We start from the raw sequence: 57,671 nt of genomic DNA, 5'->3' as shown, positions 1-57,671 counted from the left end.
CCACACCCGCCGCCTGGCCGTCGTGGTCTCCCGCGCCCGCCTTGATGGCCTCCGCCAGGTCCTTGCCGGCGATGCTGCCGTTCTTCACGTCCAGCCCCTCCAGCGCCTTGCGCATGGAGTCGTCGCGGAACGTCTTGTGCTGGCCCATCTCCTTCAGCATCTCGTCGTACTTCGCCTGCGTCAGGCCGTCCTTGCCCGCGCCCTTCGCGAACTTCTCGTAGGTCTCCAGCACCTTCTTCGCCTCGGGCGTCAGGCGGTCCGCGTTCTTCTTCGCCCACTGCTGGAACTCCTTCAGCTCCGTGGTGGTGGAGTTGCCGTCGTTGTCGTTCACGCCCTGCTTGATGGCCTCGAGCATGTCCTCGCCGGACACCGGGCCGTTCTCCTTGTCGAGCTTCGCCAGCGCATTGCGCGCGCTCACGTCGCCCACCTTCTTGAAGTCGCGCAGCATGTTGTTCAGCTCGGTGCGGGACAGGTCCTTGTCGCCCGTCGCCGTCGCCTTGTTCGCGTGCTTCTCGAAGAGGCCTATGACCTCCTTGGCCTCGGGAGACAGCTTGGAGGCGTTCTTCTTCGCCCACTCCTGGAAGGCGCCGAGCTCGGCGGACGTCTGGCCGTCCTTGTCCTTCACGCCGCGCTCGATGGCCTTCGCCAGGTCCTTGCCGGAGATGGGCGAGGGCAGCTTGTCCAGCCCCGCCAGCGCCTTCTTCGCGCCCTGGTCCCCCACCTTCGACATCTCCTGCAGCATCTTCGCGTGGTCCGCCTGCGGAATGCCCGACTCGCCGCGCGCCTTCGACTGCGCCGCGTACTTCGCGTAGATGTCCATCACCTGCTTCGCCTCGGGCGTCAGGCGGTCGGCGTTCTTCTGCGCCCACTCGGCGAAGGCGCGGAACTCACCCGACGCCGCCTGCCCATCCAGGTCCGCCGTGCCGTTCTTGATGGCGTCCGTGAACTGCTCGGCGCTCACCTGGCCCTTCGACTGGTCCAGCTTGCCAAGCTCCACCAGCGCGCCCAGGTCCAGCGGCGTCCAGTCCCCACCCGGCTTCGTCGGCCCACCCGGGAAGCAGCCACCCGGCCGGAAGTCATCCCGGGGGAAGCAGCCCCCAGCGGTGATGTCGTTGCGCCCATTCGCCGGCATCGGGAGCGTCAGCTCCGCCCGCGACAGGGCGGCGGGCTGGGCGGTGTTGGTGGCGGTGCGCACCGGGGTGCGGACGGCCGAGGCAGCGGGGTTCGAGGTCAGTCGGGTGGTCATTTGAGTCTCCGGATTGGAGCGTGGTGACCTTCCCCATTGCGCGCGGCGTGCCACACACCTGCCCCCGTATCCGCACCTTCACTCCACCGTGATTTCAACAGGTTGACGCCCGAAGAGGCGTGTCCCGGGAGCCACAGGGGGGTGGTGACACCTGTCACCACCGGTGACAACTGTCACCACCCGGGCGCAGGGGGTGGTGACGACTGTCACCGCATCACAGCCCGCCGCGCAGCTCCGTCTCGGCCACCAGTGCGCCCTCGCGCTCGCGCAGCAGGAAGGTGAGCCGGCCCTGGTGGAAGCCTCGCACCGGCGCCTCCGCGTCGGGGAACCCCGGCGGCAGCCTCCAGTCCGGAGGCTGCACTCCGCTCAGGGGAATGCCCCGCTCGCGCCGCAGCTCGCCGACCTCCTGGTCCGTCAGCACCCGCGCGCGGGCCCAGGGCAACAGCTCGCGCCCGTGCAGGCCGGGACGCTGCCCCTCCGGCGGGTCCTCCCACGGGCCAATCGCCGTGCGCTTCAGCGCGGACAGGTGCGCGCCACAGCCCAGCACCCGGCCCACGTCCATGGCCAGCGAGCGCACGTAGTAGCCCCCGCGGCACGTCAGCAGCAGGCGGCTCGTGCGCGGCAGTGCGTGCGACAGCCACCGCGCCGAGTGCAGGTACACGCGCGACGGCGGCAGCTCCACCACCTCGCCCCGGTGCGCCTTGCGGTACGCCGGCTCTCCTCCCACCTTCTTCGCGCTCGTCGCCGGCGGCACCTGCTCGCGCCAGCCCACGAAGCCCGCGAGCGCCGCGTCCAACACCTCAGGCGTCAGCGCCGCCGTGTCCCCCTGGTGCACGGGCCGGCCGTGCAGGTCTCCCGTGTCCGTCTCCGTGCCCCACACCACCTCGGCCTCGTACGTCTTCGGCACGGCGTGCAGCAGCTCGAACAGCCGCGTGGCCCCGCCCACCAGCACCAGCAGCAGCCCTTCCGCGAACGGGTCCAACGTCCCGCCATGACACACCGGCACCCGCTTGCCCGGCTGCGCGCGCGTCTGCTCCAGGAAGGACTGCACCACCGAGAAGCTCGTGGGGCCCACCGGCTTGTGGACCCGGTAGATGCCAGGAGTCATTCGCCGCCGGCCTCCGCGATGTCCAGCCGTGTGATGGGCATTGCAACCCGCCATAGGCCCGCCAGGGCGCCGGTTGCAAGGCCAGGACCAAAGAGGGGCCAGAAGGCCGGGGTTCCCCACGCGCCGCGTGAATCCCTCATCACGCGGCAACCAATCCTGGACGCACCGGGAAGTTCCACACCCGAGGACGTATCCCGATGGGCCGCCTGCACCGGTGTGCGGCCCTCTCCCCGAGGTCCACGATGACGTCTTCTCCCCGCCCGTCTCGAGCCCTGCTCTGCGCCTGTGTGGGTCTGCTCCTCGCGATCCAGGGCTGCGACGACCCGCCCGACCCCCGTCCCGATGCCTCGGTTCCCGTCGAGGACTCGGGCACCCCTGACACGGACGCTGGCGTGCCCGACGCGGGGGACACGGACTCGGGCACTCCCGACGCGGGGGACACGGACTCGGGCACTCCCGACGCGGGGGACACAGACTCGGGCACTCCCGACGCGGGGGACACGGACTCGGGCACTCCCGATGCCAGCACGAGCGAGCCCTGGGACGGCGGCTACACCGTGCTGCCGGAGACCGGGAACTGGGTGGACCGGGGCCGCTTCGCGGACTGCAACTTCGCCTCGGCGGGCGACCCGACCACCGTCGCCTGCGATGACCTGTCGCGCTACGAGCTGTCCAGCTGCGACCCCGCCGCGCTCGCGGAGATTCCCCCCGAGGGCATCTACTCGGTCGCCATGCGCACCGAGCGGCGCCTGGCCGACGGCGGCACCCGCGTCACGCCGGTCGGCATCGGCTTCAAGCTCCTGTCGGACGGCGGCACCGACACCATGGGCGGCGGCTACCCCATCAACGTCCGGAACACGGATGGAGGAACGTTCTTCGTCGCCTCGACGCGAGTCCATCCCGTCCTCCCCCGCCAGGTGACGGCGCTCGCGGGCTGCCAGGTGCCGAGGGCGGGCCTCATCACCGGCTGCTTCGCCCGCTGCATCGACGGGCGCTTCTCCGGGACGGGCACCTTCGAGGCCCACCGCCTCGCGGTGCACCCGTACGAGCCGGATTCCTCCGGCTGGGTGAACCTCATCTCGGAGGCGCGCGTCGAGCTGGGCACGCCCGCGGACATCTACGTCACCAAGAACCACGCCTACGTCGTGTCCATCAACGGCAGCGACGCCAGCAATGGCGGGCTCACCGTCTTCGACATCACCGACCGGCGCTTCCCCATCCTGAAGACGGCCATCAGCCTGCCCGGGGACAACTACTGGAACGGCGTCTGGGCGAAGGGCGACGCGCTGTACATTGGCAGCACCACGTCGGGCACCATCGTCTACGACATCACCAACCCCGCGGCCCCCGAGTTCGTGCGCAACCTGCCCTCCGGCCCCTACGGCACCCATACCGTGCTCGTGGACGGGGACCGGCTCTACGCCATGTCGTCCGACGGAGGGACGTTCGTCTACGACGTCTCCAATCCCCTGCGGCCCATCCTGCTCCAGACCATCACCCTGCCCGAGGAGCTGTCCTCCGCGGGGCCGCATGACTCCTTCGCCTACCAGGGGCGCCTCTACATCGCCAACGGGTTCGGCGGGTACTCCGTCATGGACGTCACCGACCTGAACAACGTGCGGCACCTGGGCCAGTACATCTACCCCAGCGGCTATGCCCACCACCTCGCCGTGGGCACCTTCGCGGGGCAGACCATCGCCTTCGCGGGAGGCGAGTCGATGGGCGCCCACGTGCGCGTGCTGAACGTCACCGAGCCCGCGTCCATGGTGAAGATTGGCGAGTTCCGCCTGCGGCCCGTGACGTCCATCCACAACATGCTCCTCAAGGGCACCCGCCTCTACGTCGCCTGGTACCACGAGGGTCTGCGCGTGCTGGACGTGGCCAACCCCACCCAGCCCCGGCAGATTGCGCACTACCACACCTTCCGGGAAAGCGACCCGGCCCGGGGGGACAACGTCATCGAAGGCGCCATCGGCATCCGCGTCCCGGATGACGGCTACGTGTACGTCGTCGACATGTCGCGCGGGCTGCTCATCTTCAATGAGCCCTGAGCACCCGCCGGAGCACTGGAGGCGGGCCCCCGTCCGCCCGCCTCCACGCCGGACAGGGGCGTCGCTTCCCGGCCCGGAGTGGGCGCCCTAAGCTGCGCGGCCATGCGCCCCATGGCCGGAAGCGGGCGCTCCTTCCCGAAACCCTCGAGGAACCTTCATGCCCTCCCGTGCCGCACGACTGCTCCTCGCCCTCTCCTGTGCCGCGTCGCTGTCCGCCTGCTCCTCCGAGGAGCCGGTGCCGGCTCCGCCCGAGGACCCGCCCTCCCTCCCCTATGACGGCCCCTGGGCACCGCTGGACGAGGCGGGCGAGTGGACGGACCGGGGCGCCCTGGACACGTGCGCGGTGCTGGCGGGGCCCGCCGCCTGCGGGAGCGCGGACAGCTTCGACCTGACGAGCTGTGACAAGGCCTCGCTCGGGGCCCTGGAGCGGCAGGACGCCATCTACCGCGCGGAGCTGCGCTACGAGGGCGCCACCGGCGCCAGCGCCGACATCCAGCCCGGCGGCGGCGGCTTCCAGCTCAACGCCGCCGCGGAGCCGGTGAGCGTCCTGGGCTACCCAGCCACCCCCACCTGGCGGGTGGGCGCGGAGGCCTTCCTCATCACCAGCCAGGCCAACCGCCCCAACAACGTCGTGGACCGCTTCACCTTCGCCGGCTGCAGGACGCACGGCCCGCGCACGCTGACGGGCTGCTTCTCCTGGTGCAGGAACGGCCGCCTGCACTCGCGAGGCACCTTCCGCGCCGAGCGCATGACGTGGCGCCCGGGCGAGGCCGAGTCCTCCGGCCTCGCGCTCGTCTCCGAGAGCCCCGTGGCGCGGGGCTTCCCCGTGGACGTGTACGTCACCCGGGGCCACGCCTACGTCGTCTCCATCAACAACGACCCGGGGGACAGCGGCGGCCTCACCGTGTTCGACGTGAGCAACCCGCGCGCCCCCGTGCAGCGCGCGTCCTTCCAGCTGCCAGGCGACTCGTACTGGAACGGCGTCTGGGCGAAGGACCACGCGCTCTACGTGGCCAGCGGCAGCTCGGGCGTGCTCGTCTACGACATCACCGACCCGGCCAGCCCCGCGCTGGTGCGCAAGGTGACGGGCGGCGCCGCCGGCGGCACCGTCAACGTGCACACCGTGTTCGTCGAGGGGGACCGGCTCTACGCCATGACCCCCTCCCACCAGCAGACGTCCATCTTCGACCTCACGGACCCGCTGTCGCCCCAGACGGTCTCCAGCTACGCGTATGCGCGGGGCCTGGGCTATCCGCATGACGCCTTCGCGTTCGGGGGCCGGCTCTACGTGAACCACACCGTGGACGGCTTCCTCGTCGTGGACCTCGAGAGGCCGCAGCCGACGCTGCTCGGCAGGTACGCGTACCCGCATGCGTACAGCCATGCCAACGCGGTGGGCATCATCAACGGCCGCACCATCGCCTTCGAGGGCGGCGAGACGATGGGGGCGCACGTGCGCGTGCTGGACGTCACCCACCCCGCGGGCATCGCCAAGGTGGGCGAGTACCGGCTGCGCGGCGTGACGTCCATCCACAACATGGTGCTGGTGGGCACGCGCCTGTACATCGCGCACTACCACGAGGGCGTGCGCGTGCTGGACGTGTCCGACCCCAGCCAGCCCCGCGAGGTGGCGCACTACAACACCTTCCGCGAGTCGGACCCGGACCGCGCGGACGGCATGTTCGAGGGCGCCATCGGCATGCGCGTGCCGGGCGACGGGCACGTGTACGTCGTGGACACGTCGCGCGGATTGCTCATCCTCAACGAACCCTGAGGGGTGGGGCTTCCCTGGAGTTGGGGGTCTTCCTACACTGGCGGTGCTGGTGACCCGCTGGCCGGAGCGGGCGCCGCTTCACGAGGATGCACCCGATGCAGCCTGCTCGCACCGCATGGACGGTCCTGCTCGCCTGCGCCGTGTCGGCGCTCGGATGCGGTGAGTCCGGGGCGGAGCCCTGGGATGGCAGCTACGTCCCACTCGAGGAGTACGGAGACTGGAGGGACACCAACCCCCTGGCCGGCTGTCGGGTGCTGAACGGCGGCGGCGCGCCGTGCGGCTCGCCGGAGTCCTTCGACCTGTCCTCGTGCAAGCGCCGCTCGCTGGAGAACCTGGAGCGCGCGGGCATCTTCCGGGCGGAGCTCCACCACGAGCCCTGGGCCTCCACCGCGCAGGCCCGGCCTCCCGTCAGCGGGGGCGGCTTCAAGCTGAGGACGCGCGACGGCCACCCGGAGCTCGTCAACGGCTTCCCCGCCATTGGCGGGGTGTGGTCCTCGCGCTCGCTCCTCATCACCGGCCGCGACGGCGACACCCTCCACACCTTCGTGGGCTGCGAGGCCGTGAACTCGCGCGTGCTCACCGGCTGCTACGCCATGTGCCGCAACGGCCAGTTGGTGGACGCCGCCACCTTCCGCGCCGAGCGCATGGCGCGCTTCAAGGGCGAGGCGGAGGCGTCCAGCGGGCTGCGGCTGCGCTCCGAGTCCCGCGTGGAGGCCGGCCCCGCCATGGACGTCCACGTCGCCGGGGGCCATGCGTATGTCCTGTCGGAGCGGCGGCCGGGCCAGCCCGGCGGCCTTACCGTGTTCGACGTGGGCGACGTGCGCGCGCCCGTGCCCGTGGGGCACCTGGCCCCTCCCGCCGGCGAGGACTGGCGCAGCGCCACGTCCGTCGACGGCGTGCTGTACGTCGCCAGCGCCACCCGGGGCGTCGCGGTGGTGGACATCTCCCAGCCCTCCCAGCCCACCCTGCTGCGCACCGTGCCGGAGAGCCCCATCTCGGTGAGCAGCGTGCGCGTGGACGGCCATCGGCTCTTCGCCACGCTGGAGGGCCCGGAGCCCGGGACGGTGATTTTCGACATCTCCACGCCGGGCGCGCCCCAGGTGCTCCAGCACTCCGCGCTGCGCGCGAGGAGCCCGGACCGGCTCTACTCGGGGGGCGAGGGCGCCGTCGCCTACGAGGGCCGCCTCTACGTCAACCACCGGCACGAGGGCCTCAAGGTGGCGGACATCAGCCAGCCGCAGCAGCTGCGGCTGCTCGGGCAGTACACGTACCCGTTCGCCCGGAGCGCCGCGAGCGCGGTGGGCACCTTCGCCGGCCGCATCGTCGCCTTCGAGCTGGGCCGGGGCACGCGGGCCCGCCTGCGCGTGCTGGATGCCAGCCAGCCCTCCGACATCCGGAAGCTCGCCGAGTACGGCATGCGCCAGGTCGTCTCGCCGCACAGCCTGTCGCTGCGGGGCACGCGCCTGTACATGACGTACCACCACGAGGGCCTGCGCGTGCTGGACGTGTCCAACCCCACCCGACCGACCCTGGTGGAGTGGTTCAATACGTGGCGCGAGACGGATGAGGGCCGGGGAGATGGCCCCAACGAGGGCGCCACCGGCCTGCACGTGCCCGGGGACGGCTACGTGTACGTGGTGGACACCGCGCGCGGGCTGCTGGTGCTGGACGAGCCGGAGCCCCGGTGAGCGGCAGCCAGCGCGCCACGGCGCCGGGGCCGCTCATCGCGTAGCCCCTCCGCCGGCGGCGAGGCCCGGCCCCATGCGCGCCCCGCCTGGACACGCAGCGAAGGCACGGGTGCGCTTCCAGCGCGCTGGCGTCGCGGGTATACGTACGGGCCTCGCGCGCCATGGCCGGGTGGTCGCGTCCTGTCACGAGGGGGTGGGATGATGACGCGCATGCACCGTGGAGCCGTGGCGGCCCTGCTGGCCTGTCTGCTGGGAGTGGCCGGCTGTGGCTCGGAGGAGGAAGAGAAGCGCAAGCCCTGGGATGGGCGCTTCACGCCGCTGGAGGAGTACGGCGACTGGGAGGACACCGGCCGCCATGCCTCCTGCCGGGCGCTGGCGGAGCGGTATGGCCCGTGCGGCACCTCGCTGGCGTCCTTCGACCTGTCCGGCTGCCAGCGCGACACGCTGGGGCAGCTGAGCCGCAAGGGCATCTACCGGGCGAAGCTCCGCTACGAGATTCCGGGCGGCGAGGAGAACACGCCGTACATCGCCAGCGGCGGTGGAAGCCTGCGGTTCGCCGAGGACGGCACCCCGTCCCTCGTCCAGGGCTACCCGACCCGGGCCAATGAAGCGCAGCTCGCCGCGGAGACAGGCCGTTTCACCGGCTATGCCGTCGAGCAGACCGAGGCGGGCCCGGTGACCACCACGTACACGCTCGTGGGCTGCGCGGCGCCGTCCCCGGGCGTGCTCACGGGCTGCTTCTCCTTCTGCACCGGCGAAAGCCAGGGCTACGTGGGCACCTTCCGCGCCGAGCGGATGTCCTGGGCGCGCGCCGAGCGAGAGTCCGCCGGCGGCCTGCGCGCCCTCTCCGAGTCGCGCGTGGAGCTGGGCGACCCGGTGGACGTCTACGTCGCGAAGAACCACGCGTACGTGGTGTCCATCAACGGGAAGGGCCGCGAGGGCGGGCTCACCATCTTCGACGTGACGGACCGGAGCCACCCCATCTTCAAGGGCAGCATCAGCATCCCCGGGGACAGCTACTGGAATGGCGTGTGGGCCAAGGGAGACGCCCTCTACGTCGCCAGCGGCACGTCGGGCGTCATCGTCTTCGACATCTCCAACCCGGGCCAGCCCGCCTTCCTGCGCAGCCTGCCCGGCGGCGCGGCGCTCAACGTGCACACCGTGCTGGTGGACGGGGACCGGCTCTACGCCATGTCCCCCTCGCCCAATGGCGAGACGCTCATCTTCGACGTCTCCACGCCCACGCAGCCCGTGCTGCTCGGCCGCATGGCCCACGCCACCCGCGTCAGCTACCCGCATGACGCCTTCGCCTTCGGGGACCGGCTCTACGTCAGCCACGGGAATGACGGCTACCAGGTGTTCGACGTGCGCGACCCGGCCAACAGCCGGCACCTGGGCGGCTACACCTTCCCCAACGCCTTCAGCCACCACAGCGCGGTGGGCGTCATCGGCGGCCACACGCTCGCCTTCGAGGGTGGAGAGCGGATGGGCGCGCACCTGCGCGTGCTGAAGGTGGATGACCCGGCGCACATCGTGAAGATTGGCGAGTTCAAGCTGCGGGACGTCGCGTCCATCCACAACATCCTGCTGGTGGGCACGCGCCTGTACATCGCCTGGTACCACGAGGGCGTGCGGGTGCTGGACGTGTCGGACCCGACGCAGCCGCGCCAGGTCGCGTACTACAACACCTTCCGCGACACGGACCCGGACAACGACACCGGCCTGTACGAGGGCGCCATTGGCATCCGCGTGCCCGGGGACGGGCACGTCTACGTGGTGGACCAGACGCGCGGCCTGCTCGTCTTCAAGGAGCCGTAGCCGCTACGCCGTCGCGAGCTGACTCGAGGCCGCCTCGAGCAGCTCGCACGCCTCCAGGTACTGCGCTTCGGACAGCGCGCCCTCCGCGAGCCTGCGGACGATGACCGCGGGCTCCACGGAGATGTCGCCGCAGACGAAGCGGAGGTTCGCTCCGGGGCGCAGCTGCGGCAGGAAGCCCCGGTGCACCAGCGCCGCGCCCAGCCACTCCACGAGGATGCGGCGCACGCGCTGGCGCTTGCCCTCCGCGGACAGCAGGTCCAACCCCTGGGGGCGAATCCGGTTCCAGAGCGCCTCACCCTCCTTCAGGAACCCCGGCAGGGCGCCCAGCGGCGTGCGGCCCGGGTCGATGGCCGTGCCCACCCACTGCTTCTGCAGCTCCGGCAGGTGGACCTTCCCGGCAATCTCCTCCCAGGCCAGGGACACCAGCCCCTCGGTGATGGAGCGCTCCACCCAGGTGTCCTCCGCTGCCCGCTCACCGCCGAGCAGCTCCAGGCACCCGGCCAGCGGGAGCCACGAGGCGGGCGTGGAGGCGCCCTCGCCGGGGTAGCCCACCCCGCGCAGCCGCTCCTGCAGCGGCGGGTGCGAGTCCCACTGGGAGGGAGGCCGCGCCAGCGCTTCCTGCAGTCCCTGCTCCACGTCCGCGCGGCGGTGCTCCTCCGCGACGAAGCGGCGGAACCCCTCCAGCAACGGGACGCGCACGCGCTGGCCGAAGAGGGGCAGCAGCTCGTGCTCGAAGTACGCCCCCCACACGGGCCCCAGCGCGTGCACCTTGCGCAGGGCGCTGGCCGTGGCGCGCGTGCCGCAGGCCGACGCGGCGAGCGCGTCCGCCGCCAGCTCCTGCTGCCGCGACACGGCGCTGGAGGCGCTGAGGAAGAACCGGCCGTAGAGCTGGAAGGGCACGTCCAGGAAGAAGGCCGAGTCCTCCAGCGAGTCCACCGCCAGGGCGATGGAGCGGCGCGTGCGGTACACCCACGGGCCCAGCGCCAGGTCTCCGCCCTGGTGGTGGCCGTACTCGTGCGCGAGGACGGACGCCAGCTCCTCGCGGTCCAGGAAGGCGAACAGCGGCAGGCCGATGCCCACCACCGGCTCCCGGCGCAGGCCCAGCCAGCGCCGCTCCATGGCGATGAAGGCCGTGGCCTCGCCGGACAGGTACACCTTCCGGGGCACGGACGCGCCGGCCCGGACGGCCACTTCGTCCAGCAGCGTGAAGAGGGCGGGGAAGTCCTCGCGCGTGAGCGGCCGGACCTCGTCGCGCTTCTCCCGGCTGAACCAGCCTCGCGGCCTCAGCGCCCACAGCACCGTCAGCGCGCCGGCGGCGGACAGCAGGCCGGACAGGCCCACCGAGCCGGTGTAGCGCTCCTCGGCGATGGGCACCCAGAGCAGGCCCGCGGCGACGGCCAGGCCCAGGAGCCAGAAGCCCGCCCACAGCACGACGGTGAGCACCGCGCGCCGGGCGACACCAGAAGGGTTCACGGAGTCCATGCGCTGATGGCCTCGCTGACGGAGCCGTGGAGCCCGTCGTCCCGCCGCGCCTGCACCACGAGCTTGCGGCGCTCGGCCTCCGGGAGCGACGTGTCACGGGAGCGGACGAAGTAGGCGGCGGCGCGGACCTCCGGCGACAGCTCGTCCGGGTCCAGGGCGGCGCTCTCCCCCCGGACGAAGCGCCGGAAGTCCTCGCGCTGACGGGGGCTCAGCACGTACGCCCGCGAGAGTGAGCGCTCACTCTCCTCCGAGGCCGTGCGCACGGCCTCGCCATAGGCCAGGGCCCAGGACACCTCGGTGAGGCTGGGGAGCTCGAACTCCTTCAGCGCCCGGGCCTCCTCCAGGGCGGCCCCGGGCTCCTTGCCAATCACGGACATCAGCCGCTCTCCCGCGAACTGGGGCGCCTCCTTCAGCGGCAGGTGGGCGCGCACGCGCAGCAGGGTGAAGGGCTTGCCCTCGTGCTCCTGCTCCAGCGCGGCGACGAGCGCGTCGGGCTGGCCCTGGCCGGTGCGCGCCGCCACGAGCGCATGGAGCTCGGCCACCGTGCGCCGCAGTTGGGCATCGTCCGACTTGAAGAGGTCGGCCAGCAGCGCGAGCGCCTCCGCCGGACGGCCGAGCGCCACGAGCGCCGCCACCTGCTCGTCGAGGCTGTTCGTCGCGGTCTCCGCGTCCAGCGCGCGCAGCCGCTCCCACGCCTTCACCGAGCCCTCCCACTTCCCGGCGAGGTAGCGGTGGTGGGCCACCGAGCGCAGCGTGTCGGAGTGGTCGGGGAAGCGCTCCGCGAGCCGCTCCATGGCGCCTGCCCGCGCGGCGCCTCGCAGCAGGCGCGCATGCAGGTACTGCGCGTCCGCCGAGTCCGGCTCCGCCCGGGCCCGCGCCGCGTACTCGGAGAGGAGCTCCTCGACGTTGCCCTCCCGCTCGACGGCCCACTGGTACAGCCGGTGGGCCTCCGGGTCCTTCGGGCGGGCCTCCAGGGAGGAGCGGGTGAAGCGGATGAGCGCCCCGGGGCCGGAGGCCAGCGCGGCCTGGAGCGCGCGGGAGACCTCGGCTTCCCCCCACCCGGAGAGCCGGGCCGCCACCTCGGAGAACGGGAGCGTCTCGCCCAGCCTGTCCTGCGAGAGGAGGTAGGTGGAGCAGAGCTCCAGCGGCACCACGCCTTCCTCTGTCGCGATTCCCAGATAGCGACGGGTCGTGCTGCCACCGCTCCGGGTGCTGAGCTGCAAGGGCGGCTCGACGAAGACGTCGTCGACCTTCGCGAGCTCGATGAAGCGCTGCCCGCAGTACACCGTGGCCGGGCTGCCGTCGTTCGCGGACGGCATGGAGGAGTAGACGACGTCCCGCAGGAGGACGGGCATGCCGCCCGCGATGTTCCACACCTGCACGGCCGGGCCGGCGCGGACGTTCAACTCCACCGCGTCCACCTGCACGCCATCCGGCGAGACGGCCACGGCCCGCTGCGTGCCCAGGGGCACGGTGAGGGTGGCCACCTGGCGCGGGGCCACGGTCAACGTCCGGCCGCCCAGCGTCACGCTCAGGGGCTGCTCGAAGGCGTTGGCCACGTACACGTCGCGGTAGCGCGAGGCATGGAAGGCGCGCGCCGCGCCGGTGGCCACCAGGGCGATGACGGAGAGCGCCACGACCCGGCCCCACAGCCAGGGCAGCGTCCCCAGGGGCACGCGCGCGAAGAACGTCCAGGAGCGGCTGAGCGGGTTGTTGCTGTCGGCGGGGCGCACCACGTACGCGCCCAGCGGCAGGAGCGGGACGGCGAAGAGCGCGACCACCGCGTGCGTGGCGATGGACGTGCCGTCCTCCGCGTCCGGCTCGGCGCTGCCCAGCAGCGTGGCGCCGAAGCCGTTGAACGTCCCGAGGAAGAGCCCGCCCTGCTTGAGCGGCCGGGCGAAGAGGCGGCGCTGGCGCAGGAGCGTGTCGAGCACCTGGCGGTGCGAGCGCAGGCGCCCGAGCCACCGGGCCCACCTGAGCGCGCGGTACAGCTTGAACGGGTCTCCGCGCTCCACGGCGCGGCGCACGCCCGCGTCCTCACACAGGGCCCGCAGCTCGGGGATGCGCTGCAGGAACTCCGCTGGGTCTCGAATCATCGCTGACGGGCTTTCTGTCGGGCGCGGGGGCCGGCCTCAATGACAGCCTACCCACAAAGGGCACTCGCGCAGGAGGGGGGCCCCTCTCCATGTCCGTGAACCATCTCCAGGCTTCGGACATCTGGAAGTCTTGTCATTTCCCCCGGGGATTTCATGAGTAGACTGCGGCCGAGGCCGGCAGGGCAGACAGCGCGTGCGAGACGCGCCTGACAGCACGTACCGAGGTGCCGGGTGGCGAGCCGCCCGCGTCCGGAGCGCGCGACGCCCTGAGCACCCATGCGAAGTTCCGTGGCAGGGAGACGGCAATGAAGAGCAAGCAGGTTGGGTTCGGTATCGCGGTCTGGCTGCTGGCGAGTGGGGCGCTGGCACAGGAGGGCGAGCCGGGCAGCGGCATCATCACGCAGCTGGGCCTGCAGCTCGGCTATGCGAACGGGGAGAACATCGAGGGCGGCGAGCACGGCGGGCCCGGAGCGCGGGTGCAGCTGCTCGCGCGCTTCAACCGCTTCGTCGCGGCGGGTCCGGAGGTGGCCTACTTCCTCAAGGCCGGCTCGCAGACCCGCGTCAGCCAGGCACCCAGCGGAGGCGAGAACACGGAGAGCATCCCGGGCGGGCTCATGCTGCTGTCCGGCGTGCTGCGCCTCGGGTTCGACGACACCGCCGTGCGCCCCAACTTCCTGGCCGGGCTCGCCCTGGGCAATGCCGGCGGGGAGGCGGACACGTTCTACTTCCTGGGAGGGGAGCTGGCCTTCATGGTGAACCAGTTCCCCCTGGTCGTCGACGTGCGCTACCTCGGGCCCCTCACGGGGTCGTCGACGGGCTATCCGAACTACCTGACCTTCGGCCTGGGCACGCGCCTGTCCTGGTGAGTCCGCGGAAAGCGAACGCTGGCGACCGCGCGCGGGCAGCGCACACGGCTCGAGCCGTGACGAGAGAGGGTGTCTGGGATTCAGAACCGTTGTCTTGAATTGACGGTTTACAGCCAGGACATCCTCTCTCCGCGCGGGCGCTGGCAGGCACGCGGGGTGAAGCGGTGCCGCCTGCTCGGGGGGCACCTTCCTCCGTGCAATGACTGCCGCTAGAGTTGGCGCTGCCTCGGGTGCGCGGGCGTGTCCGCTTCACGCCGCGCCGAGGCTTCACTCCCCAAGGCCCGGTCTGCGTCCTCCTGGGGGAGTGCCGCGGCGCGGACTCACATGGAACGCTGGATTCTGTGCCCGCATTGCTCCCACCTGCACGAGCGGCAGCCCGCTCCGCGCTGCCCGAAGTGCCAGCGCGCCACGTATGGCGCCGAGTCGTTCGAGCTCGACCCGGCCAGCGCCGAGCCGCGGACCGCTGAAGTCGCCCTGAGTCATCCAGAGCCCGCGCCCGCGCCACGGCCGGTCGTGGACGACTCCTGGGACTTCTCCGGCGACCTCGTCGTGGAGCCCATCGAGCCCGCCGGGTCCACCGCGCCCGCCGTGCCTGTCGAGGAGGACTTCTCGCTGGAGTTCGAGCTCGACCTGCCCGCGCCTTCTCACGCCGAGGTCAGCGCCTCGAGGCCCGCGCCGCGAGCCGAGGAAGCCCCGCCGCCGCACATCGACATCATCCCTCCGATGCCCGCGCCACGAGTGCTGCGGGCACCTTCCGCGTCCACGCCCGCCTGGAAGCACGCGCAAGCGCCCCGGCGGTCCGGGAAGCTCCGGCGGCTGTGGGAGGCCTGCGTGCCACGGAGGCCGACAGCGGGCTCCCGCCTGGCGGGCGGCTTCCTGCTCGCTGGCGTTGCGCTCACGGTGGCCGGCCACGTGCTCACCTCCGGCGCGCAGGTGAGCGGGAAGGTCGTGCTGGCCGCGGCGGCCATCGACACGGTGCTGGGCCTGGGCCTGCTGCTCGGGGTGGCACGTGTACACGCGGTCGTCCTCGCGCGGCTGCTCCTGGGCCTGGGGCTGCTGGCCGTGGCCTCGCGCGCGGCGGACCCGGTGGTGGTGGCGCTGCAGCTGGGGACCCTGGTGGGGCTGGGGCTGCTGCTCGCCGGGGAGCCGGGGCCATGGCGGCGGCTGGCGGGCTCCGTCCTGACCGGCGGTGTCTGCACCATCCTGGCCGTGCTGCTCTCCGCGCGCTTCACGCAGACGTCGCCCCTCAACACGAGGCTGCTGTCGCTGCGCGGCGCGCTCGAGCCGGACGTCGTGCTGGCGGCGCAGGGACAGGACGTGCCGTACCGGCTCACCTTCCCCGCCACCGGCTGGCGGCAGGCGAGCGCGAGCTACCTCGCCTCACTGGACTCGGGCCTGGACCGCGTGTGGCTGCTGCCCTCGCGCGACGCGGTGGTGGCCGTGCGGGTGCTGCATCTGCCAGGTGCCGGCGGCGTGGACCTGGACGAGGCCGCCGGGAAGCTGCTGGAGGCGCGCGGCCAGCAGGAGGACGGCACCTCCGGTTTCGAGGTGGTGGCGACGGAGCCCGTCGAGGGCCGCTTCGATGCCGCGCGCCGCTACCACCTGCGCCTTCAGGCCGCGGGCCAGCCCATGGAGGCGCATGCCGCGGTGCTGGTGCACGGGGACTACGCCTTCTTCGTCGACGCCGTCGCGCCGCGCCACCGCTTCCCCTCGCTCGACGGGGAGCTGGCCGCCATCGTCGCCTCCTTCGCCTTCGAGCCCCCGCCGCCGCCCCGCCTGCACGAGGAGACGCTGGAGCACGTGCGCCGGGCCTCGGTGCTGGTGCACACCTACGACGCCACGGGCAGCGGCTTCGTCTTCCAGAGCGACCATGGCCGCACGCTCATCCTCACCAACGACCACGTGGTGCGGGGCCGCACGGGCGTTCCCAGCCACGTGGGCGTGGTGATGACGATGCCCGACGGGAAGCGGCAGAACCTGAGAGCCGCCGTCCGGGCCTCGGACCAGGCCCGGGACCTGGCGGTGCTGGCGCTGTTGGACCAGCCCGAGCGGTGGCCCGAGCTCACCCTCCGCCACACCACGTCCCTGCCCGAGCCCATGGCCCTGTTCGTCGTGGGCTACCCCTTCGGCCAGGGACTGGGCTTCCAGAAGAACTACCCGGACGTCACCGTCAACGGCGGCTGGCTGGGGCTTCAGACGCCCGAGCCGGTGCGCGAGCAGGGACGGCGCGTGGTGGAGGTGGGCATCAACCCGGGCAACAGCGGAGGCCCGGTGGTGGATGCCAGCGGGCGGGCCATCGGCGTCGCGGTGGCGCACCTGCGCGGCTCGGAGACGAGCGTGATGATTACGTCGGAGACGGTGGACGCGTGGCTGCAGCTGCAGCGCGAGCCTCCCGCCACCTTCGATGACCGCGAGCTGGCGGTGAAGCTCGCTCCCCCCGCGAAGGCCATGGAAGGCGAGGAGCAGGCGCGCACGGCCACGGTGCTGGTGCGCTCCGAGCGGGGCACCGCCGCGGGCGTCGTCATCGAGCGGCGGGAGGCAGGCCGCCTGGTGGTGCTCGCGAGCGGGAATGTGCTGGGGGCGGACTGGAAGCCCGGTGCGCCGCTGCCCGCGCTGACGGTGCGCCTGCGCCCCGCCCAGCCGGAGTCGCTGGAGCTCAAGGCCGAGGTGCTGCGCGCCAGCGCCGACGCGGGCCTGGTGCTGCTCTCGGTGGTCTCCGCCCGGGACGACGTGGTGCCGCTCACCCTGGCCCAGGGTGAGACGCTGTCCAGCGGCACGCCGGTGCGGGTGCTCGGCTACCGGCTGGACGCGAAGGGCCAGCTGCGTCGCAACCCGGTGCCGCAGCTCGCGTCCGGAGCGGTCGCCAGCGCGCAGCGGGACTCCGCGGGCAAGGTGCGCTTCCTCCAGGTGGACGTGGGCATCAACCACGGCCAGACGAGCGGCCCGGTGCTGGACGCGCAGGGCGCGCTGGTGGGACTCGCGGTGGAGCGCCTGAAGGACACCAACATCAGCCTCGTGCTGCCCGGCGAGCACCTCATGCGGTTCCTGCGCGGCGGCATCGTCGCGGGCGCGTGGAAGCTCCTGCATGACCGGGACGGGCGCTGCGCCCTCAGCGCGCTGGCGGTGCTGGAGAACCCCCTGGGGATGCAGCAGACCGTGCGGCTTCGCCTGGGACTGGAGGCCCGGCTCGTCATCACCACGACCAACCCCTACGAGTACCGCGTCGGCAGCGTGCTGGCCGAAGTCGAGGCGGGGACCCGCCGCGAGGTGGAGCTGGGGGCCGAGGTGGACTGTCCCCGCTACCTGCCCATCCTCCAGCTGGAGCTCGTGGATGCCCAGGGCATCCAGGCCACGCATCCGAAGCAGGGCCGGCTCAACGGCGTGGGGCCGGGCACGGCGATGGGCTTCACGGGCGGGACGGAGTACGCCGAGCATCAGGACGCCGACATGGTGGAGTTCTTCCTCACGCCCGCGCTCCCCCCCGAACGGTGGAGCCAGACGTGCGCCCCGTACGACGCGAAGCGCTGCGAGCAGCAGTGTCAGGAAGGCCAGGCGGTGTCGTGCCTGCGGCTCGGCCGGCATCACATGGATTCGCTCCGCGAGGCCGAGGCGCTGTCCGCCTTCGCGCATGGCTGCAAGCTGGGCAGCGTCGAGGGCTGCATCGAGCTGGGCCTGTCGAGCCAGTGGACCGGGCGCAGCCTCCCCAACGACGGGCTGGTGCCCTCCGCCGGGCTCCTGAAGTCGATGTGCGAGACGCTCCCCGGCATCCTGGACTACCGGCGCGCGTGCTGGGCGCTGCGGCCGGAGCAGTACGCGCTCCTGCTGAGGTCCGCCACGCACAGCTGCAGCACGTTCCGCTCCAGCTGCGTCGAGCAGGGGCAGCTCCACCTCGCCGGGCCCTGGAGCCCGCGCTACTCCGCGACCCGGGCGGCGCGCGCCTTCGAGACCTCCTGCGCGGCGAACGAAGTCTCGGGCTGCCTCGAGCTCGCCCACCTGCAGCTCGAGGGGCTGGGAGTCCCCCAGAACGTGCAGGCCGCACGGGCCACCTACGAGAAGTACTGCCACCCCGCCCCGCCCGGCCAGCGAGGCGAGTACCAGGGCTGCGAGCCCCTGGCGCGGCTGCATGCGACGGGGAACGGGGTGCCCCGGAACCTCCAGGAGGCCCGCCGCCTCATGGGCATGAGCTGCGAGGGCTGGGGCTCCGTCTCACCGTACTGCGGCTACATGCGGGAGCAGACCCGGGTCCGCGCGCTCGCCGCGCGGAAGCAGTAGGTGGCCGGGCCGCTCACTTCTTCGTGCGGGACGCCGTCATCCCGCTCTTGCGGCCACCGGCCAGGCGGCCCTGGGCGAGCCGCTGGAAGGAGCGCGCGTCGGGCGTCTGCGCCGGAGGCATGGCGCGGTAGAGGGCCCGCGCCGCCTCGGGCAGCCCGAAGGCCTCGGCGAGCCGGGCCCTCACGTAGAGGACACCCGGGTCCACGTCGCCGGACAGGTCCTGCGCGAGCGCGGTGTCCGCCAGCTTCCGGCCCTCCTCCAGCTTCCCCGTCTCCACCAGCAGCGTGGCGAGCAGCGCGAGCGACTCCACGTCTCCGGTGGGGCTCATGCGCACGGCCCGCTGGGCCCACTCCACGTCCTCCGACGTCGCGCGGCCCTTGAGCAGCGCCGCCCACGCCAGTGAGCGGTAGGCGTCCGCGCCCGCCGTGCCCAGCTTCACCAGCTGCTTGCCCGTCTTCTCCGCGTCGTCCCAGTCGCGCAGGTTCACCGCCGCCACCAGCTGCGTCTCCAGGCCCAGCGCATCCGTGTGCAGCAGGCCGAGCCGCCCCTCCGCCGCGTCCCGCAGGCCCGTCCACTGGCCGCGCTCCGTGAGGAACTCGCGCTTGAGCCAGAAGGCCTCGGACGACACCGGCACGTCCTCGCGCACCTCGTCCACCAGCGCCTCCGCGTCCGCGCTCCGGCCCGCCGCGCGGTGCACCACCGCCAGGGCCATCAGCAGCCGGTGCCGCTCCTCGCCCGCGGCGAACTTCGCCTGGGCCCGCAGCGCCGCCAGCACGCGCGCGTCGCCCGTGCTCGCGCCCAGGTAGGCGCACGCGGCGCGCAGCTGCGTCACGGCCTCCATGCCGGAGAAGCCCCGCAGCGTGTTCGTGAAGGAGGCCAGCGGGGACAGGCCCTCGGGGGGCACGTCGCGCGCGTCCTGCACGGCCCAGCCAATCCACAGCAGGGCCTCCTTCAGCTGGCTGGCGTCCAGCCACCGCAGCGCCTCCGCGCCGAGCGGCCGCGGGTCCGACGCCGACGCCAGGAGCTTGTACTCCTTGTTCTCCCGCACCACGTACCAGACGTCCTCGTAGGCCTGGCCCCCCAGCAGCACGTTGAGCCGCACGCGGTAGCCGACCTTCTCCTGGCCCTCGGGCTTCAAGTCGAGCGCCGCCACCGCCAGCTCCGCCATGGACTTCGCGCCCACGCCGTCCGGCATCGACGCCGCGTAGCGCGAGGCCTGCGCGTGCAGGGCCTCCAGCTTCTGGTGCAGCGCGCTGTCCTTCCTGTCGCGCGAGGAGAGGAACGGGAGGATGGCGGACTCGAACTCCTTCGCGTCGCGAGACGTCCAGGCCGCCAGGACGATGCGACGCACCAGCGCCTCGGGGCCCTTGTCCTGCTTCGCCTCGGTGCGCGGCTTGCGCGCCAGCTCGAGCTTGAACTTCCGGTCCGGGTCGTACGCGCCCTTCAGCGCCGCCTCGAAGAGCTGCGCCGCCACGTCGGAGCGCCCCCGGGTGAGCAGGTGGTCTCCCGCGAGCGCCAGCGCGTCGCGCCGCGAGTCCAGGCCCTCCAGCTCGCGCTCCGCAGCGGAGATGGCCTCGGCCGCGCCCTTCACCTCCGCGGTGGCCATGACGAGCACCCTGTCGCGCAGCTCGGAAGGCGACGAGGCGCGCGCGGCCTCCAGCGCATCCGCGGTGGCGCCGGAGCGGAACAGGGCCGCCAGCAGCCGGTCGTCCACGTCGCGCGCGCCCAGGGTGTCACGCAGGTGGCGCCAGGTGGCCACGGCCTCGGTGAGCTTCGCGCCCTGGCCGAAGCGCTCGCCCCTGGCGTTGTGCTCCAGCAGGTCCGCCAGCAAGAGGTGCGCGGCGAGGTTCTCCGGCTCCAGGGTGATGGCCTGGCGGCAGGCCGTCACGGCGCCCTCCAGGTCCGCGCCCGGACGGCGCAGCCGGCCGTACAGGTCATGCTGCAGCACCCACGCGAGCACGTGGTGCACCAGGGGCGAGGAGGGGCGCTGCTCCACCGCGCGGCGGGCCTCGGCGCGGGCCTGCTCGCCGAAGCCCAGGCGCAGCAGCGTGCCGGCGTAGCGGGCGCGCACCAGCGCGGAGTCGGAGCGGTTGTTGAGCCCCTTCTCGTAGACGGCGAGCCCGTCGCGCACCCGCGCACCCTCGACGAGTCGCGAGCCCTTGTCCTCGAACTCCACCACCAGCGGCTCGCGGCGGGCGAGCGCGGCCAGGGCGGTGCGGAAGGCGGCCACCTCGTCGCGCGTGTAGCGGCGGCGGACGGCGTCGAAGCGGAAGGTGGCCGAGAGCCCGCCGTCCTGCTCGCGCTGGTAGCGCAGGGCCAGGGTGGCGGGGCCCAGGGGCAGCGTCTCGTCTCGGGGGACGGACTGCAGGGCGAAGCCGGTGGGCGGCTCGAGCCGGTAGCGGACCTCGGCGCGGTAGGCCACGGGCAGCACCAGATCGGACTGACGCTTCGCCGTGGGCGGGCGCATGCGGCCCAGCTCATCGGGCAGCAAGTCGCGGACGTCGTCGAGCGCGTCGGGGAGCCAGGCCAGGGGCGACTCGAGGCGCAGCGGGACGCGGGCGCTGCGCCAGCCGGTGGTGGCGAAGCGGGCGGACGCGACGTCCAGCTCCAGGCGGAAGGGGCCGGTGCCGTCATCCAGCGGCGTGTGCTTCATGCCCTCGAGCGTGCCCTGGAACTGCGCGGTGGCGACGGCCTCCATGTTGCGGCGGAAGTCGGCGGGACGCACGGCGCGCAGCAGGCGCCGGTACTGCACGGCCAGCGCGCCCTCCAGCTCGCGCGTCTCGTGCACGCGGGCGGGGCCCTCGTCGGACAGCGTCACGGTGCGGGTGAAGATGGCGGTGTTGCCCTCGGGCTGCGCCTCGTCGATGCGGGTGAGGCCCTGGGTGTCCGGCGTGGCCACCAGCGCGTGGCGCCCCTGCAGCTCCGGGGCGAGCATGCCCACCGCGCCGCCCGCGTCGGTGGGGTCCATCCACAGGGCCGGCGTGCCGGGCACGTAGACGATGGCGTGGTTGAAGAAGCCCATGCCGGGCAGCTCGGGCACGTCCTCGCGGCCGGAGCGGACGAGCGCCACGTGGGCCGGCACACCGGCGCCGCGCAGCAGGCCCACCAGCAGCGTGGACAGCTCCTTGCAGTCGCCGTACTGGCGCTGGAGCACTTCCTGCGGGCTGGCGGGGACGATGGCGGCGGCGCCGAACTCCAGGCCCGTGTAGCGGACGGACTCGCGCACGTGCTCCAGCAGGCGCTGCGCAATGGCGCGGCGGTCCTTCACGCCCTTCACCAGTCCGCGCGCGCGGGCCTGGAGGGACGCGCCCTCCAGGCGGCCCTCGATGATGCGGTGGTAGGTGGAGGCCACCTCGTTCCACGAGCGGCCGGTGGAGAAGGCTACGTGCGGATAGAAGGCCTCGGACGGCGGCACGTCCTCTTCGAGCGGGGCCACGGGAGCGTAGGGACCGCCCTCGAAGGACAGGCGCTTGCGGTCGGACTGGTGCTGCGGCAGCGGCTCGAGCGGCAGGCCGCGCACGCGCAGGGTGAGCTGGGTGGACGGGGCCACGTCGATGCCCAGGCGCACCTTGCGCACGGGCACGGGGCTGGCGAAGTAGAAGTGGGTGACGACGCCCGCGTCGAAGAAGGGCTGCGTGTCCTCGACGACGGACTCCATCTCGACGACGCTGCCGGGGCGCAGCGCGGGGAGCGGCGCGCGCAGGGCGCGGGTGTCCGTGTAGATGTCCGGCGCGGGGTCCTCCACCGGGGCGTCATGCAGCGTCTTCTCGTCGAGCAGGTGCTCCTTGCCGTCCGGGGAGATGACGCGGGCGCGGAGCACGGGCCGCTGCTGGCGCCAGGGAGACCACTCGGCGCGAGCCTCGGCCCACTGGCGCACGCCGGCGCTGGTGAGGATGCGGAAGACGGTGCGCGAGGTGGCCCGCCAGCGGTGGGGCGCAAGCTCCGTGTACTGGCCCTCCTTGAGGAGGACCTCCACGTCGGTGCCCTCGGCGGGGTCTGGCAGCTTCGAGGCGGCCCGGACCATGGCGGCGCCCGTGGCCTCGAAGGCGGGCCCCTCCCAGGGCACTGCGCGCTCGGCGGCGATGGCGGGAAGGGAGACGGAGAGAACGAGACACAGCAGCGCGGATGACTTCAGGACCTGCCCCCGGTGACGCAAGGAGCGGGAGCAGAACATTTCAGCGTGTCCGCAAACCACGCTCGGGCAGTCGTATGGGATTGGGACGCGCCGGCTGGGTGGGATTTACAGGGCGTGGGTCCGTGCGGCCCCGGTGGAGCGTCATTCCGAGCCGTAGCCGCGGTTCTTCGGGGGGGGCGGCCTGCTGGCGCTGCTCTGGCGCATGCCGCAGTGGACGCTCCCGAAGCGAGGGGGGCCTCCCCGGTACACGTGTTCCCAGGGGAGCACCACGTTCACCAGCCGGGTGTGGTTGAGCCACACGCGGACGTCCTCGACCCGATAGGGACTCAGGCCCTCGATTTCATAGTCGAGCTGGTAGACGCCCGGGGGGAGCTGGGGCGCCCAGTAGAAGCCGTTCTCGTCGGTGACGACGACGACTTCGCCCTGAAGGCTGGGCGCGGTGAGGGTGACGAGCATGCCCCCGACGAGTCCCCAGCCATGGCTGTCGATGACATGGCCTCGGATGACGCCGAACCCGTCATCGGCCAGCGCGGGCAGGGTGAGCAGGGAGAGGACACAGAGCAGGGCACGGCGGAGCGCGGTCTTCATCCGGAGGGACCTGCGTCATCGGGACGGGTCCATGCTCCCCAGGTCGTGACAGGCGGGCCGCACGGTGGGCTCAGGTCTGCATCATGGCTTCAGCACGGGGGACGTCCGTGGCAGGTGGAGTCAGGATCCGCGCCCCTTGAGCCGTGCCAGTTCGGCCTGGAGCTTCTTGAGCTGCTGCTGTGCCTCCGTGCGAAGCCGGGTCTCTTCTGTGCGAAGCCGGGTCTCTTCTGCGCGGAGCCGGGTCTCCTCTGCGCGGAGCCGGGTTTCTTCCGCGAGCCGCCGCTCGATCTTTTCGCGGATTCGGGTCTCCTCCGCGAGTCGTTGCTCAGTCTCTTCGCGGAGCCGGGTCTCCTTTTTCAAACGGCGTGCCCTGCCCTTCACGCGACGCTGGAGCTTCCCCGTCAGTTCCTGGAGCCGGTCGATGAGCTCTCCGGACTCCGGCAGCGGGTTGTCATTTTCGAAGAAGCGCAGCCGGCCGTCGTCCACCTGCACCGCCAGCCCGAGCCGCCTCGAGACGAGCCGCCCCTTCACGGGCTTGATGAGGACGTACTTCCGCTCTCTCGTCTTCGCCAGCCGGTAGCCCCACAGCTCCTGCTTCTTCGCGTCGTAGATGAAGTACTCGGGGATGCCGAGACGGCAGTAGCGCTCCACGTTCCGAACCGCGTCCTTCTTGCGGTCGCCTCCCACGTGGACCTCGAGCACGAAGTCCAGGCCCTTGCCCTCGGCACTCACCACCCACTTACCCCGCTCACGCGGCTCGGCATCCACCACGGCCAACAGGTCAGGCGCAAAGCGACGCTCGGCCGGGTAGTAGACGGGCAGCTCGCAAGCCAGGTAGACGCGCCGGCCCTCGCGGCCGAAGTGCCCCTTGAGCGTGTCGAACGCGCGGACCTTGCCGAGGAAGTGCTGGTCTCCCTCGGGCGGAGACAGCTCCGCGTCCGTCACCTCGTCTGGTAGCTCGGCAACCACCCGGGCCTGCTCCTCGGGAGTCATCGCGTCCCACTCCGATTGGGAGGGGGCTCGGGGGTAGTCGTCTCCACCCCTGGGCGAGTCGTGCTTCATGGGAGGAGCGTGCGGCATCCTACCCTGGAGGTCAACTCCCTCGCATTGGACTGTTTCCGTGTCGACCTGTCCGCTGGGTCCTGCTTCCGTGCCCACTCCCGCCATGCGCCCCTCGCCCCTTCACCTCTGCCCGCGTCCTCGCGGAGCAACTGGGCAGAGCAAGAGCCAGGCCGGGCCTGATGAATTGTGGCTACGACTGCCGTGCAGTCAGGATGAGCGATCCGAGCGTTTCCTGGCGGAGACGGGAGTCCGCCGGAAGATGGGCGCAGAGGCAGGCCCTCGTTCGGGTTGAGGTGCGTTCCGCTCGACCAGTACACTGCGGGCATGTCCACTCCTGGGGGACGCTCGCGCAGCGTCGACGTGGTCATCCTCACCGCAATACCGCTGGAGTACGAGGCGGCGCGTAAGGTGGATGCAGGTGCCGTCGAAGGAAGCCAATGGGAGGAGGAGCGACGCCCGAACGGCCTCCGGGTGGCCTTCCGACCGTTCCACGGAAGCAGAGGCGGACGCCCCATACGCGTAGCGCTGGCAGTGTCGGGCGGCCTGGGGGCGATGGAGGCGACCACAGCGCTACTGCCCCTCGTCGAGGAGTATCGCCCGCGGTGCGTGGCGATGTGTGGCGTCTGCGCGGGCCGCCCCGGGAAGACGAACCTCGGTGATGTCATCGCGCCCGACAGGCTGTTCTTCCATGACACGGGCAAGCGGACGCCCAAGGGCGTGCAACAGGATCTCACGACCTACAACCTGCGTTACGACTGGAAGGAGGATCTCAAGCGCTTCGACTTCGTCACGCGCTTCAAGAACGAAGCTTGGTGGAAGGAGCGTCCGGTCCCCTACGAATGGCAGGAGAACTGGGCCCTGCTGAAGCTCCATGAGGGCGTCACGGCTCCATGGACGCATCCAGAGTTCGAGCAGTTCTGCCCACAGTGGGAGAAGGTCATCGACGGGCTCATCGAGTCCGGCAGCCTGCAAGCGCCAGGCACCAAGCTGACCGACAAGGGACGCGAGCGGGTCGAAAGCGTCCTGTTCCGGAACAAGGGGCGCCTTCCCGACCTCTCTCCTAAGGGGCAGCTGCTTCCCTTCCGCGTGCATTTCGATCCCATGGGAAGCGGCAGTCAGGTCATCGAGGACGTGACCTACTGGAACACCGTCACCGAGCACATGCGCAAGACGCTAGGCCTGGAGCTGGAGGCCGCAGCCATCGGCGCGCTGGCTCAGGCGCAGGTGCATCTGAAGCTCGACGCAATCGTGATGAAGGGCGTGATGGACTTCGCCAATCACGGGCGCGATGACCACTTCAAGGAGTACGCGGCCAGGGCCTCCGCCGAGTGCCTGATGGCGTTCCTCCGCGAGCACATCGACGCGGAGACGGTGCCCGGGGTTGATGATCTCCTGACGACGGGGAGTGCTGGAGAACCTCCCGCGAAGGCAGCTCCTTCAGCGCTTCTCAACGCACGTCATGAGGTCGTGCCATTCCACGGACGAGAAAGGCTCTTGACGGAGCTCGAACAGTGGTGTGACGAAGGCCCGGCTGTCTCGGTGCAAATGCTCCATGCCGAGGGAGGGGCAGGCAAGACGCGCCTTGCGATTGAGTGGACAGCCCGGCGCAGACAAATGAGATGGGCTGCTGGCTTTCTGGCCAAGGGGGCGTCCGAGAACGAATCTCAGGATTGGCTCGACCGGCTGTGGTCACTGGGACAGCCGTTACTGGTGGTGGTCGATTATGCGGAGAGCCAGCCCAAGCTTCACAAGATGCTCTTGCGTCTTTACCAGTACTCGCAGCAGCCCGATGCACCAAGATCTCGCCGGATTCGACTACTGCTGCTTGCACGGAATGACGGCGACTGGTGGAAGTCACTCCGCAAAGAAGACTCAGCACTTGCGGTATGGCTCGATTCAATGCCTGCCCGCAAACTGCCGTCACTCTCGGACTCCCTGACCGATCGCATGCAGGTTTTCCATGAAGCAGCGAAGAGGTTCGCCGAAAAGTTGAAGAAGCCCCACATGCAGCGTCCTGTGGAAGAGGTCCTCGGCGATGAGCACTTCCAGCGCGTGCTCTATGTGCATATGGCCGCACTCGCGGCGGTAGAGGGACTGGCCTTCGAGCCGAATACACTCATGGATGTCATCCTCGACCATGAGGAACGCTTCTGGGAAGTGAACGCCGGTCAGGCCCGCTCCCAGCTTGCGGTGCAACGGGCACTGGCCCGTCAGATAGTCGCCGCCGCCACGCTCCGAGGTGGGTTCCCAAGCAAGGAAGAGGCGAAAAGCGTTGTCGGCAGCCTTCTAGGACATACAGCTTCTAAGGAAGACGATGCCATATTGCAATTGCTCAACTGGGTATACGAACTCAATGCGCGAGGCCCTGCCCTCTTCCTACCTCCGCTAGAGCCGGATCTTCTCGGCGAAGGGATGGTACTGCGTGTCGCCTCCGCAAACCCCTCGTCTGGAGATTGCGTCCCTTCCGATTGGATTGACCGGGTCTTTCCACCAGTCAACCAGCGGCAGACTGTCGGAAACGGCCTGAGAGTGCTGGGGCGAGTATCTGCGGTGCAACCTGTGGTGATTCGACCTTGGATTGAACGACTCCTCGCGGGCGAACTGCTCGACGAGCGAGCGGCCCTCGCACTGGAGGCTGCAAAGTCTGTTGGACAGCACACCGCATTCTCCGTGATGGGTGACATTCTGGCGGACAGACTTGAATCAGCGGGCACCGTCGAACGAGCTCGCCAACTTGACGCCGTTGGCATTCCCTTTCCCACAGTATCTCTGGACCGGGTTGCTGAATGGACGACTCGCATGCTTCTACAGGCCCATCCAGCTCTTGAAAGCAATGCAGCATCCGCAGTCCGAGCAAGTCTTCTTGACAACTGGGGAATCAGATTAGGCGCACTTGGACGACATGACGCGGCACTGAAGGCAACCCAGGAAGCAGTCAAACTCTATCGACAACTTGAGTCACAGGCTCCCAATTCCTTCCAACTCGACTTAGCTCGATGTCTCATTAACTTAGGCCCCAGGCTGAGTGTACTGGGCCGGCGGGATGACGCTCTAAAGGCAGCTGAGGAAGCTGCGCAGCTTTGTCGCGACCTTGCAGCGTGCAACCCCAATGAGTTCCAGTTCCACCTTGCCGGAAGCCTCAACAATCTGGGTCCCTTACTAAGCGACATGGGCCAACGTGAGGAGGCACTGAAGGCGGGTGAGGAATCCATGACAATCTACCGAAGTCTCGCGTCACGCAACCCCGACGCATTCCAGCCCGACCTCGCCATGAGTCTCATCAACTTGGGAAACAAGCTCAGCGACCTGGGCCGGAGAGCAGAGGCGTTGAAGGCGACCGAAGAGGCCGTGCAACTCAATCGGGGTCTCACGTCACGCAACCCCGACGCATTCCAGCCCGACCTCGCCATGAGTCTCAGCGACCTGGGCATCAGACTAAGCAACCTGGGCCGGCGGGAGGAAGCGCTGAAGGCCGCCGAGGAAGCCGTGACACTCTACCGGGGCCTCGCGGCGCGTAATCCCGACGCATTCCAACCGAACCTCGCCCGCAGTCTCAACAACCTTGGAAACAAACTCAGCGAACTGGGCCGGAGAGCAGAGGCGCTGAAGGCGACCGAAGAGGCCGTGCAACTCAACCGGAGCCTTGCAGCATGTAACCCCGACGCCTTCCAGCCCAACCTTGCCCTCAGCCTAAACAATCTAGGCAACATGCTGAGTGATCTGGGCTGGCGGGAGGAAGCGCTGAAGGCCGCCGAGGAAGCCGTGACACTCTACCGGGGCCTCGCGGCGCGCAATCCCGACGCATTCTTGCCCAACTTCGCTCTTAGCCTCAACAACTTGGGCTGCAGGCTGAGTGACTTGGGCTGGCAGAAGGAGGCGCTGAAGGCGGCCGAGGCAGCCGTCCAGCTCCGCCGGGATCTGGTGGAACGCAATCCTGACGCATTCCAGCCCGACCTCGCCATGAGTCTTTACAACCTAGGATCCAGGCTGAGCGAGGTGGGCCGGGGTCAGGAAGCATTGAAGGCGGTCAATGAAGCTGTGACACTCTACCGGGGTCTCGCGGAACGCAATCCTGACGCATTCCAGCCCGACCTCGCCATGAGTCTCGACAATCTAGGGTCCAGGCTGAGCGACTTGGGCCAGAGTCAGGAAGCATTGAAGGCAGCCGAGGAAGCCGTGACACTCTACCGGAGTCTCGTGGCACGCAATCCCGACGCATTCCAGCCTGACCTTGCCGGAAGTCTTGATAACTTGGGCAGCACTCTTGGTGATTTGGGTCAGTGGGAGGAGGCGCTGGAGGCGGCCGAGGAAGCCGTGACACTCTACCGGAGTCTCGCGTCGCGCAACTCCGACAAATTCCAACCCGACCTCGCCTACAGTCTCAACAACCTGGGGTCCAGACTGAGCGACCTGGACCGACATGAAAGTGCTCTTCTTTCAGTTAGCGAAGCCATCGACAGGCTCTGGCCATTTTTTCTCCGCTTTCCAAGTTCCTTTGAGGGAAACGCTGGAGTCATATTGGGACATCTGGAGCACCTCCATACTGCCCTCGATCGCCCGCTTCCCTCAGAAGTTCGGGAGCGCATTGAGGCACTCAAGCGACTCGAAAGTTCGTGATGCGTTGAAAAGACGCTATCTCACGTCTCAATCCGGTTCCGCCCGTTCGCCTTCGCCCGGTACAGCCGGGCATCCGCGGTCTTCAACAACTCCTCCACGGAGGCACCGTCTCCCGGCGTCACGGAGATGCCCGCGCTGAAGGTAATCCGGAACGACTCGCCCGCATCACCTTCGAACGTCATCCCCGACAGCTCCGCCGCCGTGCGCGAGAGAATCTCCTTCGCGCTCGCCGCCGTCTCGCCCAGCAGCGCCACCACGAACTCCTCCCCGCCCCACCGTCCGCGCACGTCCTCGCGCCGGAACCGTGCCCCCAACAACCGTCCCAGCCGTGTCAGCACCCTGTCCCCGGACAGGTGCCCGTACTTGTCGTTCACCTGCTTGAAGTGGTCCACGTCCAGGAAGCACAGCGCCATCGGCCGCCCCGACCGCTGCGCCTCCGCCAGCCTCGCCCTCACTCCGTCGATGAACGGCCGGCGCAACAGCAGCCCCGTCAGCACGTCCCGCTCGGCCCGCTCCCGCGACAGCCTCGAGCGCTCCAGCCGCGCCTGCACACGGGCCCGCAGCTCCTCGCGCAGCACCGGCTTGGAGATGTAGTCGTCCGCTCCCGCCTGGAACGCCGCCAGCCGGAACTCCAGCCCCAGGTGCGCCGTAATCAGCAGCACCGGCAGCTCCTGCCACTCCGGCGTCGACCGCAGAATCCGGCACAAATCAAACCCGCTCGGCCCCGGCATCTGCACGTCCAGCAGCAACAAGTCCGGCCGGTGCTGCGCCAGCGCCTCCATCAACCCGTGCGCATCCCCGAGCCCAGTCACTTCGATGTGGTCACTCGCCAGCGCATGCGTCAGCGCCGTAATCGCCTCGGGGTCGTCGTCCACCACCAGCACCCGCGAGCGCTCCGGCCGTCGCGCCGCCATCATCCGCTCGGCCGCCGCCGTGAAGTCCTGCGAGGTGAACGGCCGCGGCAGGAATAGCGACGCTCCCGCGTGCGCCGCCGCCACCCGGTCCTCCAGCACGTCCCCCGCACCCGTGAACGCCAGCGGCAGCTGCGACAGCCCCTCCTCCGCGCGCAGCGCATGCGCCGCATTGATTCCGCCCAGCGGACCGTCCAGGTGCATGTGGATGAGCACCCCATCCACCCACTGCCGCCGAGCCACCGCGCGCGCCTCGTCCGCCGTGCGCGCCGTCAGCACCCGCACCACGTGCGCCTTGCCCAGCCGCTCCGCGTCCGCCCGCACCGCCGCGTCCTCGTCCACCACCAGCAGCACACCCTCCGCTGGCAGCACCGGCGCGGGTCCCGCCACCACGGGCGCCGGCTTCACCGGCACGGACACCAGCGCCGCCAGCTCGCGGAACGCCACGTCCGCCGCCGCGAAGTCCACCGCCCCGCCCCCGTCCTTCGCCGGCTTCAGCACCAACTCCAGCCGCCCCGCCGCCTGGCTCACCTCCGCGAAGCCGTAGCTCCCCGCCGTCCCGTGCAGCTTGTGCACGACGGTGTACGCCTCCTCCAGCGCCCCGCCCTCCCCCGCGCGCAGCCGCCCCAGCAGCGCCTCCAGCCCGGCCACCTTGTCCTTCAGCCGCGCGCCGTACTCCGCATTCAGCGCGGCCAGGCTCGCGGCCAGGTCGTCGCCCACCACCTCCGCCTCCTCCAGCGCCTCCGGCGGAGGCGGCGGCGGAGTCACCCGGGTGAACAGCTGGTCCACCCAGACCAGCAGCTCCTCCGGCCGGTACGGCTTGTGGATGATGCGCGCCACCCCCAGCTGCCGCGTCAGCAGCTCGTGGCTCTTCAGGTCCTTCCAGAACGCCGAGGCGAACAGCACCGGCAGCTCCGGCTGCGTCTTGCGCAGCTCGCGGATGAAGTCCGCCCCCGTCAGCCCCGGCAGCAGGCCGTCCACAATCGCCGCGTCCACCGGCGTGCGCGACAGCAACCCCAGCGCCTCCTGCGCGGTGCGCGCCGGCTCCACGCGGTAGCCCTTCTCCCGCAGGAAGGTGCACACCAGCGACTGCAAGTCCTTGTCGTCCTCGAGGAACAGGAGCGTCCTGCCGCCACCCATCTAGAGTGCCTTTCTCTCCGCCGCCGCGGCCTCACGCCGGGCCAGCAGGCCATTGAGCAGCTCGCGCACGGAGGTCACCAGCTCGTCCTCCGAGGAGCGCGCCTTCGTCAGGTGACGCGTAATCCCCAGCGTGAGCTGCCGCTCGTCCGTCCGCGACAGCTCCCGCCCCGTGAATACAATCAGCGGCGTCGCCCGCCCCTTGCCCTGGCGCAGGATGTCCACCACCTCGAAGCCGTCCAGCCGCGGCAGCCCCACGTCCAGCACGATGAGGTCCGGCGTCGTCTCCCGCGCCAGCGCCACCGCGCTCTCCCCGTCCGCCGCCTCGAACACCTGCACACCCAGCCGCTCCAGCTGCGCGCACAGCACCCGCCGCGTCGCCGCGTCGTCGTCCACCACCAGCACCCGCGCCTGCCCCGGCGTCCGCATGGCGTAGCGCAGCGCCTTCAACAGCCGCGTCTCCTCCAGCGGCTTCGTCATCCAGTCCACCCACAGCGGCATGCCCACGCCCTCGCCCTCCGCGGACCGCCCGGACAGCGCCAGCACCGGCAGCTCCCGCGTGCGCGGCTGCTCGCGCAGGCCTCGCACCCAGTCCAGCGCCTGGCCGTCCGGCATCTGCGTGTCCACCACCAGCGCGTCCGGCATCGACTCCTCTATCGCCTTCACCGCCTCCGCCAGGCTGGCCGCGCGCACCACCCGGTAGCCCTCCGCCGACAGCAGCCCCCGCAGCAGCGTCGACAGCTCCCCGTCCGCCGTGGCCACCAGCACGTTGTAGCGGGACTCGTCCCTCGGCACCGTCGTCGGCACCCCGCTGGCCACGGGCTTCGCCGCCTCCAGGGTGAAGGTGAACGTGGAGCCCTGTCCTGGCTCGCTCTCCACGTCGATTCGGCCCCCGTGCTGGTCGACAATCGCCTGCGAAATCGCCAGCCCCAGGCCCGTGCCGCCCTTGGAGCGCGTGTCCGAGCCATCCAGCTGCTGGAAGCGCCCGAACAGCCGGCCGCGCTGCTCCGGCGTAATCCCCGGCCCCTGGTCCACCACGCTGAAGCGCACCCGCCCGCCCGCCTCCTCCCGCACCCGCACCGTCACCGCCGCGTCCCGGGGTGAGAACTTCACCGCGTTGGACACCAGGTTCGTCAGCACCTGGATGAGCCTGTCCCTGTCTCCCTTCACCTGGGGCAGCCCTTCCACGTCCGAGCGCAGCGACACCCCCGCCGCGTCCGCCATGCCCTTCACGCCCGCCAGCGTCGCCTCCACCAGCTCCGCGCCCTCCAGCAGGGCCAGCTTCAGCTCCAGCTTGCCGGCCTCCATCTTCTCCAGGTCCAGGATGTCGTTGATGAGGCGGATGAGCCGCTCGGTGTTGGTGCGGGCGATGCGCACCATGTCCAGCGCCGGCGCGGGCAAATCCCCCACGATGCCGCCCTCCAGCAGCCCCAGCGAGCCGCGGATGGAGGTGAGCGGCGTGCGCAGCTCGTGGCTCACGGTGGAGATGAACTCGTTCTTCATCCGCTCCACCTCCTTGCGCTCGGTGATGTCGCGCACGAAGGCGGTGAAGCGCGGCGGCCCGTCCCCGGGCACCCGGGCGATGGTCAGCTCCGCCGGGAAGACGCCTCCATCCGCGCGCAGGCACGGCGACTCCAGGCGCGTGGCCCGGCCCGCGGGCGCGTCCAGCGCGGCGGCCACCCGCTCCCGCTCTCCCGCCGGCAGCGACGCGGGCAGCGCCAGCGCCAGGAAGTCCCGCCCCACCGCCTGCGCGGACGCCAGCCGGAACGTCCGTTCCGCCGCCGGGTTCAGCTCCAGCAGGTGGCCCTTCCCGTCCAGCAGGAGGATGCCGTCCGGCGCGGCCTCCAGGATGGCCGCCTTGCGCGTCTCGCTGGAGCGCAGCCCCTCATTCGCCGTGGACAGCGCGGCGGTGCGCTCCTCCACGCGCCGCTCCAGGTCCTCGTTGAGCACGCCCAGCTCGGAGCTGGCGCGAGACAGCCGCACCAGCACCACCAGCACGTATGCGCCCAGCAGCAGCGACACCGCGAAGAAGGCGATGCGCGAGCGCTCGTTGCGGCTCTGCGTCCGCTCGTAGAGCTGGAGGTAGGTGTTGATGAGGCGCTCGGCATCGGCGCTCGCGGTGCGCTCCAGCAGCGCCTGCAGGGCCACGTCCGCCTCGCGCTTCTGGCCCCGCGCGTCCGCGTCCCGGGAGCGCGCCAGCAGGGACTCGCTCTCGCGAAGCGCCCGCTCGTAGGAGTCCAGCGACGCCCCCATGACACGGCGGTCCTCGTCGGACAGGAAGGACGGGAAGGTCCGCAGCGCCTCGGCGCGGGCCCGCAGCGCGGCGAAGTCCGCCGCCGCCGTGCCATGCACCTCCGGCAGCCCCTGGCGCGCGCGCAGCACGTCCAGCTCCAGCTCCGCGCTGGCCACGCGAAGCTGCCGCAGCCCCGTGCGGTACCGGTCGTTCTCCGACACCGCCCACGGCCGGCCCACCACGAACAGGCCACACAGGAGCAGCAGCGCGCCCGCCGCCAGCACCACCGAGCGCTTCGACAGGCGCGAGACCTTCATGCCGGCACCAGCTTGCGAATCTCCGCCGGCAGCGTCATCGGGTCGAACGGCTTGCCGATGACCCCCAGCGCGCCCAGCTCCAGGTACCGGGCGACCTCCTGCTTCTGAATCTTGGCCGTCATGAAGATGATGGGCGTGCTCGCGGTGGACGCCTGCGCGCGCAGCTTTCCGAAGGTCGTGGGCCCGTCCATGCCGGGCATCATCACGTCCAGGAGGATGAGGTCCGGCTTCTCGGCGGCGGCCTTCTCCAGCGCCTCCGCGCCCGAGGACGCCAGCACCGTCTGCCACCCGCCCACCCGGCTCAGGCTCAGGTTGCCGATGGTGCGGATGTCGTCCTCGTCGTCGACGAGCATCACCTTGCGCAGGGTCGTCATGGCTTCAGGCCTCGGGCGGGGGTTGGGCGCGGGGTACGGACGCGGCGGAGTTTCGGATTCATTCTGCCTCCTGGGGCAGGAGCTGGAGCACGGCGGCGCGCAGGTCCGCGTTGGAGGCGCGGGACTTCACCAATGACGCGGACACCTGGCGGACGAGCTCGGGCGTGGGCTCGGCCATGGAGAAGAGGACCACGGGCGCCGCCGCCAGCAGCGGGGCCAGCGACAGCCGGCCGCCCTCGGGCAGCTCCGGCTCCACCAGGACGAGTTGGAAGGAGCCGGCGCGCAGCGCGGACTCGGCCTCACCCAGGTCCACCGCCGCCACCACCTCCGCCACGTCCCGCAGCACGTCCGCCACCACGCGCCGGTTGTCCGCGTCCCGCTCCACGTGCAGCACGCGCGCGCGGACGCCACGCTCCTGCAACGGCGCAGGCCCGCGCGCGGGAGCAAGGCCCGGCGCACGGGGCTCGGGGTGCCACTCGGGCAGGTCGAACCAGAAGGTGGTGCCGGCGCCGCGCGTGGTGACGAAGTCGAGCGTGCCGCCCAGCCGCTCCACCAGCGCGCGGGTGATGTTCAGCCCCAGGCCGGTGCCGCTGCGCTTGCGCGTGTCCGAGCCGTCCGCCTGCGCGAACTTCTGGAAGAGGCGGGCGCGGAAGGCCTCGGGGATGCCGGGCCCCCGGTCCTCCACGGACACGCGCAGGCCGCCACGGTGACGGGCCAGGCGCACGGTGACGCGCTCGCCGCGCGGGGAGAACTTGATGGCGTTGGACAGGAGGTTCGCCAGCACCTGCGCCAGCCGGTCCGCGTCCACCCGCGCCAGGGCTCCCGGGGCGTCCAGCACCGTCTCCACCCGCACGCCGTACCCGTCCGCGTAGCCGTGGTGCGCCTCGGCGGCCTGCGCGAGCAGCGGGGTCAGCTCCGCCGGCGCCAGCTCCAGGTCCAGCTTCCCCGACTCCATCTTGTCCAGGTCGAGGATGTCGTTGATGAGGCGGATGAGCCGCTCGCTGTTCTTGTGCGCGATGCCAATCATCTCCGCCACCGGCGGCGTCAGCGGCCCGGCCACCCCGCCGGCCAGCAGGCCCAGCGAGCCGCGGATGGAGGTGAGCGGCGTGCGCAGCTCGTGGCTCACCGTGGAGACGAACTCGTTCTTCAGCTGCTCCTGCTCCGCCAGCGCCGCGCGCGCCAGGCGCACGGTGACGGCGTCGAACTCCAGCTCCACCCAGGCCGCCAGGTCCGCGAGCGCGGCGCGGTCCGCGTCCGTGAAGTCGCGCGGCACGCGGTCGAGGAGGCACAGCGTGCCCACCCGGCTGCCGTCCGGCGCCCGCACCGGGTGCCCCGCGTAGAAGCGGATGTGCGGCGCGCCGAGGACGAGCGGGTTGTCGTGGAAGCGCGCGTCCCTCACCGCGTCCGGCACGACGAAGGTGTCCCGGCTGAGGATGGCGTGGCCGCAGAAGGAGACGTCGCGAGGCGTCTCGGTGGCCTCCAGGCCCACGCGCGCCTTGAACCACTGCCGGGCCTCGTCCAGCAGCGACACCAGGGCCATGGGCACGCCGAACAGCCGCGCCGCGGTGCGGACGATGCGCTCGAAGCGCTCCTCCGAGGGCGTGTCCAGCACGCAGAGGTCGCGAAGGGCCTGGAGCCGCTGGCGCTCGTCCGGGGGCAGTGAAGGCGGGAGCATGGGAGAGTCCCCAGTGCTAACCCACGAGCGGGCGATTGGGGAGAGGGCGACCGCCAGCGGCACGCTCCGGGGTGTGTCGAGCGGCCGGGCAGCCAGGGAGTCCGCACCCTGGCTGCACGTGCCGGCTCACGGGCCCCGGGAGCGCGCGGGCTTACGAGCCTGGACGCCCTACCCCGTCGCCCGGCGCTTGCGGACGGGGCGTGAGGTCGCTTGCGCCCCAGGCCTGGGCATCACGGTGACGACGGCGTTCACCACGCGCGACACGGCGCGCAGCTGGGCGGGCTCCAGGTCGCGCAGCTTGCGCGTCATGCGCCGCAGCTCCGCGGGGTCCTCCCGGGCGGCCTTGCGAGGGGAGACGGCCACCGGAGCGCTCGCCTTGCCCACGCCCAGCAGCGTGTCCGCGGAGACCTGCAGCACGTCACACAGGCGCCGGAGCGTCTGCGCGCGGGGCAGCATCTTCCCGCGCTCCATGCGGCTGTAGACCTCCATCGCCATGCCCATGCGCTCGGCCACGTCGCCCTGGGTGAGCCCCAGGCGATGGCGGGCATCGCGAGCGGCACCTCCCAGGAGGACCGCGAGCTTGTGGTCAACGGGCTCACGCATGGCGCGCGAGCGTCGCACGGCACCCCGGCGGCGCAAGTTTCCCGCCTTCGCCCGCGTCATCGGCGGAGCAGCCCGAGCGCGCCGTGGACGACCTGGGCCACGGCCTTGAGCTGCGCGGCGTCCAGCGCCCGCAGCGCGCGCATCAGCCGGCGCAGCCGGGGCGGGTCCTCACCCGGCGGGGCGTCCGCGGCGCCCTCCTCCAGGGGCGGGGCCAATACCACCACCTCCAGGCCCAGCAGCGTGTCCGCGCCGATGCGCAGCACCTGGCACAGCCGCCGCAGCGTGGTGACGCTGGGCAGCACCTTGCCGCGCTCCATGCGGCTGTAGACCTCCATGGCGATTCCCACCCGCTCGGCCACGTCCGCCTGGGTCAGCCCGAGGCGGGCTCGCGCGGCCCGCGCGGCCGCGCCCACGGTGATGGCCAGTTCCTCGTTCATCGTCCTTCCGCCCTCCCAGACACGAACCGTCACGTCCCATGTCAGGAACCCTACCGTTCAAGGCAGGAGACTACCCGAAGAGGCGTCCCGCGTGCTATGGACCCCAGAGGTTGAATCCATATGCCACGCACGATGACAAAGAACCCCCTCTCCAGACGTATGCAGGACCTCCAGCATCCTCCCGCAGCCACCCCGCACAGCGGGATTGGCACCCGCTCCGGGAGGTGCCGGCCATGAGCTCCACCCAGGACGTGCACCCGCTGCTGCTGCGGGACTCGGAGCAGGTGGGCGGCTTCCGCATCGTCCGGCGGCTGGCCAGCGGTGGCTACGGCGCCATCTTCCTGGCCGAGTCGGAGACCCACCGGCCCGTGGCGCTCAAGTTCGCGCTCCAGGGCCCTTCACCCGAGGACGACACCCGCGTGGACGCGCGCACGCGCAAGGAGGCGTACGTGCTCGAGCGCCTGGAGCACCCCAACGTGGTGCCGCTGCTGGGCTACCGCCGCTGGCCGGACGCGCACGACGGCTACCTGGTCCTCATCCTGGGCTACGTGGAGGGCCCCACGCTGTCCGAGTGGGCCGTGCGCGCCCAGCCCACGCCCCGGCGCGTGGCGGAGGTCTTCGCGCAGGTGGCGCTCACGCTGGACGCCGTCCACCGCGCGGGGGTGCGGCACCGGGACCTCAAGGGCAGCAACATCCTCATCCGCGTCTCGGACGGGCAGCCGGTGCTGGTGGACTTCGGCTCGGGAGACCATGCCTGCACGCCGGTGCTCACCGAGGGCAGCCTCCCGCCGGGCACGCCCAGCCACCGCAGCCCGGAGGCCCTGCGCTTCTGGACGGGGCCGCGCGTGTCCGGCTCGCGCTACGCCTTCCAGCCCACCGATGACCTCTACTCCCTGGGCCTCGTGCTCTACGAGGTCCTCACCGGCGCCTTCCCGTACGCCACCGACCTGGGGCCGTCCGCACTGCTGGCCACCATCGACAGCACCACGCCGAAGCCTCCGTCCGCGCTCAACCCGCGCGTGCCCGCGGCGTTCGACGGCCTCGTCCTGCGCCTGCTGCACCGGCACGCGGAGGGGCGCTACGCCACGGGCGCGGAGCTGTGCGGCGCCCTGAGCGCGGCGCTGGAGACGGCGGATGCGTCCTGGGACGCGCCCCTCTTCCCGCCTCGCGGCTTCCAGGAGGCCGTCACCGAGGAGGTGGAGGAGCTCTTCGATGGTGACGAGGACGCCCGGGAGCTGCGCCGCTGGGCCCGGGCTCCGGAGCGGCCGGGAGGCCGGGACTCCGAGTCGGGCCCCGCCGCCCGGCACCGGACGACTCCGACGGAGCCGTGGCCCTCACCGTGGCGGGCGTGGGTGCGCGCGGTGAAGCAGCGGTGGGCCGCGCTGCGGGCTCGCCGCCGGCACTGAAAAAATGACCTGCCACCACACTGGGAAGCCTCCTGACCTGACAGGACAGGCTCATTCAGGGTCTTCCATTTAAGCGCGTTTTGCTGGCTTGATAGATATGCCTGGAAATTACTGTCTAGCAAGTCAGGATGGGATTGCTTGCTTCCGCCGGGCAAGGACCCCGGAGGGCGCGCATGGTGACGAGAAGCCTGTGGTGGGCCCTGGTGTTGATTCCCCTGGTGACGGGCTGCGCGAGCACGCGAGTGGTGCGCCTGGACACGGGCGAGGGCGCGCCGCTGGAGTACGCGCCGTCCTCCTGGGACGCCTCGGTGGAGGTGGACGAAGACGACTTCGAGGAGGCGCTGACGCGGCTGGCGCTGGCGGTGCCTCTATCGATTCGGCCCTCGCAGGCGGGGCTGCTGGTGCGCGCGGCGGCCTGGGGCCACACGGCGGATGCGGCCTGGCAGCACGGGCTGCGCGGGGACTACGGCCGGTGGTGCAAGGCGCGGGAGAGCGCGGAGGACTGCCTGTCGTTGCTGGAGGACGGGCTGGGGCTGGGGGAACTGGACCGGCTGACGCTGGCCATGGGCTTCGCGGTGGACCCGATGCGTGAGGCGGTGTTCGAGGCGGTGCGGGAGACGCTCAATCCGCGGGTGTTCTACGCGGTGGTGGTGACGGGGCTGGCCACGTGGGTGGCGCTGCTGGCGGCGCCCGAGCCGTTCGTGACGAAGGCGGCGGCGGTGATGTCGGCGGTGATGGTGGTGTACCTGGGAGTGGGGCCGTTCCTGGCGCTGGTGCGCGCGAGCTTCGTGCTGAAGCAGGCGACGGACCGGGCGAGGACGTTCGAGGAGCTGGAGGCGGCGGGGGCAAGGTTCGGGCGGGTGATGGGGACGGAGGGGACGCAGGTGGCCATCTTGGCGCTGGCGGCGCTGCTGGGGCAGGGCGTGGCGGGGATGTCGTCGAGGCTGCCGATGCTGCCGGCGTTCTCGGAGGCGGCGGCGCTGGGCGAGGCACAGGTAGGGCTGAGGCTGGCGGCGGTGGGCGAGGTGTCGTCGGTGGCGGTGGCGGCGGATGGGACGCTCGTGCTGGCCCTGCCGGCCACGGCGGTGGCCATGGCGGCGAAGGGGGGGGATGGGAAGACGCATGACCATCACATCGCGACCATCCGGAACGATGTCTCCACTGCGCGGGGTGGGCCGTGGACTCCACGGTTCCGGAGGCTCTTCAACAGAGCGGGGATGGAGTTGGACGAAGTGGAAAACATCGTGCCCATCCAGAATCACAAGGGACCGCATCCGGAGGCCTATCACAAGCGCATATACAAGGCGCTGACCGATGCAACAGATGGGTGCCGTGGCGTTGCCAACTGCCAGAAGGCCATGAAGACGGCACTGCATGACCTCGCAAAACAAATCGCCACGCCAGGCACTGAGCTTCATCGACTCGTTACGCAAGGCGCAGCTCGCTAGAGGCCCGACATGTCCCGCCGCTTCTTCGAGCTATTTGACGACGTCTCCTTTCCCGGGCGCTGGGAACTGGATGGTCCCGTCGATGACAAGGGTCAGGAGCCCGATGACGTCTGGCAGTTCACCGCCGGGCGCCCGGTGAGCAATCCCGGAAGACTCCGGATGGTCTACGACATACCCGGGGCACCCCTCGATTACGCCCATGGGGGAGTGAACGTTCCCGTCGTCCACGCTCGCGTCGCCAAGGTCTTCAGCGAGCTGGCGCCCCAGGACGTTCAACTCATTCCGGTGGAGATCGAAGGAGAGACGGACCCGTACTTCATCCTCGTGGTGACCCGCCTCGTCCGCTGCATTGATGAAGTGGCCTCTCGGGCACGCCTCTGGACACCGGAAGATGGCCTCCCGGAAAAGGTCGGTCAGTACAAGTCGATCGAGAACCTGCACCTCGACAAGACCCAGATTGGGGATGTGAGGGTGTTCCGGCCAGAGGGCTGGAGGGTCGACATCATCGTGTCCGAAGAAATCAAGGATGCATTGGAGCGCATCCAGGCCACCGGCGTGACGTTCACGGAAGTGCCATAGCGCGAATCGCATGGAGCCACCCCGCCCACCGATGCCCCGCCGCTTCTTCAGACTCTTTGACGACGTCTACTTTCCGAAGCGCTGGCATCTGGGCAGCCCCATCGATGACCAGGGCAATGAAGCGGATGACTTCGGGTACTTCAACCATGGGCATGAGGTGAAGGCCCCTGGACGCCTGAGGATTCAGCAAGACGTTCGCGGCCGAGCGCTCGACTACTCCCTGGCAGGCCTCAATGTTCCCGTTGTTCACGCCCGGGTCGCCGAAGTCTTCACCAGGCTCGCCCCCAAGGAAGTGCAGCTCCTTCCCGTGGAGATCGCGAGGCAGTCCGACCCGTACTTCATCCTCGTGGTGACCCGCCTCATCCGCTGCATCGACGAGACGGCCACGAAGTTCGAGCGCTGGACACCCGAGGATGGAGTACCGGAAAAGGTAGGCCAGTACAGTTCTGTCTGGGACCTGCGCATTGACAAGGCCCGGGTCGGAGACGCGCACGTCTTCCGCCCGGAAGACTGGGAGGTCGTCATCATCGTCTCCGACGAGATTCGCTTGGCCCTGGAGCACATCCAGGCGACCGGCGTGAAGTTCGTAGCCGAAGTGTAGCGCTACGCCTCTTCCGCCCCTCCAGACAGCACCCGTCTCTCCGGACCTTCAACCTGTGAGGTCCCTTCATTCGCATCCTACGTCAGAGGTTCCCTGCGGGGCAGGATTCGTGTTACCTCCCGGGTCCAGCAGCCCTCAACCCACTTCACAGGTTCAGAGGCAGGAGATGAAGACGCCCGATACGACGACGGAGGAGGTTCCAGGAAACCCGCGCCGGCCGCGGGTGCTGTTCACCGTGGGCGGCACCGCATTCGAGTTCGTACGCAAGCTGGAGGTCCGCTCCACCGGCGAGCTGCTGATGCTCGCGCGGCGCCGCTACCGGGGCGGCCTGGGTGGCCCCGTGGTGGTGAAGCGCCTGAGCAACCCCGCCACCTTCGTCGAGCGCCGCAGGCTCGTCGAAGAAGTGGAGCTGACGTTCCGGCTCAACCACCCGGCCATCGCCAAGGTGCACCACCTGAAGGTCTACCGGGGCGCGCCGCACCTGGTGATGGAGTACGTGGAGGGGCGCTCGCTGGACACGGTGCTCAACCTGGCCGCCATGCGACGCCAGCCGCTGTCCCCGGAGTTCGCCACCTATGTCGCCTCGGAGGTAGCGGAGGCGCTGCACCACGCGCACCTGCTCACGGATGACCTGAACCGGCCGCTGCACATCGTCCACCGCGACGTGAGCCCCCGGAACATCCGGGTGGGCGTGCACGGCGAGGTGAAGCTGACGAACTTCACGGTGGCCATGTCCACCCTGCCCGGCCGGGAAGTCACGAGCCGCCCGCTGGTGAAGGGAGACATCGCCTATGCCTCGCCGGAGGCGCTGCGGCGGGCGCCCGTGGACGCGCGCTCGGACCTCTTCTCGCTCGGGCTGGTGCTGCTGGAGCTGCTGACGGGCCGGCACCCGCTGCTGGTGGAGGACACGGTGCCGGTGCCTCTGCTCCCGGAGGCTCGGGCCCTGGAGGCGCAAGGCCCCACCTGGATGCCGGTGGCCGAGGTAGCGGCGAGGATGGCGCGGCTCGACTCCGAGCAGGTGCGGAGGCTCGCGGCCGGCCTTCCGGAGGGACTCGTCTCGCTGGTGGTGCGTGCCCTGCGGCAGGCGCCCGCCGAGCGCTTCCAGACAGGCGCCGAGCTGGCGTCAGCGCTGCGCGGGTGGCTGCGCGCCATGGCTCCCGGCTACGGGAGGCTCGAGGCGGCGGAGGAGCTGGTCCAGGCGGCGGTGGCCGCGACGGCCCGGCGGAATCAGGCGGAGCTGCTCGAGGGCGGCCTGCACCCGGAGGAGCTGACGTCGGAGGAGGCCGCGGTGCCGCTGGAGCCGGAGGTTCCCGGCGCCGAGCACGAAGCCGGACCGCCCGCGGACTTCCTCCGGGACGAGTCCACCGCTCCAGGGCCGCACACGCCTGACGAAGCCGGGCTGGCCACTCACGGGCAGCAGGAGCCCATCACACCCGGGCCGCGCGACGAAGACTCCAAGTCCTGAGCCCCGAACTCACGAGCCCAGCACGCCTGTCGCCAGCAGCACGGCGAGCACAAGGACGAGCACCCCTGCCACCACCGCCGCCACGCGCCACCCGGAGATGGGGGCCTCGCCGATTACGAAGCTCACGTCCTGCCCGTGCACCAGCACGCGGTATGGCGTGTCCTTGTACCGGTATGCGAGCACGTACACGGGCAGCGCGAGCCGCCGGGTGTACAGGCTGGAGAGGGCCACGGCGACACGGACGTTCCGGAAGCGCCGCCCCGGAATGACGCCCTGCTGGAGCCGCTCGCTCGACAGCCGCTCCACCGCCTCCAGTACGGTGCGCCGCGCCCCCGAGCGCGTCGCCTCGAAGCGCTCCACGTCCGCGCCCTCCGGCCCCCGCGGCGTGCCCTCCGCCGAGTCCCGGCGGTAGTGCGGCGCGAGCGCCTCACACTCCTTCGGCTTCAGCCCGCGCGAGGCCGGCACGGGGATGTCGTCGAAGTCGAAGCGCGTGCGCCCCGCATGCGGTGCCCAGTCCGCGCGCCCCGAGCCCGCGTCCGAGTCCGCCGTCCAGCTCACGTCCACCCCCGCGCGGAAGCTCCACGCCGGCCACCACAGCGGCCGCAGCGACTCCAGCGCCGCGTCGCGCGCCAGCCCTGACGGACGGAAGAAGCCGCCCTTTCCCAGGAAGCTCATCAGCGCGCCGCGCGCCGCCTCCGGGTCCACGGTGAAGGGCAGCCACGCCTCCGCCTGCTCCACCGGGTCCGGCGTCATCTCCACGCGCATCGTCGAGCCGCAGTACGCGCACTTCGGCGCCTTCGCCTCGGCCGAGTACTCCACCGCCGCGCCGCAGCTCTCGCAGCGCACCACCCGGGCCTGCTCGCGCTCGGCGGCTCCGTGCGCGGCGGGCGGCGTCGGCAGCCCGCAGATGGGACAGCGCAGGTCATCCACCTCCAGCGCGCTCGCGCACCGCTGGCACGGCGCTCCCGCCATGGCCGTGGTCATGACACACCGCCTGGCGCCAGCAGCCACCCCGGTGCCGGCGCTCCCGCCACCGCCGCGCTCATCGCGCCCCTCCCGAGGCCAGCCACCCCGCCGCCACCAGCAGCACCACGACGAGCACGGCGAGGACCACCTTCCACACGGAGATGGGCGCCTTGCCATGCACCTCGCCCGTCTGCCCGTTGACGAGCACCCGCAGCGGTGGCGCCCCCTCCGCGTAGCGCACCGCCAGCACCCAGACGGGCAGCAGGCACACGTCCAGCGCCTCCCACTCCAGCCGCGCCTCGTGGCTCAGCTCCCGGTGCGAGTCCCCCGGCATGAAGCGCTCCAGCCGTTCGCCCATCCGCTCCACGGCCTCGCGCCGCGCCAGCTCCAGGCACTGCTCACGGGACAGGGAGGGCTCCTCGGCCACCCAGCCGGAGATGAGCGCCGGCGAGTAACGCGCCAGCACGCGCAAGTCGAAGGGCTCCAGCGCCTCCAGCTCCTCGTTGCGCAGCCCCGTGGAGGCCGTGACGAGCACGTCCGGCACGTACGTGGACAGCTCGCCGCGCAGCGGGCGCCACTCGGTGTGCGTCACCGTGCGGGTGCGCGTCACCGTCTTCCCGTTCTCCGTCGTCGTGTACGTCTCCTGCACCTGGTAGTTCTCGCCGATGGACGCGCTGAAGCGCGCATGGGCCAGCACGCTGTAGAGGTACGCGGGCACGTAGACGCCGCGCACCTCGTCGGGCTTCGCGGAGCGGATGCCGGAGCGCGTGAAGCGGCTGCGCGTCCGCAGCCACCGCGCCACATGCTCACGCGCGGAGGTATGGGTGAGGGCGAAGCCCAGGGCGAAGACAGGCTCGGGCACACCGGGCACGCGCGGGCGCTCCACCACGGAGGGCGCGGCACAGTACGGGCACCGGGTGGTGCGCAGCGCGGGCTCCACCACCAGCCGCGCGCCACAGGACGGACACCCCAGGTGGAGCAGCGGCCCCGCCACCGCGGACGTCGTCTCCCGGGTCTGCTCGGGCATCGGCACTCCTCCTGAAGGCCCCCTGTGGGGCGGCGAGTCTCCGCTGGCCGATGTCTGCCCTTCCACCCTCCGTCAGGGCAACCCGCTCCGGCAGTCACCTCGCGGACACCCGGGAGCGTCCGGGCCTCGCGCCCTCAACGCCTGCCTGCCTGCCCTCCTGCCATCACCCCGCCGCCGCAAGCCCGCTTGCAGTCCGCCCTCCCAGTCACGACCGTCAGTGACCGGAGGCATCCACCATGGCCGAGCACGACACGAAGCAGCCAGTCATCCAGCCCCCCGAGGACTTCCGCGGGCGCCCGAAGGCCCCGGAGCACGAAGAGGAAGACACCCCCCGGTCCGCGGCGCCGGGCAAGCAGGCGCGCGCCATCGACCCGTCGGAGCGCACGCCGGGCGCCATCCTCGATGAGCTCCCGGACGGCGACGGCCCGCGCAGCGACGCCGGCACCAACCCGCTCCCCGACACCTACTGGGACTCCTACCCGGACTCCGACAAGCCCGACCGTAGCTGACGCCCCCCCGACACTCCCGGCGGGCACTCCATGCGTGGCTTCATCCCTGGAGCGCCCGCCGACCCCACGCCCCACGGCAGCCCTGACGCAGCACCGCCTCGCGCCAGCTCTTGCCCCGCGCGGGGATGATCCACGCCTGGACCTCGGAAGTCCTGCGCCCGGTCTCCGACATCTCCGTCCGGGCGCCCTCGCCCCAGGCCCGCCTTCCCTCTCACGCGCCACCCTGGAAGCCCGCCTTCACCGGGGGACGGCCACGCGCTCCGGTGCCCGCCCCCGCCCCCCGAGCGCCGTCCCTCCTCGGGAAGTCACGTCTCCCAATCGCGACCTACGCAGCCAGTCAGGCCCGTGATTTCAAGCACTCACGCTGTCTCATGAATGTCAGACCCCTTCTGTACTGTGTGCCTATTCGCCAGCACCCAGGGGGATACATTCCATGGCGGAAATCCGTGAGCTGCCGCGTGTCTCAGTGAACAAGCTTGGAGAGTACCTCACCGCGACTCCCGCACGCCGCAAGCGCATCATCTACGACCAGAAGCACCCCCCGGAGCAGCAGTACCTGCGCTATCCGGAGGCGTCGCACGCGATTACCGACTTCCTCTGTCGCGGCCTGGACCTGTCCATCCTCCGCGACCACCAGCGCCGCTTCGCGTGCAGCGTCCCGCAGACGGAGTTCGAGGCGCAGCGCCTGCAGCTGTGCTCGGAGGCGCTCGAGCGCTTCGCGGACCTGGTGCCGTGGCTCGACTTGAACGAGACCATCATCAGCGCGGTGGGCGCCGAGCCGCCCTGTCTGGAGATGGCGGGCGTCACCATCAGCGTGCGTCCGGAGGTGGTGCTCCAGCGCATGGACAAGCATGGCAATGCGCGCGTGGGATTGATGAAGCTCTACTTCGCCAAGCACCACCCGCTGGACGAGCGCTCGGGCCAGTACATCGGCACCATGCTCCAGCGCTTCGCGGAGCAGCACCTGTGCCAGCTGGGCCCGTGTGACCACCGGCTCATCCAGGTGGTGGATGTCTTCGCGGGCACCATCTTCACCGCGCCCCGCGCCCACATCCGCCGGCTGAGTGACGTGGTGCTCGCGTGCGAGGAGATTGCCGAGCGCTGGTCCGTCCACTGAAGCGCGGCGCTTCTCGCAGCGGGCCCTCGTGCGGGTCCGAGGGAAACGCGGCGGCCGTCCGGGCATCCGAGCGTCTGCGCGCCAGCGGACGGCGCGCGGAGGCGGCGGTTGTCGCGGCGCCCCTCCTTCCGCACTGTGAGAGGACAGCGCGCTCCCACCGGGGCGGGCAGGACGGTGACCGTGCTCGGAGCACTGTGGGACAAGCGCGCCCTGCTCGTGTCGGGCAAGGGCGGCGTGGGAAAGACGACGCTGTCTGCGGCGCTCGCCGTGGCCGCCGCGCGCGCCGGCCGCCCCGTGCTGCTGGTGGAGCTGGCTCCGGACGAGGGCGGCCCTTCGCCCCTGGGCGCACTGGTGGGCGCGAAGGACGCGGGCCCCCGGGTGACGGAAGTACGGCCCGGACTCCACTTCGTCCGGCTCGCGGCGTCGGAGGGGCACCGACACTTCCTCCAGGACACCCTGCCCCTGCGCTGGCTGGCGGACGCCGCGCTGCGCTCGCGCGCCCTGCGCCGGTTCCTGGAGGCGGGCCCCGCGCTGCGGGAGATGGGGCTGCTGTACCAGATGCTCGCGCTGGTGCGGCGCACGCGGCCGGATGGGCGCTTCATGTATCCGCTGTGCATCATCGACCTGCCCGCCACCGGCCATGCGCTGGCCATCGCCGCGCTGCCCCGCCGGGTGTTGACCATCATGCCCGGCGGTCCCATCGGCAGGACGGTGCGCGAGGGGCTCGACCTCCTCCAGGACCCGGCGCGCACCGCCGTGCTCCTCACCAGCCTCCCGGAGCCGCTGCCCGTGAGCGAGGCCCTGGCCCTGGCCGGGGAGCTGGAGCGGCTGGAGCTGCCCCTGGCCGCCGCCATCCTCAACCGCATGCCCGAGGACCCCTTCACCCCCGAGTCCCGCGTGGCGCTCCAGCGGCTGCTGGCCGCGCACGGGCCCCACCAGGGCATCCGCGCCCTGGACCGCCTGGAGCGCGCCCGGGCCTCCCACGCCCGGCTCGCCGCGGGCGTGCAGGCACCGCTGCTCACCCTGCCGGAGCTGCCCGTCACCGGCCCGGAGCTGGTGGAGCGGCTCGCGGAGGCCTTCACACCACCGGAGGCGGGCGTCCTGGCGCGCGAGGCCCTGCCGTGAGCGCCCGCAACCTCCAGAAGCTGCTGCGCGACAAGCGCGTGCTGGTGCTGTGCGGCGCGGGAGGCGTGGGCAAGACGACCACGGCCGCGGCGCTCGGGGTGGCCGCCGCGCGCGCGGGCCGCCGCGTGCTGGTGCTCACCATCGACCCGGCGCGCCGGCTCGCCGAGGCCATGGGCCTGCCCGAGAGCGGCCCCGAGCCCACCACCGTCTCCCCCGAGCGCCTCTTTGCAAATGGCCCCGCCGGCCCCGGACGCCTGGATGTGTGGATGCTGGACCCGGGCCTCGTCTTCGAGCACATGGTGCACCGGCTCGCGCCCTCCCCCGAGGCCGCGCGCACCATCGTCGAGCACCGCATGTTCCGCTTCCTCTCCGAGCTGGTGGCCGGCGTGCAGGAGTACGCCGCCGCCGAGGCACTCGACGCCTTCCTCACCGACGACCGCTACGAGCTCATCGTCCTGGACACGCCGCCCAGCCGGCACGCGCTGGACTTCCTGGACGCGCCCGGGCGCCTGTCGCGCTTCCTCGACGACCGGGTGGTCTCCCTCTTCGGCCCGGAGGAGTCCTCTCGCACCGGCAGGCTGTGGCAGGGCGCGCAGGCGCTGGTGGGCCGCGTGCTGGACGGGGTGTTCGGCGCGGGCTTCACCCGGGAGATGCGCGGCTTCGTCGGCGCCTTCGGCGGCCTCTTCGCCGGCATCCGCCTGCACACGGAGCGGCTGCGCCAGCGGCTGGCCTCGCCGGAGGCCGCCTTCCTCCTGGTGACGTCGCCCGAGTCCGCCGCGCTGCGCGAGGCCGCCTTCTTCCGCGACACCCTCCTGGAGCGCGGCCTCCCCTTCGCGGGCTACGTGCTCAACCGGAGCTGGGCGCACGACGACGCGCTCACCCACCCCGAGGCCCTGCTGGAGCACGTGGGGGCGGCAGACCTCCACGCCGAGCACGGCGTCGCCGCGCTGTCCCGCCTCGCCGCCTCCGAGCGCACCCGCGCCGAGGCACACCGCGCGCTGCTGTCACGGCTCACCGAGCAGCTCCCGCGTGACGCCGTCGCCGTCGCCGCACCGGATGCGGGGGGCGACCTGGAAGAATTCAGCGGACTCGTCCGGATGGGTGAAGCGCTCGCGGTGGAGTGAGTCACCCGTCACTCCCCCTTCTGCCTGATACATACGCACTGTCTCACCCCACCCGTGCCCGCCGCGAGCAACGACCAGGATTGATTCCTCGAGACGTATCGGAATCATCCAGTCACCAGGCGCACCCGCCCACGGCGGCCGCAGAGGGGGAGTACGACGTGAAGTCCACCAAGGTGAAGACATTCAAGGAGCTGTTCGTGAAGGACCTGGCCCGCGTCCAGGGCGGCCAGGGCACCGACACGTGTGAGCCTCCCGACATGCCGCGGCCTCCGCAGACCACCCTGGCCTGCTGCGAGGAAGCGGACGACGGCTGCTGCGTCGTGGAGTGAAGACCCGCTCCACGGGCGAAGGGTGAGAGGGCCGTCCGCGCTTTCGGGGGAAGGCGCGGACGGCGAAGCAAGAGCCGCCTGCCATCTACTCGCTCCACCGCGTTGGGACAGCCGCGGAGGAGGATGCCGTCATCGCTCTCGGGGGAGAGGGGTGACGGCGGAGTGGGCAGCCGCCCTCTCATTCCTGCCTGTGTGAGCGAGGTCTCCGCGTGTGAGCGCGGGACGAAGCGCGTGCTCTCCGGGTGGGGGGCACGCGCTTCGTTTTTTCCGCGCGGCCCCCAGGCGCACTTCCGCCGCTCCACTGTCGTCCACGCGGCAGCGGGGGTGTCCGCTCGCGAGCGCCCGGGACACCGCGACGCCCGGGACAGGACAGTCCTCCTCTCGCAGGGACTCGGCTCCCTTGGACGACCGGGGTGCCATCGCCACCCTTCGCGCCCCACACCCGACTTCGCCGGAGGCAATCGCATGGCCCAGAAGAACCTGGACAACGGCAGGGATGACGGCCGCACCGCGCAGCGCTCTCCCCCACCCGAACCTGGAACGCACCGCACCGCCGACGTGGCCCCGCCCGGCTCCCGCGAGCGCGGCGAGTCCGACCTCACCGGCTGGAACCCCGCGCGCGACGAGGAGGCCGCCGTGCGCCAGGGCCGCTTCCACCGCGAGGCCTCGCTGCGCATGGCCCGCACCCGCACCAACGTGGACGACAGTGAGTCCGGCACCCGCCGCTCCGGCCCCATGAACCTGGATGACCGCGACAGCGGCTGGGAGGGCACCGAGTACACCGGCGGCCCCTACGGCCGCGACAACCGCGACGGCCGCTTCGCTTCCGGCCGGGGCTCGCGCCACGACATGGGCCTGAGCGACAACGAGCTCCCCCCGCAGCGCGCCGACTACCGCTCGTGGGACCGCGGCGGCTACGGCGGCGAGGACTACCGCCAGCGGCCGGGCCTCCGCGGGGAGCCGTACCACGGCGAGAGCTACAACGAGGGCCCCCAGCGCACCCAGGAGCGCTACCGCGAGGAGCGCCAGCGCACCGGCGAGCGCCTGCGCGAGGAGCGCGGCCAGTACTACACCGCCGGCACCCAGGGCCGCACCGGCACCGCGACGGGCACGAGCACCGGCACCGGGCGCCGCTGGCAGCGCGAGCCGCTCACCGCGCGCGAGGTGATGACCCGCAACGTGCGCACCGCGCGCGTGGACAGCTCGCTGCGCGACGTCGCTCAAATCATGAAGGACGAGGACTGCGGCGTCGTCCCCGTCACCGACGGGCGCGGCAGCCTGGTGGGCATCGTCACCGACCGGGACCTGGTCGTCCGGGGCTTCACCGGCGGCAAGTCGCCCGACCAGCTCCGCGTGTCGGACGTGATGACGGATGACGTGGAGGCCGTCACGCCCGACGACAACCTGCACGGCATCATCGCCCTGATGGGCCGCAAGCAGATCCGCCGCATCCCCGTGGTGGAGCGCGACGACCGCGTCGTCGGCATCATCTCCATGGGCGACATCGCCAACCGCGCCGACTACGACGAGGAGCTCCAGGAGGCGCTGGACCGCGTCTCCTCCAAGCGCTCCTTCTGGAACCGGCTCGGCTGAGCCTTCCGGACGCACGAGGCGGGGCGGCACGGCCCCGCCTCGGCGGAGAAGCCCTACCTCAGAGCACGCCGTTGACGACGACGGCGTCCGACGTCTCCGTCACGGTGAACTTCTTGAGGGGCAGCGTGGCCGGGGGCTCCGTCACCTCGCCCTGCCGGGTGAAGGTGGACGCGTGGCAGGGGCAGAAGAGGTCCCTGTCCTGCGCGCGGAACTCCACCTCGCACTGCTGGTGGGTGCAGATGGAGTCCACCGCCGACAGGCTCCCGTCCTCCAGCCGGAAGACGAAGATGCGCTTGCCGTAGCCGGTGGGGACGCCCGACACCGTGGCGCCGTTGTCGCGCAGCTGCGGGTAGTCGAGGAAGGGGAACACCACCTGCCCGTTCACCGCCGGCGGGAAGTCGGACTGGCCCGCGCGCAGGTCGATGCGCAGCACCTTGGTGCCGGGGTTGTACTCCGCGGTGAACGTCTTCAGCGCCACCGTGGCCGGCCGCTGCAGCACTTCGCCGTTCGTCGCGCTGAAGCGCGACAGGTGGCAGGGGCACACCACGTCCTTGCCGTCGAAGCCCAGCGGGCAGGCCACGTGCGTGCAGATGGAGGACAGCACGGAGAAGTCGTCCCGTGCATTGGCGCCCTTGTTGTGCACCACCAGCAGGGGCACCGGCTCGCCGGGCACGCGCACGGTAATCGCGCCGCCCACCGGCTCCAGCTCCGGGTAGCGCGTCACCAGCAGGTCCACCGTGCCGGCCGCGCTCGCCGTCACGTCCGTCACCGGCGCGGGGTTGATGTCCGGCGCGCACCCCGGCAGCGCCGTGGCCGCGGCCCCCGCCGCGCCCGTGCCCAGCACACCCTTCAGAAAGCCTCGTCGCGACGTGCTCACTTCCCCTCCACCACGAACTTCAAGGTCGTCTCCAGCACCAGCTTGTCGTCCACCTTCTTCATCAGCAGGGACGGCCGCTCCACCTTGTGCGTGTCCAGGCTGACGTCGAAGGTGCCGGTGGCGGTGGCCTCCTTCTCGGAGGTGAACGTCACCTTCATGGGCACGTCCATGCCCTGCTTCACGCCGTGGAAGGTGAGCTCACCCTTGAGGGTGACGGGCACCGTCGCCGGGAAGGTGGTGGGCAGCTTCACGCCCTTGGCCTGGCCCTTGAAGTCGACCAGGGGGAACTTCGCCGCCTCGGTCGCCTCCTGCATGTGCGCGTCGCGGTTGGAGTTGCCCGAGTCGAAGTCCTTCACGTTGGCGCGCACGTTGACCTGCAGCGTGCCGTCCGGCAGCAGGCGGGCCTTGCCGTCGCTGGGCGGCGCCTTGCCCACCACCTCGTGCAGCGGGTGGTGCAGCTTGTACGTCAGGTTGCTGGCGTCCTTCTTCACCGAGTAGATGAACCCCTGGGCGGGGACCTGCGCCGCGGCGGGCAGGGCGAGCAGCAGCGTGGCGAGCAGGGCGATTCGTCGAGCAATCACGTCAACCTCCAGGAAACCCACTTCAATGGCTTGGGATGCCGAACGGCGGGGGCGCGAAAAGATTCAGAAGAACAGGGTGAGCACACCCGCGGTCACAGCGCCCATCGTCGTGAAACCAACCACCTGGTGCGCGGTGGCGTAGTCCCGCTCCGACAGCCGGCCATAGCGGTTGGTGGACATGATGCCGAGGATGACCTGCGCCACCATGGCCACCGTGGCGACGGACATCAGGATTTTGTGGACCGTGACGGTGTCCCACTGGAACTCCTTCTCGAAGGGCTCGGGCGCCAGCAGGCCCAGCATGCCCACCGTGGCGAAGATGGCGGACGTGCCGATGGCCAGCCCCCGGTGCAGGCCGAGCAGGTTCCGGTCATCCCCGCCGCCTCGGAAGGAGTCGTTGAACTGGAGCTGTCCCACCACGGTGGTGGCCGCCAGGCCGCCCACCAGCGCGAAGCCCAGGCCCTGGTGGAGCTTGAGCATGGTGCGGCGCCGGCTGATGCGCTTCTCCAGCTCCGGGTCCACCTGGGCGGCCTGGGCCGTCTCCACGGGCTCCAGCAGGTCGAAGTCCATGGACTCGGAGTCCCCCACCGACGGCGGCTTCGCGGGCGTCTCCGACTCCGCCTGCGCCTTGGGGGCATCCGTGGCGGGCTTGCCCTGGGACGCGGACGCGGGCGCGGGGTCCATCCACTTCGCGGGCTCCTCGTCTTCGGCGGACGGGGCCGGGGCGGACGCCGGTGGGGCCTTGGCCTTCGGAGTGGGCCGGGCCTTCTTCGCCGGCTTCTTCTTGGCGGACCAGGTCTTCTTCGCGGGCTCGCGCTGCTTCTTCTGGGCCCAGGCGTTCGAGGTGCACAGCAGGGACAGGACGACGAGGAAGGCGGCGAAGCGGGTCATCAGTTGTTTCCGTGTGGGCGCAAGGCAGGCGACCGGGTCTGCGCAGGTCTTCGACAACCCTCTCGAGGGCCGGCCTCCAGGCTACCGCGACCCCGCGGGGCAGGGCCGTGTCGGAAACGCAACGTCAGGGAGAGTACCGCGAGTCGGGCGGCTTCGGGGGACCGGCTCATGACCTCGCTGCCAGTGGATGCCCGGCGGTGGCTGCTCCGGGGCTTCGACGGGCGACGGTAGCGCCCTGGCTGCCCGGACGGAAGGTGCATGCGGGTCAGGGGCGGCTGTCGTTCCGCGAACCCCGGCGGGTGCCGCGCGCCGGTGCCGACCCCACCGGTCTGTTCACTGTCCGTGAGGGAGTGACGGGCGCAGGACAATCATCGCGCCGGAAGCCGGCAAATCGGCTCCGGCTGCGTTCTGGTTGTCCTGTCCGTGCCGCCCCATGCGGAGGGGGCCACGCATATGGAGAAGCGCTCCCAGGTCACGCGGCTGGAGTTTCCGTCCCCGGAGCGCCGCGCCCGGGCTCGCGTCGAGCTCGTCAGCGCGCGCATGCGGAGCCTGCAGTCGCTCACGCTCGCTCTGTCCGGGGCCCTCACCCCGCAGGACGTGGCGCGAGCGGTGGTGCAGGAGGCGCTGCGCGCGCTGCCCGCTGACGCGGGCGCCCTCTTCCTGCTGGACGCGGCCGGCACCACGCTGGAGCTCGTCCACACCGTGCGCTACGAGCCTCCGGTGGCCGCCGCCTTTGCCCGCATGCCGCTGACGGCGCACATGCCCATGGCCGAGGCGGTGCGCACCGGCGCGCCCGTGCTGCTGGAGGACGTGGCCTGCCTCGCGAGGCACTACCCCGAGGCCGCCGCCACCGTCCACGCCGTGTACGCGGGTGAGCAGGCCTCCGCGTGCCTGCCGCTGATGGCGCGAGGGCGCGTGGTGGGCACGCTGGTGGTCTCCTGGCTTCGCGAGCGGAGCTTCGACCCGGAGGAGCGCGCCTTCCTCGAGATGCTGGCCCAGCAGGCCGCCATGGCCGTGGAGCGCGCCCGCCTGCTCGCCGCCGAGCGCCGCCAGGCCGAGCGCGCCGGCCTGCTCCAGCACGCCACCGCCACGCTGGCCACGTCGCTGGACATGGGGCAGACGCTGCGCGCGGCGGCCCTGGCGCTGGTGCCCTCGCTGGGAGACTTCTGCATCATCGACGTGCGCGGGCCGGACCCGGAGGTGCGCCGCACCTTCCACGCCATCACCCCCGAGGCCACCGCGCTGCTGGCCGCCAGCCGCTGGCATCCCGCCGACGCGCCGGGCGCCCCCGTCTGGGCGCTCGACACCGGCGAGCCCTGCTTCCACCCGCATGTGGACGGCGCCTGGGTGGAGGCCACCGCGGGGGACGCGCCGGGGCGGGCGCTGCTGCGCGCGCTGGGCCCGTGCTCGTGGCTGTCCGTGCCGCTGGCCACACCGGAGGGCGCGCTGGGCGCGCTGACGCTGGGCCACTCGCTGTCCGAGCGCCACTTCACCGACGAGGACCTGGCGCTGGCCATGGAGCTGGCCCGCCGCGCCACCGCGGCCGTGCGCAACGCGCAGCTCTTCCACCAGACGCAGCAGGCGCTGCAGCTGCGCGACGACTTTCTCGCCGTGGCCAGCCACGAGCTGAACACCCCGCTGACGTCCCTCAAGCTGCAGCTGTCGCTGCTGCGGCGCGGCTCGTCGGACGAGGACGTGCGCACGCGCGCCACCGTCGCCACCCACCAGGTGGACCGGCTGGGCCGGCTGGTGCACGAGCTGCTGGAGGTGTCCCGCCTGTCCGAGGGCCGGCTGCACCTGGACGCCACGCCGGTGGACCTGGTGGAGCTGTGCCGCGAGGTGCTGGGACGCTTCAGCGACGAGATGCTGCGCGCGGGCACCGCCGTCCACCTGCACGCGCCCCAGGCCGTGCACGGGCAGTGGGATTGCGCACGCGTGGAGGGCGTGGTGACGCACCTGGTGTCCAACGCGCTGAAGTATGGCCAGGGCCGGCCGGTGGACCTGGAGGTGACGGCCGCGACGGAGGACTTCGCGCGGCTGGTGGTGCGTGACAGGGGCATCGGCATCCCCGCCGAGCACCAGGCGCACCTCTTCCAGCGCTTCGGCCGCGCGGTGCCGCTGCGGCACTATGGCGGCTTCGGGCTGGGCCTCTGGTTCTCCCGGCAGGTGGTGGAGGCCCACGGTGGAAGCATCCACCTGGAGAGCGCTCCCGGCGAGGGCACCACCGTCACCGTGGAGCTGCCCCGCGCGCCCGTCCCACGGTGAGGTCCACCCCGCCGTCCGGTCCGGACGGCGGAGCGCGCGCGGCTCACGCGGGCGTGGTGGCGGGCACCTCCGAGCGCTGCGCGGTGCCGTGTGACAGCTCCTGGCCGAGCGCGTGCGGGTCGAAGTAGGCGAAGAAGCGGCTGATGCGGTCCCCGTCCCACTCGATGATGGACACGCCCTCGTACGCCACGGCCGCGCCGTTGCGGGCGGTGCCCTGCGTCTCCCACTCGAGGGCCACGCGGTCCCCGGCCTCAATCATGTTCCGGAAGGTGGACTTCACCTGACCGAGGGTGCCCTTGTACTCCTTCCAGAACTGCCGGGCGCCGTCCTGCCCGGAGAAGACGCGCGGCGAGGCCACGTTGCTCACCTGCGCATCGTCGCTGAAGAGGGAGACCAGCCCTTCCAGGTCACCGGACTCCTCCAGCCTCGTCAGTGCGTCCACGAACCGCTGCGCTCGCTCCATCCCCATGCGCTTCCTCGCTCGTCGTGAAAGGGGTTACACGGGGAAAGGGTGCGCATGAGGGGCAGGCGTTGCTCTGCTGCAGGCCCGCTCCCCTGCCCTCCGGGCGACAGCGCCTGGCACCCGTCGCGCGGCCAGGCGAGTAGGATGGACTTCACCGCCCTTCGCCATGGCCCAGACCCGCCTCCGCTCCGCGCCGCCTCCGGCCGCCGCTTCCGAGGAAGCGTCGCTGGCCCCGTTTCCGCCGTCGGCGTCCCTGACGGAGCTGCGCCAGGCCATGACCTCACCGGGCCTCATCCAGGCCGAGGTGGATGCGCTCCTCGCGGCGATTGCCCGGCCGCCCGGGGACACCGAGTCGCCCCGCGAGCGGGCGGACTACCTGCTGTCGCTGCTGTCCCTTCCGGACGAGGCGTCCGAGCGGAGGGGCACCAACGGGCGCTCACTGCGCGCCTCGGCGTTGGAGGCCCTGATGGAGCTGGGCTACCCGTATGCGCTGGAGGTCCCCCCGGAGGTGCTGGAGGCGGTGCGGCTGGAGGAGCCGGGCGGCGCGCGGGAGGGCGGCGCCTCGATGCCGGCCATCGTCTTCACCGTGGTGACCCTGCTGGTGCAGCTCGTCATGCTGTTCCTGTTCTCCTGGGGAGACAGGACGTCGCACAGCCACGACTCCGGGATGGACACGCTGTCGATGATTTCGCTGGGCCTGGTGGTGCTGCCACCGCTGGCGGCCCTCTTCGGCCACCTGCTGGACTGGCGCAGGCTCCAGTCGATGGGCGTCAGCGGCATGGTGCTCCAGGGCGCCTTCTGGTTCCTCTACGCGCTGGGTCAGCGCGTCGGGGTGTGGGTCATGCTGGTGGTGCCCTGGTACCTGCCCCTGCTGTCCGCGTATCTGATGCGCCAGCGCTCCGAGCCCGACGACACGGCCCCTTCCGCGCCGGTGGCTCCGTCATGAGCACCTCCGGCCTCACCGCCCGCCCCGCGACGACAGCGGACTGCGCCGCCATTGCGGCCATCTACAACGCCGGCATCGCCGAGCGCCGCGCCACCTTCGAGACGCACCCGCGCACTCCCGCGGACATCGCCGGCTGGCTGAGAGGCCGGCACCCCGTCATGGTGGTGGAGGACGCGGGGCGCGTCGTCGCCTTCGCCTCCAGCAGCGCCTACAGCCCCAGGGCCTGCTACGCGGGCGTGGCGGACTTCAGCATCTACGTCGCCCCCGAGGCACGAGGCCGGGGGGCGGGACGGCTCGCCGTGCAGGCGCTGCTGGGCGCCGTGGAGGCCGCCGGCTTCCACAAGCTCACCTCGCGCGTCTTCGCCACCAACACGACGAGCCGCGCGCTGCTGGCAAGCCTCGGCTTCCGCGAGGTGGGCCTCCACGAGAAGCACGCTCCGCTGGACGGCGTGTGGCAGGACATCGTCGTGGTGGAGAAGCTGCTGCCCGCGAACCTGCGCTGAGGCGCGCGGGCGGCGTGAATCACGGCTTCTTGCGTGAGGCGTCGAAGAGGCCGCGGTGGTCCTTGTCGACGGCCTGCCTGGCGTGCTCGGACGTCAGGCCCTTCATGCTGACGCCCGTCTCCACCTCCACCTTCGCGCCTCCTGGAGCCTTCACCTTCGCGGTGACACCGCCGCCGAACTCCGCCTTCTCCAGGTTGAGCTTCACGAAGCCATGGTGGTCCTTGCCAGGCCCCAGGGACAGCTTCGCCTCGCCATCCGAGGCCACGCTGAGCTTGAGGAAGCCCAGGTCGAGCTTCGTCTCCACCTTCTGCTTGCCGGACGTGTCGTGCATCAGCTCGAGCCCCAGGGGCCCGCCCTTCAGTTCCACCCCCGCCTCGCCCTTGAGCCCCACCTTGCCCCGGGTGTCCACCTTCGCCTCCACCCCTCCCTTGAGCGGGCCGCGGGAGACCTCCACCTTGGCGTTGAGCTGGAGGCTGCCCGCGGGCCGCTCGCCGGTGAGCTCGCGATGCCGGGCGTTGAGCCGCTGGTACGTGCGGTTGAGCGACTCCGGCTGGCCGATGCCCTGCCGCCACGCCGCCGCGTAGGCCTCCCGCGCCGGGTCCTTCCTGTCATCCAGGCCGAGGACCGAGTCCTTCAGGTGCGCCTTCCTCGGTGCCCCCAGTGCTTCGAGGTCCCGGGGACTCTTCGCCGCCTCGACGGCCTGGGCGTAGCGGTCGAGGTAGCCGGCATATCCCCTGTAGAAGCCCGCCCCCGCCTGGATGGCATGCTGGTTCACCGCGTCGCGCATCGACGCCGGCAGCCGGGAGTCGTTCCGGAAGAAGTCCGGCATGGCGGGGTAGCCCAGCGGACCGGCGGGTGCGTCGCCCTTGCGGCGCTGGAGCAGGCCCTTGGACTCGGCCTGCTCCAGGAACGCCAGCCGCGCGTCCGGGTCCTGCGCCTTCACGTACGCGCCCAGCAGGTGGTCGCGCTCCATCCGCTCCAGGGCCACACGGTAGGCCCCTGGCTGCAGCGTCCCGAGCGCCGTGTGCACGGCCTTCACGTCGTTCCCGCTGATGCGCCAGTCGGTGAGCCCGGTGGTGAGGTGCTCCCGGATGCGGGTGTACACGCTGCCGGGCACGTCAGGGGACGCGGGGCGCGGCCTTCCACGAAGGACCTCGAGCTCGCTCGCGGAGACGGTCGGACCGGAGCCCGCGGGAGTCGCCGCCGAGGAGGGACCGCGTGCGGGAGGACCGGCATAGGCGCGCACCTCGTTGCGAGCGGTGGGTGCCGGGGTGGAGGCGGGCTTCGGCCGTGAGGGGGCCGGCGTGGGGCCCGTCTCGGAGGCGGTGTCGATGGGGACAGCGGTACCGCTGGAAGAGTCGATACG

General features: G+C 71.3%; 41 protein-coding genes (2 of these 41 cut by a window edge). 21 read left to right on the top strand and 20 right to left on the bottom strand.

The features are described 5' to 3' along the window. Together LXT23_RS08095 and truB are read right to left on the bottom strand one after the other, a co-directional pair. Positions 1-1,246: the 5' portion of a hypothetical protein gene (locus tag LXT23_RS08095; RefSeq protein WP_253979482.1), read on the bottom strand. It extends 209 nt beyond the left edge of the window; the window shows 1,246 of its 1,455 coding nt (coding positions 1-1,246); it begins with the start codon at positions 1,244-1,246; its stop codon lies beyond the left edge, outside the window. A 214-nt stretch (positions 1,247-1,460) separates the two neighbouring features. After that, a complete protein-coding gene (gene truB, locus LXT23_RS08090; RefSeq protein ID WP_253979481.1) occupies positions 1,461-2,354 on the bottom strand; it encodes a tRNA pseudouridine(55) synthase TruB in 894 nt (297 codons plus the stop codon). A gap of 242 nt (positions 2,355-2,596) precedes the next feature. Here truB and LXT23_RS08085 point away from each other — a divergent pair, with 242 nt between their 5' ends. The 4 genes from LXT23_RS08085 to LXT23_RS08070 all read left to right on the top strand — a co-directional run bounded on the left by LXT23_RS08085 (position 2,597) and on the right by LXT23_RS08070 (position 9,685). Beyond that, entirely contained in the window at positions 2,597-4,405 is a 1,809-nt protein-coding gene (locus LXT23_RS08085) for an LVIVD repeat-containing protein (protein ID WP_253979480.1), read from the top strand. A gap of 157 nt (positions 4,406-4,562) precedes the next feature. Then, complete coding sequence (locus LXT23_RS08080; protein ID WP_253979479.1) at positions 4,563-6,179, top strand: LVIVD repeat-containing protein; 1,617 nt, start codon at positions 4,563-4,565, stop codon at positions 6,177-6,179. Between the two features lie 95 nt (positions 6,180-6,274). After that, positions 6,275-7,867, top strand: coding sequence for an LVIVD repeat-containing protein (locus LXT23_RS08075; protein ID WP_253979478.1), 1,593 nt, complete (start codon positions 6,275-6,277; stop codon positions 7,865-7,867). A gap of 198 nt (positions 7,868-8,065) precedes the next feature. After that, entirely contained in the window at positions 8,066-9,685 is a 1,620-nt protein-coding gene (locus tag LXT23_RS08070; RefSeq protein ID WP_253979477.1) for an LVIVD repeat-containing protein, read from the top strand. Between the two features lie 3 nt (positions 9,686-9,688). Here the strand turns inward: LXT23_RS08070 and LXT23_RS08065 are convergent, their stop codons facing one another. Together LXT23_RS08065 and LXT23_RS08060 are read right to left on the bottom strand one after the other, a co-directional pair. Further along, a complete protein-coding gene (locus LXT23_RS08065; protein ID WP_253979476.1) occupies positions 9,689-11,167 on the bottom strand; it encodes a M48 family metallopeptidase in 1,479 nt (492 codons plus the stop codon). Continuing rightward, on the bottom strand, positions 11,155-13,263 hold the full coding sequence (locus LXT23_RS08060) for a tetratricopeptide repeat protein (RefSeq protein ID WP_253979475.1): 2,109 nt from the start codon (positions 13,261-13,263) through the stop codon (positions 11,155-11,157). Before LXT23_RS08060 ends, LXT23_RS08065 begins: the two co-directional genes overlap by 13 nt. A gap of 305 nt (positions 13,264-13,568) precedes the next feature. Here LXT23_RS08060 and LXT23_RS08055 point away from each other — a divergent pair, with 305 nt between their 5' ends. Next, on the top strand, positions 13,569-14,129 hold the full coding sequence (locus LXT23_RS08055) for a hypothetical protein (protein WP_253979474.1): 561 nt from the start codon (positions 13,569-13,571) through the stop codon (positions 14,127-14,129). Positions 14,130-14,453: 324 nt separating this feature from the next. Then, positions 14,454-18,401, top strand: a complete 3,948-nt coding sequence (locus tag LXT23_RS08050; RefSeq protein WP_253979473.1) for a bifunctional trypsin-like peptidase domain-containing/SEL1-like repeat protein — start codon at positions 14,454-14,456, stop codon at positions 18,399-18,401. A gap of 13 nt (positions 18,402-18,414) precedes the next feature. Here the strand turns inward: LXT23_RS08050 and LXT23_RS08045 are convergent, their stop codons facing one another. From LXT23_RS08045 to LXT23_RS08035, 3 genes are all read right to left on the bottom strand, one after another. After that, positions 18,415-22,575, bottom strand: a complete 4,161-nt coding sequence (locus tag LXT23_RS08045; RefSeq protein ID WP_253979472.1) for a DUF3857 and transglutaminase domain-containing protein — start codon at positions 22,573-22,575, stop codon at positions 18,415-18,417. 102 nt (positions 22,576-22,677) lie between these two features. Then, positions 22,678-23,124, bottom strand: a complete 447-nt coding sequence (locus LXT23_RS08040; protein ID WP_253979471.1) for a carboxypeptidase-like regulatory domain-containing protein — start codon at positions 23,122-23,124, stop codon at positions 22,678-22,680. A 120-nt stretch (positions 23,125-23,244) separates the two neighbouring features. Further along, on the bottom strand, positions 23,245-24,117 hold the full coding sequence (locus tag LXT23_RS08035) for a Uma2 family endonuclease (RefSeq protein WP_323378825.1): 873 nt from the start codon (positions 24,115-24,117) through the stop codon (positions 23,245-23,247). Positions 24,118-24,798: 681 nt separating this feature from the next. Here LXT23_RS08035 and LXT23_RS08030 point away from each other — a divergent pair. Further along, positions 24,799-28,803 carry a tetratricopeptide repeat protein gene (locus tag LXT23_RS08030; RefSeq protein ID WP_253979555.1) on the top strand — a complete coding sequence of 1,335 codons (4,005 nt, stop codon included), beginning with the start codon at positions 24,799-24,801 and terminating at the stop codon, positions 28,801-28,803. Positions 28,804-28,823: 20 nt separating this feature from the next. On the opposite strand, the gene LXT23_RS08025 is transcribed toward LXT23_RS08030, so the two are convergent. From LXT23_RS08025 to LXT23_RS08000, 6 genes are all read right to left on the bottom strand, one after another. Further along, the gene (locus tag LXT23_RS08025; RefSeq protein WP_253979469.1) at positions 28,824-30,854 is read right to left on the bottom strand and encodes a response regulator; all 2,031 of its coding nucleotides are present in this window, start codon (positions 30,852-30,854) and stop codon (positions 28,824-28,826) included. After that, positions 30,855-33,401 carry an ATP-binding protein gene (locus LXT23_RS08020; RefSeq protein ID WP_253979468.1) on the bottom strand — a complete coding sequence of 849 codons (2,547 nt, stop codon included), beginning with the start codon at positions 33,399-33,401 and terminating at the stop codon, positions 30,855-30,857. Beyond that, complete coding sequence (locus LXT23_RS08015) at positions 33,398-33,775, bottom strand: response regulator (protein ID WP_253979467.1); 378 nt, start codon at positions 33,773-33,775, stop codon at positions 33,398-33,400. Before LXT23_RS08015 ends, LXT23_RS08020 begins: the two co-directional genes overlap by 4 nt. 58 nt (positions 33,776-33,833) lie before the next feature. Next, positions 33,834-35,450 carry a GAF domain-containing sensor histidine kinase gene (locus LXT23_RS08010; RefSeq protein ID WP_253979466.1) on the bottom strand — a complete coding sequence of 539 codons (1,617 nt, stop codon included), beginning with the start codon at positions 35,448-35,450 and terminating at the stop codon, positions 33,834-33,836. Between the two features lie 168 nt (positions 35,451-35,618). Continuing rightward, positions 35,619-36,053 carry a helix-turn-helix domain-containing protein gene (locus tag LXT23_RS08005; RefSeq protein ID WP_253979465.1) on the bottom strand — a complete coding sequence of 145 codons (435 nt, stop codon included), beginning with the start codon at positions 36,051-36,053 and terminating at the stop codon, positions 35,619-35,621. Positions 36,054-36,109: 56 nt separating this feature from the next. Beyond that, positions 36,110-36,490: a helix-turn-helix transcriptional regulator gene (locus LXT23_RS08000; RefSeq protein WP_253979464.1), complete on the bottom strand. Its 381-nt coding sequence runs from the start codon at positions 36,488-36,490 to the stop codon at positions 36,110-36,112. 233 nt (positions 36,491-36,723) lie between these two features. Here LXT23_RS08000 and LXT23_RS07995 point away from each other — a divergent pair, with 233 nt between their 5' ends. The 5 genes from LXT23_RS07995 (at position 36,724) to LXT23_RS07975 (ending at position 41,989) form a co-directional block, all read left to right on the top strand. Beyond that, on the top strand, positions 36,724-37,896 hold the full coding sequence (locus LXT23_RS07995; RefSeq protein ID WP_253979463.1) for a serine/threonine-protein kinase: 1,173 nt from the start codon (positions 36,724-36,726) through the stop codon (positions 37,894-37,896). Positions 37,897-38,069: 173 nt separating this feature from the next. Further along, positions 38,070-39,344, top strand: coding sequence for an AHH domain-containing protein (locus LXT23_RS49610; protein ID WP_256560523.1), 1,275 nt, complete (start codon positions 38,070-38,072; stop codon positions 39,342-39,344). Between the two features lie 9 nt (positions 39,345-39,353). Continuing rightward, the gene (locus LXT23_RS07985) at positions 39,354-39,923 is read left to right on the top strand and encodes an imm11 family protein (RefSeq protein ID WP_253979462.1); all 570 of its coding nucleotides are present in this window, start codon (positions 39,354-39,356) and stop codon (positions 39,921-39,923) included. Between the two features lie 31 nt (positions 39,924-39,954). Further along, positions 39,955-40,524 carry an imm11 family protein gene (locus tag LXT23_RS07980; RefSeq protein WP_253979461.1) on the top strand — a complete coding sequence of 190 codons (570 nt, stop codon included), beginning with the start codon at positions 39,955-39,957 and terminating at the stop codon, positions 40,522-40,524. A gap of 166 nt (positions 40,525-40,690) precedes the next feature. Continuing rightward, positions 40,691-41,989, top strand: coding sequence for a serine/threonine protein kinase (locus LXT23_RS07975; RefSeq protein ID WP_253979460.1), 1,299 nt, complete (start codon positions 40,691-40,693; stop codon positions 41,987-41,989). A 9-nt stretch (positions 41,990-41,998) separates the two neighbouring features. On the opposite strand, the gene LXT23_RS07970 is transcribed toward LXT23_RS07975, so the two are convergent. Together LXT23_RS07970 and LXT23_RS07965 are read right to left on the bottom strand one after the other, a co-directional pair. Further along, positions 41,999-42,973 carry a zinc ribbon domain-containing protein gene (locus LXT23_RS07970; RefSeq protein ID WP_253979459.1) on the bottom strand — a complete coding sequence of 325 codons (975 nt, stop codon included), beginning with the start codon at positions 42,971-42,973 and terminating at the stop codon, positions 41,999-42,001. A gap of 58 nt (positions 42,974-43,031) precedes the next feature. Next, positions 43,032-43,982 carry a hypothetical protein gene (locus LXT23_RS07965; protein ID WP_253979458.1) on the bottom strand — a complete coding sequence of 317 codons (951 nt, stop codon included), beginning with the start codon at positions 43,980-43,982 and terminating at the stop codon, positions 43,032-43,034. 236 nt (positions 43,983-44,218) lie between these two features. Here LXT23_RS07965 and LXT23_RS07960 point away from each other — a divergent pair, with 236 nt between their 5' ends. From LXT23_RS07960 to LXT23_RS07935, 6 genes are all read left to right on the top strand, one after another. Further along, positions 44,219-44,491: a hypothetical protein gene (locus LXT23_RS07960; protein ID WP_253979457.1), complete on the top strand. Its 273-nt coding sequence runs from the start codon at positions 44,219-44,221 to the stop codon at positions 44,489-44,491. 433 nt (positions 44,492-44,924) lie between these two features. After that, positions 44,925-45,608 (top strand): hypothetical protein, encoded by a 684-nt coding sequence (locus LXT23_RS07955; protein ID WP_253979456.1) that lies wholly within the window; start codon positions 44,925-44,927, stop codon positions 45,606-45,608. Positions 45,609-45,788: 180 nt separating this feature from the next. Beyond that, positions 45,789-46,733, top strand: a complete 945-nt coding sequence (locus LXT23_RS07950) for an ArsA family ATPase (protein ID WP_253979455.1) — start codon at positions 45,789-45,791, stop codon at positions 46,731-46,733. Next, on the top strand, positions 46,730-47,857 hold the full coding sequence (locus tag LXT23_RS07945) for an ArsA family ATPase (protein ID WP_253979454.1): 1,128 nt from the start codon (positions 46,730-46,732) through the stop codon (positions 47,855-47,857). The genes LXT23_RS07950 and LXT23_RS07945 overlap by 4 nt, the downstream gene beginning before the upstream one ends. Positions 47,858-48,015: 158 nt before the next feature. Then, positions 48,016-48,186 carry a hypothetical protein gene (locus LXT23_RS07940; RefSeq protein ID WP_253979453.1) on the top strand — a complete coding sequence of 57 codons (171 nt, stop codon included), beginning with the start codon at positions 48,016-48,018 and terminating at the stop codon, positions 48,184-48,186. A gap of 465 nt (positions 48,187-48,651) precedes the next feature. After that, positions 48,652-49,779, top strand: coding sequence for a CBS domain-containing protein (locus LXT23_RS07935; RefSeq protein ID WP_253979452.1), 1,128 nt, complete (start codon positions 48,652-48,654; stop codon positions 49,777-49,779). 58 nt (positions 49,780-49,837) lie between these two features. Here the strand turns inward: LXT23_RS07935 and LXT23_RS50315 are convergent, their stop codons facing one another. The 3 genes from LXT23_RS50315 to LXT23_RS07920 form a co-directional block, all read right to left on the bottom strand. Further along, entirely contained in the window at positions 49,838-50,656 is an 819-nt protein-coding gene (locus LXT23_RS50315; protein ID WP_253979451.1) for a QcrA and Rieske domain-containing protein, read from the bottom strand. Next, on the bottom strand, positions 50,653-51,237 hold the full coding sequence (locus tag LXT23_RS07925) for a YceI family protein (protein ID WP_253979450.1): 585 nt from the start codon (positions 51,235-51,237) through the stop codon (positions 50,653-50,655). Before LXT23_RS07925 ends, LXT23_RS50315 begins: the two co-directional genes overlap by 4 nt. A 63-nt stretch (positions 51,238-51,300) precedes the next feature. Further along, entirely contained in the window at positions 51,301-52,128 is an 828-nt protein-coding gene (locus tag LXT23_RS07920) for a hypothetical protein (protein WP_253979449.1), read from the bottom strand. 453 nt (positions 52,129-52,581) lie between these two features. Here LXT23_RS07920 and LXT23_RS07915 point away from each other — a divergent pair, with 453 nt between their 5' ends. Beyond that, positions 52,582-54,393: a GAF domain-containing protein gene (locus LXT23_RS07915; RefSeq protein ID WP_253979448.1), complete on the top strand. Its 1,812-nt coding sequence runs from the start codon at positions 52,582-52,584 to the stop codon at positions 54,391-54,393. Positions 54,394-54,436: 43 nt separating this feature from the next. Here the strand turns inward: LXT23_RS07915 and LXT23_RS07910 are convergent, their stop codons facing one another. Beyond that, positions 54,437-54,862, bottom strand: a complete 426-nt coding sequence (locus tag LXT23_RS07910) for a nuclear transport factor 2 family protein (protein ID WP_253979447.1) — start codon at positions 54,860-54,862, stop codon at positions 54,437-54,439. Between the two features lie 160 nt (positions 54,863-55,022). Here LXT23_RS07910 and LXT23_RS07905 point away from each other — a divergent pair, with 160 nt between their 5' ends. Beyond that, positions 55,023-55,802 (top strand): hypothetical protein, encoded by a 780-nt coding sequence (locus LXT23_RS07905; protein ID WP_253979446.1) that lies wholly within the window; start codon positions 55,023-55,025, stop codon positions 55,800-55,802. Then, the gene (locus LXT23_RS07900; RefSeq protein ID WP_253979445.1) at positions 55,799-56,305 is read left to right on the top strand and encodes an arsinothricin resistance N-acetyltransferase ArsN1 family A; all 507 of its coding nucleotides are present in this window, start codon (positions 55,799-55,801) and stop codon (positions 56,303-56,305) included. Before LXT23_RS07905 ends, LXT23_RS07900 begins: the two co-directional genes overlap by 4 nt. Before the next feature lie 19 nt (positions 56,306-56,324). Here the strand turns inward: LXT23_RS07900 and LXT23_RS07895 are convergent, their stop codons facing one another. Next, a protein-coding gene (locus LXT23_RS07895; protein ID WP_253979444.1) for a hypothetical protein crosses the window boundary here: on the bottom strand, positions 56,325-57,671 show its 3' portion. 6 nt of this gene lie beyond the right edge of the window; only the last 1,347 of its 1,353 coding nucleotides appear in the window; its start codon lies off the right edge, out of view; its stop codon occupies positions 56,325-56,327.

It is taken from the genome of Pyxidicoccus xibeiensis, from assembly GCF_024198175.1.
In the GTDB taxonomy this organism is placed as follows: Bacteria; Myxococcota; Myxococcia; order Myxococcales; family Myxococcaceae; genus Myxococcus; species Myxococcus xibeiensis.
This window is presented reverse-complemented; position numbering and strand designations above follow the sequence as displayed.

What these genes read in the sequence shown, in the direction of transcription:
- LXT23_RS07995 (WP_253979463.1), top strand. Translation starts at nt 36,724, where the DNA reads ATGAGCTCCACCCAGGACGTGCACCCGCTGCTGCTGCGGGACTCGGAG.
- LXT23_RS08055 (WP_253979474.1), top strand. Translation starts at nt 13,569, where the DNA reads ATGAAGAGCAAGCAGGTTGGGTTCGGTATCGCGGTCTGGCTGCTGGCG.
- LXT23_RS08035 (WP_323378825.1), bottom strand. Translation starts at nt 24,117, where the DNA reads ATGACTCCCGAGGAGCAGGCCCGGGTGGTTGCCGAGCTACCAGACGAG.
- LXT23_RS07965 (WP_253979458.1), bottom strand. Translation starts at nt 43,982, where the DNA reads ATGCCCGAGCAGACCCGGGAGACGACGTCCGCGGTGGCGGGGCCGCTG.
- LXT23_RS07915 (WP_253979448.1), top strand. Translation starts at nt 52,582, where the DNA reads ATGGAGAAGCGCTCCCAGGTCACGCGGCTGGAGTTTCCGTCCCCGGAG.
- truB (WP_253979481.1), bottom strand. Translation starts at nt 2,354, where the DNA reads ATGACTCCTGGCATCTACCGGGTCCACAAGCCGGTGGGCCCCACGAGC.
- LXT23_RS08005 (WP_253979465.1), bottom strand. Translation starts at nt 36,053, where the DNA reads ATGCGTGAGCCCGTTGACCACAAGCTCGCGGTCCTCCTGGGAGGTGCC.
- LXT23_RS08010 (WP_253979466.1), bottom strand. Translation starts at nt 35,450, where the DNA reads ATGCTCCCGCCTTCACTGCCCCCGGACGAGCGCCAGCGGCTCCAGGCC.
- LXT23_RS07935 (WP_253979452.1), top strand. Translation starts at nt 48,652, where the DNA reads ATGGCCCAGAAGAACCTGGACAACGGCAGGGATGACGGCCGCACCGCG.
- LXT23_RS08020 (WP_253979468.1), bottom strand. Translation starts at nt 33,401, where the DNA reads ATGAAGGTCTCGCGCCTGTCGAAGCGCTCGGTGGTGCTGGCGGCGGGC.
- LXT23_RS07975 (WP_253979460.1), top strand. Translation starts at nt 40,691, where the DNA reads ATGAAGACGCCCGATACGACGACGGAGGAGGTTCCAGGAAACCCGCGC.
- LXT23_RS08050 (WP_253979473.1), top strand. Translation starts at nt 14,454, where the DNA reads ATGGAACGCTGGATTCTGTGCCCGCATTGCTCCCACCTGCACGAGCGG.
- LXT23_RS08060 (WP_253979475.1), bottom strand. Translation starts at nt 13,263, where the DNA reads ATGATTCGAGACCCAGCGGAGTTCCTGCAGCGCATCCCCGAGCTGCGG.
- LXT23_RS49610 (WP_256560523.1), top strand. Translation starts at nt 38,070, where the DNA reads ATGGTGACGAGAAGCCTGTGGTGGGCCCTGGTGTTGATTCCCCTGGTG.
- LXT23_RS08025 (WP_253979469.1), bottom strand. Translation starts at nt 30,854, where the DNA reads ATGGGTGGCGGCAGGACGCTCCTGTTCCTCGAGGACGACAAGGACTTG.
- LXT23_RS07980 (WP_253979461.1), top strand. Translation starts at nt 39,955, where the DNA reads ATGCCCCGCCGCTTCTTCAGACTCTTTGACGACGTCTACTTTCCGAAG.
- LXT23_RS08085 (WP_253979480.1), top strand. Translation starts at nt 2,597, where the DNA reads ATGACGTCTTCTCCCCGCCCGTCTCGAGCCCTGCTCTGCGCCTGTGTG.
- LXT23_RS07900 (WP_253979445.1), top strand. Translation starts at nt 55,799, where the DNA reads ATGAGCACCTCCGGCCTCACCGCCCGCCCCGCGACGACAGCGGACTGC.
- LXT23_RS08040 (WP_253979471.1), bottom strand. Translation starts at nt 23,124, where the DNA reads ATGAAGACCGCGCTCCGCCGTGCCCTGCTCTGTGTCCTCTCCCTGCTC.
- LXT23_RS07920 (WP_253979449.1), bottom strand. Translation starts at nt 52,128, where the DNA reads ATGACCCGCTTCGCCGCCTTCCTCGTCGTCCTGTCCCTGCTGTGCACC.
- LXT23_RS08015 (WP_253979467.1), bottom strand. Translation starts at nt 33,775, where the DNA reads ATGACGACCCTGCGCAAGGTGATGCTCGTCGACGACGAGGACGACATC.
- LXT23_RS07955 (WP_253979456.1), top strand. Translation starts at nt 44,925, where the DNA reads ATGGCGGAAATCCGTGAGCTGCCGCGTGTCTCAGTGAACAAGCTTGGA.
- LXT23_RS07960 (WP_253979457.1), top strand. Translation starts at nt 44,219, where the DNA reads ATGGCCGAGCACGACACGAAGCAGCCAGTCATCCAGCCCCCCGAGGAC.
- LXT23_RS08070 (WP_253979477.1), top strand. Translation starts at nt 8,066, where the DNA reads ATGATGACGCGCATGCACCGTGGAGCCGTGGCGGCCCTGCTGGCCTGT.
- LXT23_RS07985 (WP_253979462.1), top strand. Translation starts at nt 39,354, where the DNA reads ATGTCCCGCCGCTTCTTCGAGCTATTTGACGACGTCTCCTTTCCCGGG.
- LXT23_RS08045 (WP_253979472.1), bottom strand. Translation starts at nt 22,575, where the DNA reads ATGTTCTGCTCCCGCTCCTTGCGTCACCGGGGGCAGGTCCTGAAGTCA.
- LXT23_RS07905 (WP_253979446.1), top strand. Translation starts at nt 55,023, where the DNA reads ATGGCCCAGACCCGCCTCCGCTCCGCGCCGCCTCCGGCCGCCGCTTCC.
- LXT23_RS08030 (WP_253979555.1), top strand. Translation starts at nt 24,799, where the DNA reads ATGTGTGGCGTCTGCGCGGGCCGCCCCGGGAAGACGAACCTCGGTGAT.
- LXT23_RS08065 (WP_253979476.1), bottom strand. Translation starts at nt 11,167, where the DNA reads ATGGACTCCGTGAACCCTTCTGGTGTCGCCCGGCGCGCGGTGCTCACC.
- LXT23_RS07910 (WP_253979447.1), bottom strand. Translation starts at nt 54,862, where the DNA reads ATGGGGATGGAGCGAGCGCAGCGGTTCGTGGACGCACTGACGAGGCTG.
- LXT23_RS07970 (WP_253979459.1), bottom strand. Translation starts at nt 42,973, where the DNA reads ATGACCACGGCCATGGCGGGAGCGCCGTGCCAGCGGTGCGCGAGCGCG.
- LXT23_RS08000 (WP_253979464.1), bottom strand. Translation starts at nt 36,490, where the DNA reads ATGAACGAGGAACTGGCCATCACCGTGGGCGCGGCCGCGCGGGCCGCG.
- LXT23_RS08075 (WP_253979478.1), top strand. Translation starts at nt 6,275, where the DNA reads ATGCAGCCTGCTCGCACCGCATGGACGGTCCTGCTCGCCTGCGCCGTG.
- LXT23_RS08080 (WP_253979479.1), top strand. Translation starts at nt 4,563, where the DNA reads ATGCCCTCCCGTGCCGCACGACTGCTCCTCGCCCTCTCCTGTGCCGCG.